This window comes from Paraburkholderia sp. 2C (assembly GCF_054589215.1).
Genome location: NZ_BAAILL010000039.1, coordinates 29,325 through 86,995 on the forward strand (window position 1 = coordinate 29,325; position 57,671 = coordinate 86,995).

Sequence of the window (57,671 nt, forward strand, 5' to 3'; positions counted from 1 at the left end):
CGAGTGCTGGCCGAGCCCATTCGATATCGCGCCGCTGCTTGCCTCGCGCGGCGCGGCAGTGTGCGTGCTCGCCAGCGGCGACCCGATGTGGTTCGGTATCGGCGCCACGCTTGCGCGTCACGTCGGCGCGGACGCGTTGCGCGTGTTGCCCGCGCCTTCCTCCGTTTCGCTTGCCGCGGCGCGCCTTGGCTGGCCGTTGCAGGACGTGGCGACGGTGTCCGCCGTCGGCCGGCCGCTCGCGGCGATCCATGCCTGTCTGCACGACGGCGCGCGGCTGATCGTGCTGAGCAGCGACGGTGCGACGCCGGCCGCGATCGCCGAGCGTCTCGCCGCGCAAGGTTTCGGCGAAACCAGAATGACCGTTTTCGAACACATCGGCGGCCCGCTCGAACGGCGCATCGATGGTCTCGCGCATGCGTGGCAGCCCGCGCAATGCGCGGCGCTGAATCTGATCGCGCTCGAGTGCCGCGCAAGCGGCCACGCGCCGCGGCTCGCATTGACGCCGGGCCTGCCCGACGAATCATTTACCCACGACGGCCAGCTCACGAAACGCGACGTGCGCGCGCTGACGCTCGCACGGCTCGCGCCGGCGCCGCGCGAATTGCTGTGGGATGTCGGCGCCGGTTGCGGCTCGATCGGCATCGAATGGATGCGCGCGCATCCATCGTGTCGGGCGATCGCGGTTGAGGCGCATGCCGGGCGCCAGGGTTTCATCGAGCGCAATCGCGACGCGCTCGGCGTGCCGGCATTGCAGATTGTGGCCGGCGAGGCGCCTGCCGCACTCGTGGGCCTGGCCGCGCCCGATGCGGTGTTTATCGGCGGCGGCGTCACGGTGCCCGGTGTGTTCGAGGCTTGCTGGAGCGCATTGAAAAGCGGCGGCCGGCTCGTCGCCAACGCGGTGACGCTCGAGGGCGAGGCCGCGCTTGCCGGCTACCGCAAGCGGCACGGCGGCACGCTCACGCGTATCGCGCTTGCGCAAGCGCAACCGCTCGGCGGCTTCGAAACGTGGCGTCCCGCGTTGCCGATCACGCTGTATGAAACCGTCAAGCCGCAATGAGCCGCATCCTGCTGCTCGGAGGAACCGGCGACGCACTGCAGATCGCGCGCAGGCTCGATATCCGCGATGTCTACAGCCTCGCGGGAATCGGCACGCGACCGGACGGTCTGACCTGCGCCGTGCGCGTCGGCGGCTTCGGCGGCGCGCAGGGGTTACAGGCGTATCTCGCGGAGCAACGTATCGGTTTGCTGATCGACGCGACGCATCCGTTCGCCGCGCGCATCAGCGCTCACGCGTCCATTGCGTGCCGCGCGGCGGGCGTTCCGTATTGGGCGCTGCGGCGTGCCCCGTGGCAGCCGCAAACCGGCGACGACTGGCGCTTCGTCGACGACTGGCCGCAGATCGTCGCCGCGCTCGCGCCATACCGGCGTCCGCTTTTCACGCTCGGGCGCGAGCCGCTGGCGCATCTCGACGACATTCCCGTTCATCAATACTGGGTCGTGCGCTGTCTCGAGGCGCACGCCGGTAACGCGCGCGCATCGGTCATCGGCGCGCGCGGGCCATTTACGGTCGACGGCGAACGCGCATTGTTCGAATTGCTCGGCATCGATGTCGTGGTCAGCAAGAACAGCGGCGGAAGCGCGACCGCGGCGAAGCTCGAGGTCGCGCGCGAACGCGGCTTGCCGATCGTGATGACGCGGCGCCCCGAACTGCCCGCGGCCGACCGCGAATTCGACAGCGCGTCCGAACTGTTGCGCGCGCTAACGGAATGGAGTTCAGATTCATGACAGTGTTCTTTATCGGCGCGGGACCCGGCGATCCCGAATTGATCACGGTGAAGGGGCAGCGCCTCGTGCGCACATGCCCGGTCATCCTGTATGCGGGTTCGCTCGTGCCGGACGCGGTGCTGGGCGGCAACGCGGCCGAGGTGGTGGTGAATACGGCGGAACTCGACCTCGACGCGATCGTTGCGCTGCTTGCCGACGCGCATGCGAAGGGCCGGGACGTCGCGCGCGTGCATTCGGGCGATCCGTCGCTATACGGCGCAATCGGCGAGCAGATCCGGCGCCTGCGCGAACTGGGCATTCCCTACGAAATCGTGCCCGGCGTCACGGCGACCGCGGCCTGCGCGGCGACGCTCGGCTGCGAACTGACGCTGCCCGATGTTTCGCAGACGCTGATTCTGACGCGCTACGCGCGCAAGACGTCGATGCCGGCCGGTGAACAGTTGGCAGACCTCGCGCGTCATGGGGCGACCATGGCGATTCATCTCGGCGTGCGGCATATCGCGCGCATCGTGGAAGAGCTGATTCCGCACTATGGCGAGGATTGCCCGGTGGCGGTTGTGTATCGGGCCAGCTGGCCCGATGAAGAGAAGGTGATCGGGACGCTTGCCGATATTGCCGGCAAGGTGCAGGCGACCGACATCGAGCGGACCGCATTGATTCTGGTCGGCCATGTGCTGGCCGCCGAGCGTTTTTCAGATTCGACGCTCTACGCGAAAGATCCCGCAACGCAGCCGAACGGCCGCGAATGACGGACGCCGATCGCGACCTCGCGCGTCACGATCCGTTTCTTCGTGATCGACCCCGGCTTCACGATATGGCCCACCGGGTCGAACCCGTCCTCACTCACTGCGATGCGTAGACAGTCGTGTGCGAGTTGCCGTTCGGCGCCGTTACCGTGCTCGAATATGCGGTGCCGTTAGTGTTGTAGTTCTGTTCGAATCCAACGTGTCCGTCGACCGACCGGTTTTCGCTGTGCAGCTTTCGCCCGTTCTCGTCGTAGTACATATATTGGCCTGCCAGCCCGCCTTGCCCACTCGGCGTGAATTCGAATTCCTTGTTGCCATTGGCGTAAAAGGTATTAACCGGTGCTGAAACGTTCATGTAAATGTCCTTATGTCAGTAGGTTGAGACAGAATGAAATGCGATAGGAGGGAAAAATCTTAGAAAACGACTGAGTCGTTTAAGCGAAGCCTCCCTACTTCCGCATGACATTAAGGACATTCTTGATCGTTGCTAGAGTCAGCAGGTCATACGTGCATAAGCGTTGCGCATACCGCTACGCAACGCGATGCATCGACTGATCAGCGTGTCCGCGCGCCCGATTGCTCGGCATGCAGATGCGGTTGCGTCACCGCACTGACGATCGCCAGCACGATCACATTGAGCGTGAGCGCGACGAAGCCGATGTTCACGTCCTTTAGCGTATCGGGTAAAAACGGCAGCAACTGACCGACACTGAGGTGCATCGACGTCGTAACCGTCACGACTAGCACGCCGACGGCAATCCCGCAAAACGCGCCTTGCTTCGTGACGCGATTGCGCGCCGCCAGACTGCACACCAGGGCGGGAAACAGTTGCGTGACGAAGTTGTAGCCCATCAGCAGCAGCGCGACGATCGTCTCGCCGCCATGCAGCGTGAACAGCACGGCGACGAGCGCCACCACGGGAACCATCAGGCGCGCAAGCTTCGTAACGGCCGCATCGGGCGCCTGCCGCGCCAGCGCGCCTCGGTAGATGTCGTTCGCGAGCAGCGTCGATGCGGTCGTCAGAATCATCGAGCCGGGCACCAGCGCGGTCAGCACGCCGGCCGCGCCGATCACGCCGACGAACCAGGGATCGAAGCTCTGGATCGACAGCCGGAACAGCGACAGGTCGATGTTGCCGCCCGTGAGGCCCGGCACTTTCAGCGACGCCGCGAAGCCGACAAAGAACACGAACAGCAGGATCAGCTGATAGATCGGCAGCACCATCGCGTTGCGGCGGAAGATGCGTTCGCTCTTCGCGGTAAACACGGAGCCGAAGGTGTGCGGCCACATGAAGAAACCGAGCGCGGTGAGCAGCACGGTCGACTGGAACCACGTGACGCTCGAGCCTTTTTCGGGGAAGGTCAGAAAGCCGGGCCGCGCGGCGTCGATCGCATGGAACATTTCGCCGATGCCGCCGTAGTGGCGAAGCGGCAGATAGATGCCGAGAAACAGCACGATCGCGAGAATCAGCAGGTCTTTCACGACCGAGTTCCACGCGGAGCCGCGCACGCCCGACGCGATCACATAGATCGTCACCACCACGGCGCCGATCCAGATCGCCGCCGCCGACGACACGGCGCCATACGATGCGGTCGCGACGATGATGCCGAGTCCTTTCAGTTGCAACACGAGGTACGGAATCAGCGCGGCGACGTCGACCACCGCCACGAGCACGCCAAGCGCGTGACTATCGTATTTGCGCGCGAAAAAGTGCGGCTGCGACACCAGCCGGTGCGATTTCGCGAAGCGCCAGATGGGCGGCAGCAGCCAGTACGACAGCACATACGCGAGCGTCGCATACGCAAGGATGTAGTAGACCGGCGCGCCTTTGCCGTATGCATAGCCGCTGCCGCCGAGGAACGTGAACGTCGTGTAGATTTCGCCGGCCATCAGCAGGAACACGAACGCGGTGCCGAAGCTGCGCCCGCCGACGGTCCACTGTTCGAGGTTCATGTCGTGGCCGTGCCGCGCGCGCACGCCGAGATAGAGCGCGAACAGCGTCACGGCGGCAATGATGACCAGTGCGCTGCTCATCGGCGACCCTCCGCTTGCGTTGCGGGTTCGTGGCCGGCCGGCTCGCGGTTCACCGGATCGAGCCGGTAGATGACCGCCATGATCACCGCGCTCAGCACGACCCACATCACGATCCATGCGAGCACGAGCGGCATGCCGAATATCAGCGGCTCGACGCGGTTGACGAAGGGTACGCCGAGCAGAATGCCGATAAACGGCAGCGCGGCAAGCAGACGAAAGGACATAGGCATCTCCTCGAACGATGGGCGTACGGGCGGTCGATACGGTCCTGCGAGTCATGCGGGTCATGCATCTGATGCGAATCCTGCCGGTCCGACTGTATGACGCTGCGCTGCCCGCGCCAAGCGATCAAAAATATGAATGAAATTTGAAAGCCAGGCGCTCCGCGCGCTCCGAACGTCGCATACCGGATGCCTGAGTTTGATACCTGAGTTTGATGCATGAACCGGATGCATGAGCCGCGACCGGTAAGCGGTACACTGTGCGGCGGCGCGCCGGCATCGAAAGCGGTAACGGGCACGGCCCACCCCCACGCTCACCGATCGAACCGATAACAATGACAAGCAGCCTCGTCTCCGACATCCTGTTCGGCTTTACCGGATTGATCAGCATCATCAATCCGTTTGCGATCGCCTTCGTGTTTCTCGACCGTACCGAGTCGCTGACCATCGAGGAGCGTGCGGCGCTCGCCAAGCGCGTGTCGATCAACGCCTTTTTCGTGCTGATCGTCGTGTTCTTCGTCGGCACGCCGGTGCTGCATTTCTTCGGCATATCGATCGAGGCGCTGCGCATCGGCGGCGGTCTCGCGGTGGCGGTCAGCGCGTGGAATATGCTCAATGCACCCGAGACGCGCACCGAAGCGGCGGCCGGCAAGCCCGTCGATCCCGACAACGCAATGTCCAAAGCGTTCTTTCCGTTGACGATGCCGCTCACCACGGGCCCCGGCACGATCGCAACGGCCATTGCGCTCAATGCAAACCGCACGCACAAACTGTCCGAATTCGTACTGTCGTCGATCGCGTCGATCGTGATCTCGATCCTCGTCGTGCTCGTCGTCTATTTCACGTACAGTCGCTCTGCGTATATCGCGCACTTTCTCGGCAAGGAGGGCACCAGGGTCGCCTTGCGCGTATCGGCCTTCCTGTTGCTTTGCATCGGCGTGCAGATCATGTTGACCGGCTTTTCGGAGTTTCTCGCACCGCTTGCAGCGAACCGGCCCGCTCAGTGATGTTGCTCAGTGACGTTGCCCGGTGACGTCGCTCATTGACGTCACGTCATGAAGTCGCTTCGCGGCCTGCTTTGTGTGGCGCTTCATGACGCACAGATGGCGAATATCTAATCCGCATTAAATAGCGGGTAATAGACATGCAATCCGCATTGAATAAGCGTGGCAATACCGTGGCATTAGCGTAAACCCGGGTATTCGAATGACCCCCGTGTGCCGTTGTCGTGTTGTGGAGCCGCAAAGATGAAGCCCCAGGATACCGCAGACAGGATGACCGACAGCGAGCCTCACGGCGAATCCGACCGTGAGATCGGCTATATGCATGGCAGCGGCGGCTATCGGCCGGCCGTTGCCGCGCAGGTGCTCGAATCCGAGCGCGCCGTGTTGCGATTGCTCACACGCAGCGCGCCGCTGCCCGAACTGCTTGCCGAAGTGTGCCGCCGCGCCGAGGCCTTGCTCGGCGATGGCGCCGCATGCTCGGTGCTCGTGCTAGACACCGATGGCAAACATGCGCGCGTCGGCGCCGCACCTTCGTTGCCGCCGGGGTTTTGCGAGGCGCTTGCCGGCTTCGAGATCGGCGCGCGCGCCGGTTCGTGCGGCACCGCGATGTCCGAGCGCCGCCTCGTGGTGGCCGAAGATATCGAAACCGATCCGCTGTGGGCCGAACACAAGCATCTCGCCCTACCGTTCGGCCTGCGCGCATGCTGGTCGATTCCGTTCGAAGACGAATCGGGCGGCGTGCTCGGCGCATTTGCCGTCTATTACCGCGCGCCGCGCCGGCCGACCGACGTCGAGGAAACGATGCTGCGCGATATCGGCGGCAGCGTCGGCCTTGCGATTCATCAGGACTGCATCCGCCGGCGCCTCGCGCAAAGCGAGGAGCATCATCGGCTCGTGGTCGACCACCTGAATGAAGGCATCGTCGTGCAGTCGAAGAGCGGCGAAGTGCTCGCGTGCAATCCGAGCGCGATGCGCATGCTGCGCACGACGCCGGCCGTGATCGGCGCCAACATCTATAACGTCATGCTGCATGCGCGGCGCGAGGACGGTTCGGTGATCGAAACGCCCGACCGGCCCACGCTGAAGGTGTTTGCCACGGGCCAGCCCGTGCTCGGCGTCACGATGTCGGTCGAACTGGCGATCGGCCAGACGATCTGGATCACCGCGAACTTCGTGCCGATCATCAAGCCCGGCGAGCCGGAGCCGAGCGCCGTGCTGGTTTCGTTCAACGATATCGGCCCGGTGCGCGCCGCGCAGCGTCAACTCAAGTATCTGGCGACACGCGATCCGCTCACGGGTCTCCATAACCGCGCGTATCTGTCGGACCGCATGCGCGAACTGCTCGAACAGCCGGGCCGCGAAGGCGAGGCGCCGCGCGTCGCCGTGCTGTTTGTCGATCTCGACGGCTTCAAGAAGGTCAACGATACGGCCGGTCACGAAGCCGGCGACGCGTTGCTGTGCAGCGTCGCGCGGCGGCTGGCCGCCTGCGTCCATAAGGGCGACACGCTCGCGCGCGCGGGCGGCGACGAGTTCGTGATCGTGGTGAGCGGCTATGAAAGCGCCGCGCATCTGACCGCGCTCGCGCGCCAGGTGCTCGAGACGGTCGCCATGCCGTTTGCGGTGGCCGACCACGAATACTACCTGGGCGCATCGATCGGTATCAGCGTGTGCCCCGAAGACGGCCGCGACGCGGCGACCCTGATGCGCAATGCCGATTCGGCGATGTATCAGGCCAAGCAGCGCGGGCGCAACGGCTTCGAATTCTTCACGAAGGAATTGAGCCGCCAGTTGCAGCGTCGTTTCTCGATCGAGCAATCGCTGCGGCGCGCGCTTGCCGCCGACGAATTGCGGCTCGTGTACCAGCCGATCGTCGATGGCGAGAGCGGCCGCACGGTCGGCGCCGAAGCGCTGATGCGCTGGCATAACGAAGCGCTCGGCGATGTGTCGCCGATCGAGTTCATCCCGGTCGCCGAAGACACGGGTCTGATCGTGACGCTCGGCCGCTGGCTGCTCGAGCGCGCGTGCGCGCAGGCGGCCGAATGGCGCAAGACGCTTGCGCCGGATCTGATGATCGCGGTGAATCTGTCGCCGCGGCAGTTCAACGACGGCCTCGTGCAGGAGGTCGCACAGTGTCTCGCGTCTGCCGGGCTCGATCCGACCGCGCTCGAACTCGAGATTACCGAGGGCCTGCTGATGAGCGAGCGTGCGCCCGTGATGCCGATGTTGACCTCGCTGTCGAGAATGGGTGTGCGCATCTCCGTCGACGATTTCGGCACCGGCTATTCGTCGCTGTCGTATCTGAAGCGCTTTCCGCTGCATAACCTGAAGGTCGACCGCTCGTTCGTCGCAGGCTTGCCCGATCATCGCGATGCGGTCGCGATTACGCATGCGGTGGTGGCGATGGCGCATTCGCTGGGGATGAACGTGACCGCCGAAGGCGTCGAGACGTCGGCGCAGTCGGCGTATTTGCGCTCGATCGGCTGTGACCGGCAGCAGGGGTATCTGTTCGGGCGGCCCGTGGCGCCGGGCGAATACACGCAGTTGCTGGCGGGAGTGGCGAGGATGGGCGGCAATGCCGGTGGCGATGCGCCTCGTGTGTCGTAACATCTGGACTGTTCGACTCACTGAAGCGGGATACCGGATGCCGTTCAAATCGCTGGATGCCGCTGCGATCGAAGCAGCGCTTGGCGGACAAACCCGTCAATACCTGGCCGGTGCGCTGCAACGGCCGCAGCCGCTTGCGCACGTTCACGACACCGATATCGAAGTCGGCCTCTCCGACTACGTCAAAAGCGGCTTTGAGCCCGCGCATCGCCATGCGCGCGCGAAAGAGTATCACTACGTGCTGCGCGGCATGACCGAGTACCGGGACATCGACACGGCCGAGGTGCACCGCTTTCGCGCCGGCGACTTCTATGTGATCTATCCGGGCACGGCCTACGTGCAGCGCATCAAGCGCGACACGCGCATTCTCTTTATCAAATACCCGGCGGGCAACGACAAGCAGATCGTGCCGATGACCGACGCCGTCGACGCCTGGGCGCGCGAAACATTGCGCGTGACGCGTGTCGACCTGAATGCGCGGCAAACGGGCGGCGGTGCCGCGGCGGATGCAGCCGCGGTACCCGTTGCGAACTCGCTGAAGCCGGCGGTCGCAGTGGCGGTATTCGATGCCGCGAACCGCCTGCTGCTCGTCAAGCGCCGCGACAGCGGCTATTGGGCGATGCCCGGCGGCACGATGGAACTGACCGACTCGCTCGAAGGCTGTGCGCGCCGCGAGGTGCGTGAGGAAACCGGCATCGACATTACGATGACGGGACTGATCGGCACCTATACCGATCCGGCGACGATCATCGCGTATTCGGACGGCGAAGTGCGCCGCGAATTCTCGATTCTGCTCGCGGCCTCCGCGACAAGCGAACAGCTTTCGCACGACGACGAATCGACCGACGTGCAGTGGATCGAGCTCGACGCGCTCGCGCACTTTCCGATGGTCGCCGCACAAGCGCGTCGTGTGCAGGATGCGCTGGCGTGGCGCACGCATCGCGAGGTGTTTATCCGCTAGAGCAGGGCGGTCTTAACCTCGCCCTTGCGTCGACATGCGAAACTCAGCGCGCTTTTGACGCCGTCCTGGTGGGCGTATCGACAGATTTTCCGCCACTAGTCGTGTTCAATCGATCAGCGGATGCGGGCAGCGGTGCATGGTGGTACTCAACGGAAACGGGAATTCCGGCAGGTAACCGGATGATCGTTGCCGGAGTCAGTTGTTCTTCCAAAACAATATGGACTACTATTCGCCAGCGGACGAATTACCCCGTTACGTCTGCTTCTCTCATCGTGTTGGCCTTACAAGGGCCGCCCAGTCTTTTTACCGGCGCTCGGCCCGAACGAGCGGACTGATCGGACGCCGGTTCAGCTCGGCGCGCGTGACGTTGCGTGCGACCGTGAGGATGCATTCGAACTACTGGCGGCCTATTTTTCTGTGGTCTGCCCGTCGTCTTCAGCGGCTTTTGTCGTGATCCTGATGTTCCTGCCGTGTCGCGGCGGGGTGCGTATGACCGTCATCAGCGGGGACGCGAGGTCGCGGAACAACGACGTCTCCCCACTGTCGAGTGAAAGTCCGCTATTGGCCGGAAGGGTGGGCGCGGCCGCGATGCAGGGTTGGCAGACGTGTCCAAAGACCGGCAGGCCCGAGGGCGTGCCCGCTACGGCCCGCCCATTGAGGATGGACGTGCACGTCAGAGCGACATAAATCCGAAAGGTGAAAGGTCGTGACAATAAAATATTTCGGATTACAAATTATATGTGTTTGTGAAAAAAATCCGACCGATTTTCATGCCGGAACAGATTGGCAAGCCCTACTGCATGCGAAGGGGGCATGGGCTCAACGGTCAGAACGGCTGAATGGGATAAGGGATGGGCCGGATGGGTTTTTTTCCACTGGCCCGTCCGCTGTGAAACGGGAAAAACAATCAGGTAGGTAACCATGGCGGAATATGACGATGCAATGAGATATCTGACGGGGCGGCAGTCCGCGCATCTGAAGTTCATGCCGCGCAAGCGGCAGCAGCCTGATCGGGAAACGGGCAAAGCAACGCCGATGCCGGTTGTATCGGTCGTCTCGTGGGAGGTGCATGAGGAGATCTGCGAGCCGTATCGAATCAAGGCTGTGATTTCGACGTCGGAACCGGTCAGCAGAAAGAAGGTGCTGGGCCAGTTTGCGGAACTCTCGATCCAGCCCGAGGATGGACGTCAACCGCGGAAATTCAGTGGATTCGTTTCGCAATTCGATCTGGTATCGGAATCGCGCGATGGCTGCATGTATCGTGCTGTGATCAGACAGAGACTCGCACTGCTCGACGGCCCGAGCAATTGCGTGACATACCAGCGGATGACATCGTGGGAAATCATCAAGGCAATCCTTGAACGCCACGAGATCCGCTTCTGGATGCAGGTTGAACTGCGCTTGAGGCACGAACATCCGAGACATGCTTTCCGCTTCCAGTACAACATGGGCGACTGGGCGTATGTCAGGCTCGAAATGGAACAGGCCGGCCTGTTCTGCTTTACGACGACCGGCGAGTTTGGCGAAGTGCTGGTGATCGCGGACGATATCGACGGCTACGAGCGGCCCCACCTCGACGTGCTTGCCCGTCCTACATCCGGGTTATTGACGTTCGAAGAGTCCATTTTTTCATTCAAGATCCGCACCCGTACCGTGCCGGAGTCCTTCGTCGTTGCCGATTACAACCCCGAGAACGCATGGGAAATTCTTCGTGACGAGAGCGAGCCGGAACGGACCGATCCGACGATGATCGGTACGCCCTACGTCTGGGGCACGCATCACAAAGATAAGGACGGCGCGAAGCACGAGGCGCGGTTGCGCCATGAGGCAGCGCTCGCCCGGCAAATTCGCTACAAGTGCAAATCCACCGTGCTTTCGATCAGGCCGGGGCGGCTCGTGCGCCCGGACCGGGAACTCGAGGATACGAAAGCGGGCATGCTTGTTACGCGGGTCGTGCATGGCGGCGCGCGCGATGCAAGCTACATGAACCGTTTCACAGCCATTCCGGGAGATCGCCCCTTCCGTATCGAGGTGGATGAAAGTCGGTGGCCTCGAATACACGGCACACTCGGTGCAACCATCTGTTCACCTGATGAATACAAATTTGCTTACCTTACTGACAAAGGAGAGTATGTCGCACGCTTTCATTGCGACTTTGGCAACTGGCCTAAAGGAGTGGAAAGCGTCCCGCTGCGGCTGGCGAAGCCCTTTTCCGGCAAGAACAATACCGGCATGCACATGCCCGCGCTGGATGGCGACGAAGCGCTCGTCGGCTTTCGCGAAGGCAATCCAAACAAGCCGCTGCTGGTTGGTTTCATTCCGAACAGTCAGCGCCCGGACCTTATCAACTCATCGCGGCGGCGCATGTCGCGTAACGAAATCCGCACGCAGTCCGGGAACAAGCTGTGGATGGATGACTGGGACGAACAGGAAGGCATCGAACTCAGCACCGAACACTCGGGCCGGTCGCAGCTCAACCTCGGTTTTATCCCCGACCGGGATCTGAAGCGACGCGGGGCGGGCGCGGAACTCAGGACTGCGGGACATCTGGTCGGAAGGGGCGGCGCTGGTGCGATGCTGACGGCTTATAACCAGGTGGGTGGCAGCGGCAAGGTGCTTGCCACGGATGAGACGGACGCACAGTTCAGGGATCATCAGGCGTTCGTCAAGTCACTTGCTGATTCTGCCGGGGCGTCGAAGGCCAGCCCCGCAGATACCGACGCACAGCAAGGCATCAACGACGGATTGAAGGAACTGAAGAAGCCCGGGGTTCTGGTCACGGGTCCGGGGCCGGTTGGTGTGGCGTCAGGCGACGGAATGCATTTCGCCGCTGATGGCTCGATTATCGGCACTGCAAGGAAGGGGGTGCATTTCAGCACGCTTAAGCGTTTCACGGTCGCTGCGCGCGACATAGTGTCGATGTTTTCGCAAAAAGGCATGAGCCTCATTGCAGCGGCGGGCGACTTCGTGGCGCAGGCCCAGCGTGGACGCATGCAGCTTGCCTCGCAGGGCGACATGACGATGGAGACTGTCGACGGGGTGTTGCACGTGAAGTCGTCCAGGGAGATTGTGCTGAATGTCGGCGGCTCGTACCTGCGAATGACACCGGAGGGGATCGAATTCGGCTCGCGAGGCGGGGCCGTGTTCAAGACAAGCGGCTTGAAAAAAACCGGTCCTGCACAGATGGACCTGGGCGGCGTGGCATTCGCACCGGCCTTCGTACCGTTCAAGACCGAGTGTGAAGTGTGGCGAACCAATCCTGACTTCGTTCCGCCGCCAGCACCTGCGCCCGCACCGGACCCGGCGCAGTGGGCTGCGCTGAGCAATACAGGAGCGGTGCCGCCTGCGCCCTCGCAGGATGCAGGGTCCATGGCGCCAGCGGATGGCAGAAATCCTTGGGGGGCAGGTGTCTCGCAGACAGGAAGAGAGACACTGGTTCAAAAAGGATCCGGTGTGGTGGTGGTGAACGACCCGGATAATGCGCCAACCGTGGGACCAGCAGGGAATCCTGACCCGATCCAACTCGAAAGTCCGGCCTCGTGTTACTGGCAGCTTCCGGATTTCGTGGCGTCTGCAACGATGCAACGGGAGACATCCACGTACCAGAAATACGGCTGGACAAGGACCGAACGGCTCGTAAAGGACGGAAGTCCGGTGATGTGCTCGGGGACAGCGCCGACGACATGCCGGTTTACTTACGACGCTAACGCCAGGACCCTCACAGCCAGCGTTGTGATCGCATTGATTCCGCAATTGCTGGTGAAAATGAATCCCGCGACAAGGGAACCGATGCGCGATGAGCAGAACGACTACGTAGTTGTGCAGTATGAGACTTTCCGAAACGGAGCCAATTCCCACAAGTCGTTTGCCGCACAGGGGTTGATGCTGGTCGAGCGAGACCCGAGTGAAGTCGATGCGTCTACGTACAAAAACACGATCGAAAAGACGCTGAACCAGGGGAACTACAAGCTGGTCCTTGATGGCTGTAACAAGGGTGCGGCTTGTGGTTGCCGGGTTGCGGTGAAATTCTGCGCGGATGTGCACGTGGTCAGGGCAGCGGACGCCCCGGCGCTCAGTCCAAATGTCACGATAAACCTTTATCCGACTACAGAGCGGGCTGACGCCGCCAATTGGCCGGAGAAAGAATATGTTATAGCCGCTGGCAAGTATAGGGAAATCATCACACAAACGATGGCGCATGAGACAGGGCATTTATTCAATTTTCCCGATGAATACTGGCAGCAAGGTGGATTCGTGCATTCGATGTACATCAAGGATGGCAAGGACATAGACTTTACCCTTGCTGACGCAAACAGGATGACAAACAGGGTCTGGGTAATTGAAACAGAAAATAACCTCATGGGTGGCGGATGCGTCAAACCAGCGGCCGCGACTTCACCTTACTATCTTGAGTACATTCGCAGATGGTTTTCCGCGCACACGAATAAATTGTGGCGGGTCGGCTATAACGCTCCTGCTGTAGCTATCACAACAACTAAAGGAAGCAGTGGAAATTCGAATGTGAAAACTGGAGCCTCTCATGTCAGAAAAAACTAATGGTCATAAATTCCATAAAATATTAAAAGTGGCCTTTTGGTCCGTGATGACAATGTGGATAGGAGGTAGATGCGCGATGGCAAATGATTCAACTAATGGTGTCCTGCGACCCGGTGCATTTTCTCTTTCGTGGTCAGGTGGCCTTCAATATGGTTCGAGAGAAATGAGCTTCGATGGAGTAGACAGGTTCTATTTTGCCAAGGGGGACACCATCAACGATGACACGCAAACCGGTGTGGGAGTCTTTGTGCTGAGGTTGCAAAATCACGATCTGGAGGAACTGAAAGAGGTAGCGCGAACTTTGTGCGACAACGATATCCAGACCGGTGGTCCTGAAACGTACGATCCTCCTTCGACATTCAATGTCGTGTGCATGGGTGACGGCAAAGTTGTGAGCACATCGGGTTCCCAACGCCTGATCCCTGAGAAATTCTGGAGTAGGGTATTTGATGCCCCCTTCAGATTATCGGAAGAGGCGTGGGAGAACGGGCAGAAACTGATCAAACTCGACTTCAAAACGGAAAGTATTGAGCGAAAAAATGGAAGTTATATTGTTTCCGTACGGTTTATTAATTCTGGCGAGCGCTGGATAAAGTTCAAAACGCCGGATCAATGGGGCGGGGATACGGTCCGTGGGACTTTAGGTGTTGCGCCGTTTAGCAAAATCGGGAAAATTGAGCCGCGCGATGATTGGGGTTTTGAGTTGGCTGGAAAAAAACTAATTAATCAGGGTGATTTCCCGGATGGAGTTGTTCTCTTAAATCCAGGGGATAGCAGGAAACTTGTGTTCAGTGCGACTCCTGATAACAAGATTGCTAAGGGGGGATATAATTTGTCGGGGGCTGCCTTTATGAGAATTGAGTACGAGGGTAATGGGTGGGGTTTGTCAACGAAGGTGGATTTTAGACCGATCGGAAATAGTATTGCTTTCGACCACGACTACCCCTCGACGCCCGAAGAGCGCGAGCAATGGGAGAGAACGCACCGCGAAAATATGTCCCAAAGACCGGTCAAGCCGGGGCAAACCTTCGTCGAGGCGGGGCTATATCGCGCCGTACGTACCAGTGGCGCTTCTCGCGGCCTGCTGCTGAAACCGTTCAAGGCGGGCGACGTGGCGACGACTGAACCGGTGACGATGCCCATGGACTCGGAGTATGCGGCGGGCACCAATATCAGCGGCCCGGTACATTGGGTGTGGGAAGCGAGCGCGCCGACACCTGTCAAGCAGTGGTCGTTCGACATCATCGAGGACACCGCGCAATTCTGCGAGCCAGGCGTGGCCTGTCCACGCAGCGGACGCTGGGTGCCACGCGTAATGATCGGTTCCGGGTTTGGCGTGGAGGAATATCAGTACCGGCTTGCGGGCATTGTGACGCTTCGCAGGGGGGAAACGATGCCATCTATCGAAGGCAGCGGCCCGAGGTGGGAATGGGTGGGAGTCTCAAATGGTTGAGCGCGCCTGCATTCTCCGATTCGACCGGACCACGGCACACGGCACAGTGCTTGACGCGATCGAAGACATTGGCCTTGACGGACGCGGCGTGAGCTACATCGGGGCACGCGTACAGTGCCCTGCCTGCGGCGTCGTGGGGCATATCGAGGCCAACGGCCCGCGCTCGGACGATAACGCCATGGACGGCAGGCTGCCCGCACTGGAGCGTGACTTCTGTCGTTGCCGCTGCAGTCCTTCGCCAACACTGATTGCCTCACAACATCACTGGACCTACGAAGGCTGACGCGGAGAAACGATGACTTTTCGCTGGAACCAGGTGATCCCCGACGAGAAGAATGCAGGCAAGCCGCCTCCCATCTGGATGTATGTCGTCATCCTGATTATCGTGGAGTGCATTGCACTGGCGCTCACCGTAGTTACGTGGCCAAAGGACAAGCCTGTGGCGTCAATGGAGTTTTTGAGGGGGATTCTGCTGATCGGTCCGCTTTTTTGGGGCGCGTTGTGCGCTTTTGTCTACCACACTTTCTATGGGGCGTACGCCTTCGATGCGGCGGTTACCAACCGTGAAGGGTGGCAGTTGCGCAGATCCTGGCAACAAAATGGGCGCTCTGGTGTCGCCGTGCTGGACAGCGTGGTGCTGGCCCCCGAACCGGAACTTGCCGAGCGCATGCTGGGACTGGACGGTACACCGCCGCACAATCCGGGCAAGGTCATGGCGCTTGACGTGGACGGGACAGCGGCCGACTCCCGACTGCACGCGGTGCTGGAAAAATTGATTGTGCCGCTTGCGTCAAAGCTGGCCCATGCGATGAAGAGCGATTCTGTGCAGCTCATCATGCAGGGGGACCGGGACGAATCGTCCGACATCATTCACGCGATATGGAAGAAGGCCGATTTACCAGGGGCGCCACGCATTGTCAGCATGCCGCCCGGCACGGAGCCGAAGTTTGCGGAAAAGTGGTTTCCTGCTGATCGCGATCCGTCTTACCGGCTGGTGCTGGCGTGGCATCTGAATGACAACCCGGACGCGCCGGGGGATTGCTCAGAGTTCGCCGTGGCGATGCTGCTGGCCTCGCACCAGCACTGGCGGAGCCGGCGTGGCAAGCTCAGGCCACAGGCGTGGCTATTGCGTGGGATCGGGACGGAGGCGGATCAGGTCGAAGCGGCGATGGCACTGCTGCTTAACGCGGAGCAGGTCGAGACGAGGCGCATTCGCAGTTTCTGGCACAGCGGCCTGAAGGGTGTCGCGAAGCACGCGACCTTGGGTGCGGTGAGGGAAAGCGGGCTTGCGGTTTCGACGCACGCGCTCGACATGGCGGTCGGCCCGCAGGCTCCTGCGTCACGGTGGCTGGTATATGCATTAGCGGCGAAGATGGCGCACTTCGGGCAGGGTGCGCAATGCATGGCGCTTCCGGGCGATAGGGGCGTGACGCTCAGTCTTGCAGCCAGGGAATTGCGAGAATGGGATGCGCCATGGAAAGACAGTTACGCATATTCCTTGGTACCCGTTTCCGAAGTCACCTTTACGGCCTTAGGTTTTGCTGGCGTGCTACTCCTCGGTGCTCACGAAGGCTGGAGCAGCATCAGCACCGTCGGTCTGATTATCGCGGTGGTCCTGAGTGCCGGATTTGCCGGGGCGAGATACCTGCGGTGCAAATATATCATTGAGAACTTCCAGCGCACGTATAGGCAGTAGCCATTGCTGATTTAAAGGAACCTGCGCTGGCAGGTGATCGCTCAGTTCATCGGGAAACCGCCTCGGCGCCTTCGGGTTCCAGCGCTTCCTGTTCAACGCTGCATCGGTCATAGGACGTTATTCGCCATTATCGTCTCATGACCTCGTCACACTAAGAATCTGACAGGCTCGGTCGATGTGGGGAAAGTAAAGGGCGTACGCTATCGCGCTGAACCGGCCAGCGCCTTTTGTCGCGTAACTTGCTAATCTACGGAGTAGGAGGTGTAATCGCGCCGTTTATCGGTATCAAGTTGATCGATATTGCGATTACGCTGCTTTTTTAGAGGCTTTCTATATGTCCTTTTTACGGTTCCAAGGAAAGTCTTTACAGCATCTTTATGGACCGTCGTGAAGGCAATGCAAACCGCTTCCGAACCCGCCGCAGCACGTGGACCGGAACACGAAATTCAATCGGCCGATGTAGCAAGGGGCAGGCTCAAGATTTTCTTCGGTGCCTGTCCCGGCGTCGGTAAAACATGGGCGATGCTGCACGCGGTGCGCCGGCAGCGCGACGACGGCGTCGACGTCGCGATCGGCGAAATCGACACGCACGGTAGCGAAACGCTGCGACGTCTGGTCGTCGGGTTGCCGGCGCTGCTGCCGAAGCATGTGCATCGCCATGAACGGATGCTGCGCGAATTCGATCTCGACGGCGCGCTCGCCGCGCATCCGCGGCTAATCGCGATCGATGAACTCGCCTGCGCCAATGTGCCCGGTGGCCGGCATGCGAAACGCTGGCAGGACGTCGACACGCTGCTCGCGGCCGGCATCGATGTCTATGCGACGCTCGATGTCGCGCAACTCGAAAGCCTCGGCGATACGGTCAGCAATATGATCGGCGTGCGTATGCGCGAAACCGTGCCCGATCGCTTCTTCTTCGAAGCGGCCGACGTCGTGCTCATCGATCTGCCGCCTGACGATCTGCTCGCGCGCCTGATGTCGGGCAGTGCGCGGTTGACCGCGGCGACCGAAGGCGCGCGCAGTTGCCTCGTGCGCACGAATCTGCTTGCGTTGCGCGAACTCGCGCTGCGCTGCATGGCCGACCGCGCCAATGCGGACGTGCACGGGCAGCGGCTCAAAGGGCGTTTGCGTACCGCGGGCGCGACGCGCGAGCGGATTCTGGTCGGCATTCGCGCGCAGGCGTCGCACGAGCGGCTGATTCTCGAAGGCGCACGCCTCGCGCAACATCTGCGCGCGGAATGGGTCGTCGTGCATGTCGATCGGTCCACCGGCGTGCGCGATGCGCACCAGCGCGAGACGCTGCTGACGCTGGCGAATCTCGCCGACAGCCTCGGCGCCGAATTCACGACCTTGCCGGGCGAGGACGTTGCGAGCACGCTCGTCGGCTACGCGCACGAGCGGGGCGCGACACGGCTCGTGCTCGGCAGCCGTCCGCCACGCGCGCGTTGGCGTGCGTTATGGCGCGCCTGGTCGGGGCCGCGTATCGCCGAGCGCATCGTGCGCGCGAATCCGCGTCTGGCGCTGGTGGTGGTCGGCACGTCCGACGACGATGCGCCGCTGGCGCGCGTGGTCGCGAGGCGAACCGCCGAAACGGTATGGAGCGGGCTGCTGCTTGCGCTGTTCGCATGCGTGCTGACCACGGTGATCGCGAGCATCGTGCTGCATTTCTTCGCGACGCCGAATGTCGTGATGCTGTTCATGCTGAACGTCGTGCTGCTGTCGTTGCGGCTCGGCCGCATGGCCGGCGCATGGGCGGCGTTGCTGAGCGTGGGCAGCTTCGATTTCTTCTTCGTCGATCCGCGCTTTTCGTTTCCCGTGTCCGATACGCAATATCTGTACACCTTCGTGCTGATGTTGACGGTCGCGCTGGTCACGAGCCAGCTGGCCGCGCGGCTGCGCTACAAGGCGAAAGTCGCGACCGCGGGCGAGCGCCGCGCCACGGCCGTCGCGCGCGTTGCACGCGATCTGTCCAGCGCGATTCGCCCCGCGCAGATTGCGGCCGTGTGCCGCCAGACGATCGCGCCGCTGTTCGACGCGCGCGTCGCGCTCGTGCTGCCCGATTCGATCGCAACGGAACAGGCAGCGGGAAAAACCGCCAGCAAGGCCGAGTTGTTGCGCGATGACGCGAACGCCGCGGACTTCGTCGATACGTCGGTCGCGCAATGGACTTACGACCACGCGGAAGCGGCCGGTGCCGGCACGCAGACGCTAAGCGGCGCACGCGCGTTGTATCTGCCGCTCAAAGGCCCGATCTGCACGCGCGGCGTGCTCGCCATCTGCGCGGAAGACGGCGAACTGTCGAACGATGCGGACGACCGGCGCCTGCTCGACGCGTGTTGCGTGCTGATCGCACTGGCGCTCGAACGCACGCATTTCATCGAGATCGCGCAGGACACGCAGGTCCGCATGGAAGGCGAGCGCTTGCGCAACGCACTGCTTGCCGCGGTCTCGCACGACCTGAAAACACCGCTCACGGCGATAAGCGGGCTCGCGGAAACGCTCGAACGCGTCGGCGATCTGCCCGATACCGAACGTACGGCCGTATCGCGCTCGATCCGTCTGCAAACCGAAGAATTGCACCGGCTCGTCACCAATCTGCTCGACCTGGCGCGCATGCAAAGCGAGGGCGTGCGCCTGAACAGGGAGTGGCACGCACTCGGCGAGGTGGCCGGCAGCGCGCTCGCGCGCCTTGGCCACACGCTCGACGCGCATCGCGTGCGCACCGAACTGCCGCCCGATCTGCCGTTAATCGAAATCGATGCGATCGCATTCGAGCGCGTGCTTGTCAATCTGATCGACAACGCAGTCAAATACACGCCGGCCGGATCGACGATCCAGATTCGCGCGCGGGCGGTCGGTGACACGATGCATCTGTTTATCGAAGACGACGGCCCGGGTTTGCCGAATGTCGACCCCGAGCATTTCTTCGAAGCGTTCACGCGCGGCGTGCGCGAATCGGCTATTTCGGGCGTCGGCCTGGGGCTCGCGCTGTGCCGCACGATCGTCGATGCACACGAGGGCGCGATCGATGCGGAACGGCGTTTGCCGCAAGGCACGCGCTTCGAGATTCGCCTGCCGCTTGGCGCTCCGCCTTTAATCGAAGAGGAACGCGCCGCATGAAAAAGCCGCGCATTCTGCTCGTCGAAGACGAGTCCGATATACGGCGCTTTATCCGTATGGCGCTCGAACGCGACGGCATGACCGTATTCGAAGCGAGCACGGCCGGAGAAGCGCGCATCGAAAGCGCGAGCCGGCAGCCGGAGCTGCTGATCGTCGACCTCGGCTTGCCCGACGAAGACGGCAAGGTGCTGATCCGCGATTTGCGCACATGGTCGCGCGCGCCGGTGCTCGTGCTGTCGGCGCGCGATCGCGAGACCGAGAAAGTCGACGCGCTCAATATCGGCGCCGACGACTATCTGACCAAGCCGTTCGGCGTGCCCGAACTGATCGCGCGCGTGCGCGCGCAATTAAGGCGCGCGAGCCTCGTCGCAAGCGATGGCCCGACGGCGTCGACGGTGCGCTTCGGCGAAGTCAGCGTCGATCTCGCGACCTACGAGGTCACGCGTAACGGCGCACCCGTGCACCTGACGCCGACCGAGTTCCGGCTGCTCACCGCGCTGATTCGCGGCTACGGCAAGGTGATCACGTACCGTCAACTGCTGCTCGACGTCTGGGGACCGGGCTATGCGGACCGCCCGCAGTATCTGCGCGTCTATATGTTGACGCTGCGTCAGAAGCTCGAAGACGATCCGACGCAGCCCCGCCATTTGATGACGGAGTTACAGGTCGGCTACCGGCTTGCCGGGCTGGCCACCTGACCCGCTTCGCCGAGCACCGTCGTCCGGTAATGTCCGACCGCCTGCTCGAGATTGTGGAACATCCGTTCGCGGCCCAGCGCCTCGCCGATCGGCGAGCGCTGCACGAGCGCCAGCACGTCCGGATTCAACGCCGCGAGCCAGAGCGTGATGCCGCGCGAGCGCAGCCGCTCTTCGGCATCGGCGAACATCCTGAGCGCCGTGTATTCGATATCGAATACACCGCTCATATCGATGACGACCGTATGCGGCGCGGCCTGCGCGATCAGCTTCAGCATTTTTTGTCCGATGTGCTGGACGTTGGCGAAGTAGACCCGTCCTTCGGGCATCAGCAGCAGAAGACCCGGCCACGTTTCGTCGTCGGGATGCAGGTGGGAGACGGGCCGGAACACGTTCGTGTTGCGCTTGCGCGCGAGCACATAGACGGGCGGGTCCGACAGCTGATGCGCGAGCGCGGCCAGCGATACGACGATTGCCACCAGAATGCCCTGCAGCGTGCCGACAATCACCACGCCGGCCAGCGCCACGACGGCCCAGACGAACTCCATGCGCCGCACACGCGCGATCGCGCGAAATTCGATCGGATCGAACAGGCCGATCGAATAGACGATCACGACGGCGGCCAGCACCGCCTGTGGAATCAGGCCGATCAGCGGTGACAGCAGCAGCATCGCCGCGAGCGCGACGGCGGCCGTGACGAGCGATGCCGCCTGGCTGCGCGCGCCGGCGCGGCGGTTCACCGCGGTCTGCGTCGTGCCGCCGCCGCCCGGCATCGCGCCGAATAGCGCGCCGGCCAGATTGGCGAGGCCGGTGGCGAAAAGCTCGCGGTTCGCGCGCGGGGCGGGCTCGCCGTGACGCGCGAATGCACGGCCGGCCGCGGTGGTTTCGGTGAAGCTCATCAATGCCATGCCGAGCGCGATCGGCCACAACGCGTGGGCGAGCGCGAAGACGGGCAACGTGGTCGCGGGCAGACCGGCCGGCACGGCGCCGACCGTGTCGACGCCATGCGCATGCAGGTCCAGCAGCTTCGATGCGGCAATCGCGCATGCGACTACCGCCAGCGGCGCCGGCACATGCGGCACGAAACGCCGCAACGCGATCAGCGCGACGAGCGCCAGCGCCGCGACGACGGCGGTTGTCATCGAAGTGCGTGGCAGGCCTTCAAGAATGCGCAGCACGTTCTCGAAGAACTCGCCTTTCGTGAAGTGAATGCCGAGCAGCTTCGGCAACTGGTCGACAAAAATCACGACCGCTATGCCGGCCTTGAAGCCGACCAGCACCGGTTCCGAGATAAAGTCCGCGACAAAGCCGAGGCGCAGCAGCGAGGCGACCATCAGGATGAGCCCGACCAGCACGCCGAGGGTGGCGGCCGCCGCGAGCAGTTCCGCGTGGCCGCCGCCCGGCGCGATGTTGGCGAGCGCCGACGTGGTGAGTATCGAGAGCGTGGTGGTCGTGCTGACGCTCAACACGCGCGACGTGCCGGTCAGCGCGTAGACCAGCATCGGGATAAACGACGTATAAAGGCCCGCCTCGACGGGCAGCCCGGCAAGCGTCGCGTAAGCGAGCGCGTTCGGAATGACGACCGCCGCGGTGGTCAGGCCGGCGATCAGATCGCCCTTGATCCAGTGCGAGCGATAGTCGAGCAGCCATTCCGGCAGCGGTATCCCGCTTCGGTGAGCGTGTCGCCGAAGTTCGGCCGGCGTCGTGCCGGAAGGCGGCGAGGCCGGCGGTGCATCCGCAGGTGTGCCCGAAGCTACGCCGGAAGGTGCATCCGAAGGTGTGCCGGAAGGCTGATCGAAAGGCGGCATGGCGGAAAGTGCGAAATGCGGAAAAAGCCGCGGAAAAAGCCGCGGAAAAAGCGCCGCCGCGCAGTGCGCGCGCGGCATCCATGCCGGAACCTGCAGCGCGCGGTGCTCGCTCGGGATCAGAACTTCTCGGGCACGTACTTGAACGGGTAGTCCGGCTCGCGATAGTCGCCGCGCTTCTGCCGTTTCGGCAGCGTGATTTTCGCACGCGGCAGCGCCTTGTACGGAACACTGCTGAGCAGATGGCTGATCAGGTTCAGGCGCGCGCGTTTCTTGTCGTTGGACACGACGACATGCCACGGCGCGATGCCGGAGTCGGTTTCGACGAACATTTCGTCGCGGGCGCGCGAGTAGTCGTACCAGCGCTCGTACGAGCGCAGATCCATCGGCGAGAGTTTCCAGATCTTGCGTGGATCGTTGATGCGCGCTTCGAGCCGGCGTGTCTGTTCCTCTTCACTGACTTCGAGCCAATACTTGAGCAGAATCACGCCCGACGCGATGATCGCGCGCTCGACGAGCGGCACGCTTTTGAGGAATTGCCGCGCCTGGTCTTCCGTGCAAAATCCCATCACGCGTTCGACGCCCGCGCGGTTGTACCAGCTGCGATCGAACATCACGATCTCGCCGGCGGCCGGCAAATGCGGCAAATAGCGCTGCACGTACATCTGCGATTTCTCGCGGTCGGTCGGCGCGGGCAGCGCCACGACGCGGAACACGCGCGGGCTCACACGCTCGGTGATCGCCTTGATGGTGCCGCCTTTACCCGCACCGTCGCGTCCTTCGAAGACGATGCAGATTTTCGCGCCGGTTTGCACGACCCATTCCTGCAGCTTGACCAGTTCCGCGTGCAGGCGCGCGAGCTCTTTTTCGTAGTCCTTGTTCGCCAGCCTGGCGGACGCGCCTTCGCCATTTGCGGCGCGGACACCGTCTCCTTTCGCGCCTTCCTTGACCATGCGACCGATGATCGCTTTGCGCATCGCTTTAGCGCTCTCTTTTGAGGCCTTTCGGGTCTGAGTCATGATGGAATCCTCGAACGATCATACGGATGCCGGGCGAAATGCGATTCCTCATTCTTCATCGAGTATGGTCGCGCACCGGGGGCGCCGCAACTGGACTTTGGTCCAATGCGAGAGCGCCCGGTAGCGATTCGCTCCGCTGCGGCCATGCAACGACGCGCCCATCTGTCGACGGGCCGGCGCGAGAACTCAGCACTTTGCCGGTGAGGTCTTTTCGTCCGCATGTGCATGCAGTTCGGGCGGCGTTGCGCTGCCACCGTGTTTTTCGAGGTACTGGCACGCGCTGACGATATCCCGACCGAGCAGGCAGGCGACGTTGTGGTTGATGTGCGGCCGCACCACCACGCGCAGACTCATCACTGTCTGAGCGTCGGGCGGCATCGAGTAGGCGGACAGCACCCAGCCTTTTTCGCGCACCTTGTTCGACACGTCGAACTCGTTGAAATTCTTCACCTTGCTGTCGAGCGTCACCGCCACGACGGGAATGCGCTGCGTCTCGTTCATGATCGTGAAGTAGCCGCTATCCACCAGCAGCTTGCGCAGCGTGATTGCGTTATTCAGCGTGTGCTGCATCACGCGCTGGTAGCCGTCGAAGCCGAGGCGCAGGAACTGGTAGTACTGCACGGCAATCTGGAAGCCGTTGCGGCTGAAGTTCAGCGTCGCGGTCGGCATTTCGCCGCCCAGATAATTCACATAGAACACGAGATCTTCGTTGAATACCTCGCGCTCGCGGAAGACCACCCAGCCGAGCCCCGGCGGCGTGAGCCCGTATTTATGGCCCGATGCGTTGATCGACTGCACGCGCGGCAGGCGAAAATCCCATTGGTAATCGGGGTACAGAAACGGGTTCACGAAACCGCCGGACGCGCCGTCGATATGCATCGGAATCGAAATGCCGGTGCGCTTCTCGTAGTCGTCGAGCCAGTCGTGGATTTGCTGGATATCGTCGTCTTCGCCGGTGAAGGTTTGCCCCGCGATCGCCACGACGGCGATGGTGTTTTCATCGACGTACTGGTCGAGCCGCTCCGCGGTGAGGCGGTAATTGCCGGGCTTGAGCGGCACGATGCGCGGCTCGACGTCGAAATAGCGCAGAAACTTCTTCCAGACAATCTGCACGTTGCCGCCCGTCACCATGTTGGGCCGGCTCGCGTCCTTGCCTGCGCGTTCGCGCTTTTTCCGCCAGTTCCACTTATGCGCGAGCCCCGCGAGCATGCAGGCTTCCGAAGAGCCGACCGTCGCGGTGCCGTACACTTCGACGCCCTTCGGGCCGTTCCACAACTGATGCAGCCAGCGGACCATGCGCGTTTCCATCGCGAAGAGCTGCGGATACATATCGTGGTCGATGTAGTTCTTGAAGATATTGCGGCGCGCGGTTTCGGCCGCTTCCGGTTCCGCGAAGGTCGTGACGAACGACGACATATTGAGCATCGGATTCGTATCGGTCCATTCGTCGCTGATCACGATGGCCGCGGCGGCCCGCGCCGACAGGCCGCTCTTCGGAAATTCATGCTCGGGCACTTCGCAATTGAACTCGTCGTACGGCGTGAGCTTTTCGATCGGGGTCTGCATGTGTCGCTCCTTCCCATGAGATAGACCAGCAGGGACCGCCGGAGGGCCAGGCCGCTGCGGCGGAAGAAAGCGAAAAGCGAAAGCGGGCCGACGCTCGCGGACGCGGCTAGGTGAGCAACATCACGACGATCATCCCCCAGATGGTCAGCAGCGTATTGCCGACCGCATAGGTCACCGTGTAGCCGAGACCGGGCACCTGGCTTTTCGCCGCGTCGCAGATCATGCCGAGCGCGGCCGTCGTGGTGCGCGCGCCCGCGCAGACGCCGAGCAGAATCGCCGGGTGGAAGCGGAACACATACTTCGCGATAAACATGCCGAGAATCAGCGGCACCGCGGTGGCGAAGATGCCCCACAAAAACAGGCTGATGCCGAGCTGCGCGAGTCCCGCGACAAAGCCGGGGCCCGCGGTGATGCCGACCACCGCGATAAATACGTTCAGGCCTACGGAATTCATGAACCACAGTGTCGATTCGGGAATGCGGCCGAAGGTCGGGTGAATCGCGCGCAGCCAGCCGAACACGATGCCCGCGATCAGCGCGCCGCCGGCCGTCGACAGCGTGAGCGGCACCGCGCCGGCCTTGACGACGATCGCGCCGATCAGCGCGCCGAGTGTGATCGCGAAGCCGATAAAGGCGACATCGGCCGCGGCGGACGGGCGGTCGATCGTGCCGAGTATCTTCGCGGCGGCGGTCGTGTCCTGCGTGCGGCCGACGATCATCACCGTGTCGCCGCGATGCAGCTTCGTGTTCGGCAGCACCGGAATCGGCGTTTCGGTCGCGCCGCGCTTGATGCGGCGAATATACACGCCGCGCGCGTTCGGCAGCTTGCCGAGCTCGTCGAGCGTTTTGTCTTCGACGGCCTTGTTCGTCACATAGACGTCGACGCCTTCAGCCGGCACCGCGAGCAGTTCCGGGTCGTCGACCTCCGTATGCAATGGACCGAGCACCGAGACCAGTTGCTCGCGCGGGCCCACGATCGCGACGACGTCGCCGGGTTGCAGCACGGTGCCGATACGCGCTTCCTCGATCTTGCCGTCGCGGCGGATGCGCTCGATGTAAAGCCGCGCGCCGTCGGGTGTCAGCGCTTCGGCCTGGCTCACCGTCAGGCCGATCGCGCGGCCGTCCGCCGGAATGCGATACGCGCGCAGTTCGTACTGGTGCCACGCCTGGCCCGCGCCACCCAGTTCCTTCGCGCCGCCGAGGCTCGCCTCGTATTCCTTGCAGGCCGAGACGAGATCGATGCCGAGCAGCTTCGGCCCGAGCGTCGCGAGGATCAGCGCCGAGCCGATCGTGCCGAAGATATACGTCACCGCATATGCGGTTGGCATTGCATCGAGCAGCGCCTTGGTTTCGTCTGCAGGTAAGCCGAGACGGTTGATCGCATCGGTCGCAAGGCCCATCGACGCGGAAATGGTTTGCGAGCCGGCGAACAGCCCCGCGGCCGAACCGACGCCGTAGCCGGCGATTTTCGCAGCGATGACAGGCGCGGCGAGACACAGCACGCATTGCACGACGGAGAAGATCGCTTGCGGAATGCCGTCTTTCGCGATGCCGCGCACGAATTGCGGGCCGACGCCGTAACCGACCGCGAACAGAAACATTAAAAAGAACACCGACTTCACGTTCGCCGAAATCGTGATGCCGAGCTGGCCGATCGCAATCGCCGCAAGCAACGTCGCGGTCACTGCGCCGAGACTGAACCCCTTATAACTTTTGCCGCCTACCCAATAACCGATGCCAAGCGAAAGAAATACCGCGATCTCCGGGTATTGCCGGAGTGTTTGCGCTAGCCAGGTCATGCTCGCTCCTTTTAATCGGACGTTGTAGAGACGTGCAACTGAAATGGCGATGTCGGGTCACGCGCTGCGTGTGCGATGGAGGCAACGCGTCATGCATAGGGTTGGGCGTAGGCGCCTGATGCGTGCGAGCGGGCGGGGGTGCCCGGTTTTCTTGGCCGATTCAACAATCGAAGGGCAGTATAGGCAATGGAAATCGATTATTCCATTTTGCGAGCGACGATTAGTTCGACTGATGTGAGTCAAGACATTCCGTCTTATTTCAGTGTTTGCTACCAGTGCCTGCTGTTATGCGTTGAAGCGGCGCACCCAGGCATGAGACCCAGGTTCGATCGACCCGCCCGCGCGACCGGCGCTACCCGCCAATCGGGTACCTGCCAGGCGCTTCGCGGCCGCTTCTGCGCAGGTCTCGAAAGCAGGGTCGATTGTTTCTCCATTGACATCGCAACGACACCCGCGTCTTATACGTTGGTACGCGCGGTTCATTGTGTTTCGAGAACGACGCATCGGGTCATGAGCCCGGTGCCTGTCGCCCACGGCTAGGCTGTTCTTCGACCACGAGGTACACGTGATGAACGCAGGCACTCAGTTCGCGCACAGTCAACAGATTGGCGCCAAGGTCGCCCGGATCTTCCAGAAGCGCGCACAGGTCGCGCAGCAGCATTTCAATGAGCGCGTGCATGACGCACTCGACACCCAGACCGGCAACGGCGCCGCGGCCGGCACAGCGCATGCGCCGTTGCCCGCGCCGCTCGCGGGCCCCTTTGCCGCATCCGCGCTTACCGCACCGTTTGCGGCCGCCGTGCCCGGCGTGGCCGCATTTTCCGCACCTTTCACCAGTGCTTTCAATGCGGCATTCGATCCGCTCTCGGCCTGGCGCTATGCAATCGACGCGACGCAGCGCACGGTGCTGTTCTGGGACACCTTGCGCCAGCGCGGCAACCAGTTCGTCGACCAGACCGCGCAAGGTTTGAAGCCGGTGCTGCACTTCGACTATGAAACAGTGCTCGATGGCCGCGCGTTCGAACGCCCGGTCAACTATGCGCTGTTGCGCATCCGTCCGCCTGAAGGCGTGACGATCGATGCGGGCAAGCGCCCCTATGTGATTATCGATCCGCGTGCGGGGCACGGCCCAGGCATCGGCGGATTCAAGGACGATTCGCAGGTCGGCGTCGCGTTGCGCGCGGGCAGCCCCGTGTATTTCGTGGTGTTTTTCCGCGATCCCGAACCGGGCCAGACGCTGCTCGATGTCTGTGCGGCCGAACAGCGCTTCGTGAAGAAAGTGCGCGAATTGCACCCGGACAGCCCGAAGCCCGCGATAGTCGGCAACTGCCAGGGCGGCTGGGCCGCGATGATGCTTGCCACGTCCGACCCCGACGAAACCGGCCCGATCGTGATCAACGGCGCGCCGATGTCGTACTGGAGCGGCGCATGGAGCGAAGGCGAGGGCGACAACCCGATGCGCTACGCGGGCGGCATGCTCGGCGGCACATGGCTTGCCTCGCTTGCGGCGGATCTCGGCAACGGCAGATTCGACGGTGCGCATCTGGTGCAGAACTTCGAGAACCTGAACCCGGCGAACAGCCTCTGGGACAAGTACTACCACGTGTTCGACAACGCCGACACCGAACCGCCGCGCTTCCTCGATTTCGAGCGCTGGTGGGGCGGCTACTACCTGATGAACCGCGAAGAGATCGAGTGGATCACGAAGAATCTGTTCGTCGGCAACAAGCTATGGGCGGGCGAGGTGCGCGGTGCGGGCGGCGCCGCGTTCGATCTGCGCGACATCAAGTCGCCGATCGTTCTGTTCGCGTCGCTCGGCGACAACATCACACCGCCGCAGCAGGCATTCAACTGGGTGACGGATATTTACGGCAGCACCGATGAGATCAAGGCGCGCGGTCAGGTGATTATCGGGCTGATGCATCAGAGCATCGGCCACCTCGGTATTTTCGTATCGGGCAAGGTCGCGAAGAAGGAGCATACCCAGATCGTTTCGGTACTCGAAGCAATCGAGGCGTGCCCACCGGGACTGTACGGCATGGAGATTACCGAGCAGAAGGGCGCGGACGGCAAGCCCGAATACGAGGTCAGCTTGCAGGAGCACCGGCTCGAAGACATCGCGGCGAAATTCAACCGCTTCAAGCGGATCGACGAACTGCCGTTCAAGGCTGTGGAGCAGGTGTCCGAGTTCAATCAGCGCGCGTACGAGCTGTTCGCGCAGCCGTTTGTGCAGGTGTTCTCGAATGAGGCAACGGCGGGCCTCTTGCGCCAGTTCCATCCGTTGCGTGCGCAACGATGGATGTTCTCCGATCTGAACCCATGGCTCGCGTGGCTCGCGCCCGCGGCGAACGCCGTGAAGGCAAACCGCATGGAGAGCGATGCGGACGGGCCGAACCCGCTGCGTCAGGCGGAACGGCGCGGCGCCGAACTGTTCAGTGCGTCGCTCGACTATTACCGCGCGCTGCGCGATGCCGCGACCGAGGGCCTGTTCTTCAGCGTGTACGGCAATCTGTTTGCCGCGCGCTCGGCCGCCAGGCTCGATCTCGACGGGCCTGTCGCGACGCCCGTCACGGACCCCCGGGACTTGCCGTTCGTCAGGGAAGCGCTGGCGGCGATCGGCGACGGCGGCTACACCGAGGCGATCGCGCGTGCCGCGTGTCTGCTTGCGCGCCACGGCGAACCGCTGCCGCTCACGCGCCTCGCGATACGCAACGAGCTGGCGCAGGAATACGCGGACTATCTGCCGGCGCTCGAGCACGATGAATGGCGGCGCATCCGCGGCGAGCAGGAAATTGTCGTGCGCTATGAACCGGAACGCGCGCTCGCATCGCTGCCCACGCTGCTCGCCGATTCCGGTGACCGCAAGCGGTTTGTCGCGCTGCTCGATAAGCTTGCCGTGGATGAACGCGTAGAGGGGATGGCGCCGACCGCGGCGCAACGCGCGATGGTCGAGCGTATTCGCGCGCTGCTGCCGTTAAAGCCGACGCGCACCCCGCGCGTGGCTTCATCGTCCACGCCTTCCGTGCATTGACGCCGACTCGCCACCCGGCCGGCACTTCGCCGGCCGCCTGCAAGGACATATTCATGGAACATCAGCACGAGAAATATCGGCGTCTGATCGAAATATGCAAGTCGATGCCGCCCACGCCGACGGCCGTCGCGCATCCGTGCGACCCCAGCTCGCTGCAAGGCGCGGTCGAAGCGGCGCAAATGGGTTTGATCGCACCGATCCTCGTCGGCCCCGGCGAACGCATCGTCGCGCTCGCGAAGCAGCATGACATCGACATCTCGCCGTATCCGATCGTCGATGCGCCGTTTAGCCATGCGTCCGCCGCGGCTGCCGTGCAACTGGTACGCGAAGGCCGCGCGCAGGCGCTGATGAAAGGCAGCCTGCATACCGACGAACTGATGAGCGCCGTTGTCAGCCGCGAATCGGGGCTGCGCACCGAGCGGCGCGTCAGCCACTGCTTCGTGATGGACGTGCCCGGCCACGCGAACGCGCTGATCATCACCGATGCGGCGGTCAATATCGCACCGACGCTTGAAGAAAAGGTCGATATTCTGCAGAACGCGATCGATCTCGCCCACGCGTTGAAAATGGAAGAAGTGCGTGTGGCGATTCTGTCCGCCATGGAAACGGTCAATCCGAAGGTGCCGTCGACCATCGAGGCCGCTGCGCTGTGCAAGATGGTCGATCGTCATCAGATCACGGGCGCGCTCGTCGACGGGCCGCTTGCGCTCGATAACGCGATCGACCCCGAAGCCGCGCGGATCAAGAAGATCGATTCGCCCGTGGCCGGCCGTGCGAATGTGTTGATGGTGCCCGATCTCGAAGCGGGCAATATGCTGGCGAAAAGTCTGTCGTTTCTGGCAGGCGCCGATGCCGCGGGCGTCGTGCTCGGCGCGCGCGTGCCGATCATTCTGACGAGCCGCGCCGATTCGGTGATGACGCGGCTCGCCTCGTGCGCGGTGGCCGCACTGGTCGCGCAGGCGCGCGCCCGAGCGACGAAAGTGGAGGGGTAACGCAATGACCGATGTGATTCTCGTGCTGAATGCAGGCTCGTCGAGCATCAAGTTTCGCGCCTATTACGTCGAAGGCAACGAGCTGGACCTTGGGCTGCATGGCCAGATAGAAGGCCTGTTCGGTTCGCCGCATTTCATCGCGCATGATAAAAACAACGAGCAGGCCGGCGAAAAGCGCTGGGGCGACGGCGCAAAGCTGTCGCATGAAGACGGCATTCAGTACATCTCGGCGTTTCTGACCAGCCATCGCGGCGACAACCGCCTCGTCGCGGTCGGCCATCGTGTCGTGCATGGCGGCGAGAAGTTCGCGAAATCGGTGCTCGCCACGCCGGAGGTGGTGGACGAACTCGACAAGCTGACGCCGCTCGCGCCGCTGCATCAGCCGCACAACCTGAAGCCGATCCGCATTATCGCGGCGACGCGCCCGCATTTGCCGCAGGTCGCATGCTTCGATACGGCGTTTCATCGCTCGCAAACGGAACTGGCGCAGGCGTTTGCGCTGCCCGAGTCGATTACCTCGCGCGGCGTGCGGCGCTACGGTTTTCACGGCCTCTCGTACGAATACATCGCGCAGGCGCTGCCCGAATTTTCGCCGCGCGCGGCGCACGGACGCACGATCGTCGCGCACCTGGGCAACGGCGCGAGCCTGTGCGCGATCGAAAATGGGCGTAGCGTGGCGAGCACGATGGGCTTTACCGCCGTCGACGGTTTGCCGATGGGGACACGCTGCGGCAGCCTCGACCCCGGTGTGCTGCTGTATCTGCTCGAAGAACTGAAGATGGATACGCACGCGATCGAAGACCTGATTTACAAGCAATCGGGTTTGCTCGGCGTGTCCGGTATTTCCGGCGATATGCGCAAGCTGCTCGACAGCGATGCGCCGCGCGCGCGCTTTGCGATCGACCTGTACGCGTATCGGATCGGACGCGAAATCGGTTCGCTTGCGGCCGCGTTGCAAGGGCTCGACGCGCTGGTGTTTACAGCGGGGATCGGCGAGAACTCGGCGGAGGTTCGTCGGCGGGCGGCCCGGCACGCAACGTGGCTTGGCGTCGAACTCGACGACGCCGCGAACGAGGCCGGCGGTCCGCGCATCAGCTCGCCATCGAGCAAGGTCGAGGTGTGGGCCATTCCAACCGACGAGGAACTGATGATCGCGCGCCATACGCGTGAAGTCGTCGACGCGCAGTGACGCTCATTGACGCGCAGTGACGCGCAGTGACGAAATGATCTCGCACACGAGAAGCCACGGAGTTCGACCATGACGCAGACTCACAACGAATCCCGCCAGATACTGCAAGGCATGAAAGCGCTTGTAACCGGCATCGCGAACGAGCATTCGATCGCCTACGGCTGCGCGAAGGCGTTTCGCGAACTCGGCGCCGAGCTTGCGATCACGTACGCGGACGACAAGGCCCGGCCCTATGTCGAACCGCTCGCGCGTGAACTGGACGCCCCGCTGTTCATGCCGCTCAACGCGTCGAAGCCCGAGGATTTCGAAGCGGTGTTTGCACGTATCGGCAGCGAATGGGGCAAGCTCGACATCCTCGTTCATTCGATCGCGTGGGCGCCGAAGGACGATTTGCAAGGCGGCTTGCTGAACTGTTCGGCGCAGGGCTTTGCGGCCGCGATGGATATTTCCTGCCATTCGTTTATCCGGATGGCACGGCTGGCCGCGCCGCTGATGAAAGACGGCGGCGCGATGTTCACGATGAGCTATTACGGCGCGAACAAGGTCGTGCCGAACTACAACGTGATGGGACCGGTGAAGGCCGCGCTCGAAGCGAGCGCGCGATATCTCGCGTACGAGCTCGGGCCGCGGCGGATTCGCGTGCACGCGATTTCGCCCGGGCCGCTGAAAACGCGCGCGGCATCGGGGCTCAAGGATTTCGATCTGCTGCTCACTGAAGCGGCCGAGCGCGCGCCGCTCGGCGAACTCGTCGACATCATGGACGTCGGCTTCACCTGCGCGTTTCTCGCGACGCCGTATGCACGGCGTTTGTCGGGTGAAACGCTGTATGTCGACGGCGGCGTGCACATCATGGGCTAGCGCGGTCCGCGGTTTGAGGCTGACGCTCCGGTTCGCGGTGGAGGTAGAGGTTGGGTTGAGGAGAGCGGAAATGGCTGACATGGTGATTGGCAATATCGAGGACGGCACGTCCGAAGAAGAGATTCAGGCGCTGCTCGTCAAATACGGCTTTCCGGTTTACGACGCGCTTCAGCACGTGCCCGGCGACGGTTCGCGTCCTGCCGTGCTGGTGAGTTTCAATGGCACGGAGCCTGCCGCGCTGCGGATGCTGCAGCCGCGCATTCACAATCTGTTCTGGAGGAATCGCCGGCTCAATGTCGTGGTCCTGCAGGAACGCAGCGAGGAGTGATCGTGGCGGCATGCACGGAGATCCGGCCATGGGCCTTCTGAGCCGGCTACTACGCCTGGACTTGCGCGACCCGCATCGCGCCGGCGCAGCGGATGAACGCGATGCGCCGCATCGCGCCGAAGAAGTCGAGCAAACCATCGCGCGTATCGCGCGCGCCATACCGCAACTGAAGCTTGCGCGGCAATACGACACGCGGCTCGCACCGGCGATCCGCGCAACGCTCGACTACGCTCGCGGGATTGTCGCGGCGCTGCCCGCGCCGCGCGCCGCCGATGCAAGCGCATGGTCGAGCGACCCGTATATTCATGCGTTCTTCGCGACGTGTGACGACGTCTGCCACGCGTTCGGGCGCTCGCAGGAATTGCGCGAATGGTTTGGCGACCATATGGATTGCGACGAAGTCTACGCGGTGCTCGGCATGGACATGGCCGAGCGCAGCGTGCTCGGCGTTGCGCAGCACGAGGGCAAAACGCGCACCGACGTGCGGCAGACAACCATCAGCTTCAGCGACCATCGCGTGCGCATCTTCGGCCGCACGGAAGCCGATCTTCACGACGAGATCGTGCGGCGCATCGTCGATCAGCTGGCGCTCGAAGCGCTCGAGCAGATCGCCAACGACAAGTCCCGCCGCGATGCACTCGAACAGGAGCGCGCGCTGCTGAAGGCGCGGCTGCAATTGCTGCAACGGCAGGGCGCGGGCATGCATGCGGTCGTGTCCGGCGCGGCGCCCGCCGATCTCGCCGAAGTCGCGCGGCTGCAGCGGCAGATCGAAGAGAACGAACATCACCTCGGCGAACTCGGATTCAAGACCGAAGCGATCGAACGCCAGTTCGATACCGTGCAGCGCATCTATGCGGACCCGGCCGCGCAAACCTATGTGACGCGCAAACGGCTGCGGCTCGACAGAATGAACGTGGTTGTCGATCAAGCCGCCACGCAGCCCGCGGCCGATCTCGAACTGCATATCGCGCGCATTCCCGCGAATCCGTCCGAGATGCGTGCTTTCGAGATCGTGCGTTTCCGGCGCGCGGACCTGCCGCCTGCCGGCAGCCTGTTCGGCGATACGAGCCGGATCGTCATTTAAGGCTTGAGCGGGCGTTATCCGCCTCATGCGTTATCCGCCCGGATCGACGCGGTGAATGCGAATCGGGTCACCCGTGCCGGCGCGGAACATTCTTCGATATACGTGCTGCATAAACTTACGATTTGAGGTCCGGACGGTCTCTTATGTAATATCGCATGCTTATCGTACTAACCGGTTGTTCATTCATTTAACGGAGACCAATATGAGTTCAACCACGACGCCCGTCTGGTTTATCACCGGCTGTTCGACGGGCTTCGGCCGCGAACTGGCGCGCGCGGTGCTCGCGCGCGGATGGCGCTGTGTGGCGACCGCGCGCAACAAGGCGTCGCTGGCCGATCTCGCCGACGGTGCGAGCGACCGGCTCCTCACACTCGATCTCGACGTCACCGACGCAAAGCAGATCGGCGTGACCGTTGAAGCGGCGTTGAAACGCTTCGGCTCGATCGACGTGCTCGTCAACAATGCGGGCTATGGCTATCAGGCAGCAATCGAAGAAGGCGTCGAAGCCGAGATTCGCGCGCAGTTCGACGTCAACGTATTTGGCCTCTTTGCGATGACACGCGCCGTGTTGCCGTCGATGCGCGCGCGCCGCAAGGGCCATGTGCTGAACATCACCTCGCTGGCGGGTCTTGCCGGTTACGCGGGCTCCGGTTACTACGCGGCCAGCAAACACGCCGTCGAGGGCTGGTCCGACTCGCTTGCGATCGAAGTCGGGCCGCTCGGTATCAAGGTGATCTGCGTCGAGCCGGGGCCGTTCCGCACCGACTGGGCAGGACGCTCGCTCAGGCAGACGCCGAACCGCATCGCCGATTACGCGGACACGGCCGGCAAGCGCATGCAGAACACGGCACAAAGCACCGGCACGCAGCAGGGCGACCCGGTACGGGCCGCGCAGACCATGCTCAAGATCACCGAGGTCAGCGATCCGCCGCGCAATCTGCCGCTCGGCGCGGCATCGCTCGAGGGCGGTACCAAACGGCTGCGCGACTTGCTCGACGATATCGAAAAGTGGCGCGAGACGAGTCTCGGCGCCGATTTTCCGGCGGACGAAAAGTAGGGCGGACACGCACAAGGCACGTTTCGCTTCACGCTTGCCGTGCCTGCCGCGGCACCGGCATGCACAGCGCGCGTGGAAGCGCCGCGGGCACGGCTGCCACCGCAAGCCGAGGCCGCATGCGAGCATGCGTGCGTGGCCGACGCGTCGGCGAGGCGCCCCGCAGCGTACGCCGATAGCGCACAGGCGGCGCTTATCGCGACCCGTGCGGCAGGAATCGATGCGGTATCGAACCCGGTTTGCTGCGCGTGCCTTCAGAGAGGCACGGCGGCAACAGCGGATTTAACAGCATTTTGATATCGCGCCGCCCATATTTTGCTGCGCGTTGATGCGCCGCTTGTTCCAATACAGTCGTCTTCTCACCGTTGGACGAACGTTGCGATGCTACGGCTGCTGATCCCCGTGATCCATTACGAAGGTGCGCTGCAAGCCGCGCGCCATGCCGCATTCCTGCACGCCGAGCGTTGCGTGTCCGAGGTTGAAATCGTCGAAGTGCTCGAGTCGCTCGAATGGGGCCGCGCCGCGGCTTTTCACTCGCGCGGCGCGCTCGCGCTGTTCGAAAGGCGCGCGCTCTTTAGCCCGATGATGAACACGCGCGCGATTCTCGACGATGCGGGCGTGCCTTATCGCTGGAGCCGCGCATGCGGCCCTGTCGCGGAGACGATCGCCGCGCATGCGGCATTGCAGCAGTCGGACGCGGTGATCGTCGATGCGAGCCAACTGAATTTTCTGACGCGCTGGTGGATCATCGCGAGGCTCTGGCGGCTCACGAAGACGCCGGTGACGATGCTGCACTAGCCGGTCTTGCCCGCGCCGCGCGTGCCGAGAGGTCGTTTTTATATCGACGAAAGCGGCTTTTACGCGGCTTTTGCACGGTGTCGGATATGCTTTCAATATGCAATACATCGTGAGGGCGACATGGCGCACCCATTGGCGGGCCTGCGCGCGCTGCTAAGGCGCGGTAGATCAGCTCACAGCGCGGAACACGGTGCGCGGCCGCGCCGCGAACCCGGGCGCAACGTGATGCTGCACGTGACGGTCGACGCGCAACACACCACGCCGTTCCGGGAAGCGCTGATTCGCGATTGCGGCAACCAGCAATGGACGCTGCGCGTCGCGCCGCTGCGCGATAGCGGGCGCGTGCGGTTGTCGCTCTATCTGCCGAAAGCCGACGTTGGCCATGCGATCCAACGGCTCTCGCAATTGACCCCGGACGCCGAAGTCGGGCAGGTGGTCGAGATTCCCGATACGCCGAGCGAGGCGTGGCGCAGCCTGATTCACGCGAACGCGCAAGGCGAGGTGCCGAGACCCGCGCATACACGCCACGCCGATGCGTCGTCCCATCGCGGCAACGGCACGCATCGTGCAGACGGGCACGCGGCCTACGGCGCCGCCCGCAATGCAGCCGGCGGTGCGGCCCGCGATGCAGCCGAACAAGCCGCCCAAGAAGCCGCCCAAGAAGCCGATAATGCCGCCGTCGAAAGCATGATTCCCACCCAGCCGAGCCTCGCGCAACTGCTGCCCGCGAGTCACGTGCTGCTGGGTTCGCCCGCTGCGGACCGCGAGCAGCTGTTCGCGCAATTGAGCCAATCATTCGAAACACTGTGCCGTGTGCCGGCGTCTATCGTCACGGCCGGTCTGACGGCGCGCGAGGCGCTCGGCTCGACCGGTCTCGGGCGCGGTGTCGCGGTGCCGCACGGACATATCGAAAACTTGGCGCAGCCGGTCGCGATCTATGTGCGCCTCGCCGTTCCGATCGCGTTCGACGCGCCCGATGCGCAACCGGTCTGCGATATCGTCGCGCTGCTCGTGCCGCAATGGGCCGACAGTGCGCATCTGCATCTGCTGGCGGAAGTCGCGCAGTGTTTCTGCGACCATCATTTCCGTGACCGCCTGCATGAATGCGAAGACGCCGCCGCCGTCTGCCGGCTGTTCAACGACCGCGAGACGCTCGAACAGGCCGCGCGAGGCGACCGGCGGCTCGTCTGAGCCTTAGCGCGCCACGCCGCCTTTTTCCACCGCCTCCCGCATCGCGATGCAATAGCGCATGAGCTGCGGCTGCGCCACGACGAACTGCTTGAGCGGCGTATCGATGTCGTAGAAGTAGATGTTCGCGACAAACCCGTACACTGCCGCGTCGATACTGACCGGCCGGTCGCCGAACAGAAAGCCGCTGTCGTGAATCAGGTTGGCGATCACCTGCAGGTCCGCCGTGCCGCGCGCATAGGCCTGCTCCGGCTCGTAGCGGCCGATGCCCTGATAGTGATAGCGGTTGAAGTTGTACTCGCGCGCCGCTTCGAGCGATTCGGCCGCGAGGTCCGCATGCTGCGCGAGCAGCGCCGCGCGAAACGTGGGCCAGAAGCGGTCGTCGCGCCAGCGCGAATACGACATCACCCAGTAAAGATCGTCGAGCGTGCGACGCAGCATCAGGTCGAGGTCGCGCTGCGCGTCGGTCAGTGCCGCATCGATCGTCAAGGCGTATTGGCGTTTCAGATACGACAGAATGGCGTCGCTATCGCCGATTGTTTGTTCTCCATCGACTAAATACGGCAGTTGCCCGCGCGGCGCGGCCTTCGTATCGAGCACGTGCCGATGGTCGAACGCGAGACCGCACAGCCGCAGGAACGCGAACACCTTGAGCCCATACGGATTGTTGTCCTCGAGGCCGTATAGCTCGGGATACGAGTACAGGGTGATCATCGGTTGTCTCCGGTGAGGATTATTCAGTTTTGGTTCAAGCAGTATGAAGCGTGGGCCAATGGTCACGTCAAATACGCTATGGCAATGTCGGGGTCCATGATGCGATCCGATATGCCATCGAATCGCTTGTCGAGTCCTTACCGAACCTGAATCGGGGTAATGCAACATGACAGCGTATAAGGATTTCACCGACCCTCCATCCGGCAGCGGCCAGGCCGATCCATCCGGACAACTCGAGTCACGCGACCCACGCGAGCCACGCGATCAATCGGACCAGCGCGGCTGCCATCCCGGCGTGACGCGCCGCGGCTTTCTGAAGTCGGTCGGCGCATCGGGCATTGCCGCGGCGGGCACGACGATGATGTCGGCCGCGGTGCTCGCCGACGAGGCGCCCGCCGCTGCACAGGCGCCGGCCGCGGCAACCGGAAGCGGCCCGTACACCGTGCAGTTCAGCGTGAACGGCGTTGGCCACAAGCTCGATGTGGAGCCGAACGCCGTGCTGCTCGACGTGCTGCGCGACCGCCTGCAACTGACCGGCACGAAGAAGGGCTGCGACCACGGCCAATGCGGCGCCTGCACGGTGCACGTGAACGGCGTGTCGGTCAATTCGTGCCTGTCGATTGCCGTCATGCACGATGGCGACGAAATCACAACCGTCGAAGGCCTCGCTAGAAACGGCAAGCTGCATCCGGTCCAGCAGGCGTTCTGGGAGCACGACGCCTACCAGTGCGGCTACTGCACGTCCGGGCAGATGATGAGCGCGGTCGCGGTGCTGCACGACGCGCGCGTGCCCGCCGACGACCATTCGCTGCGTGAAGCGATGAGCGGCAACATCTGCCGCTGCGGCGCCTACAAGAATATCGTCGCCGCGATTCAGGACGCGCGCGGCAAGATGCGGAGGGCATGATGCGCTCATTCGACTACACCCGCGCGTCGAGCGTCGACGCAGCGATCGCGGCGCACGCGCCGGGGACCAACACCGTGTTTCTTGCTGGCGGCACGACGCTGCTCGATCTGATGAAGCTCGACGTGATGCGCCCGGCGCGCGTCGTCGATATCCACAAGCTCGCGCTCACGCAAATCGACGTGCTCGACGACGGCCGCGTGCGCGTCGGCGCGATGGTCAGCAACACCGATCTCGCGCGCCATGAGGTGATTCGCACGCGCTATCCGGTGCTGTCGCAGGCGCTGCTGTCGGGCGCGAGCACGCAGTTGCGCAACAAGGCCACGACCGCCGGCAATGTCATGCAGCGCGTGCGCTGCGGCTACTTCCGCGACGGCGTCTCGGCCTGCAACAAGCGCGAGCCCGGCTCGGGCTGCGCCGCCATCGGCGGCCACAATCGCAACGTGCATGCGGTGCTCGGCGGCAGCGAGCAATGCATCGCCGCGCATCCGTCGGACATGTGCGTCGCGATGGCCGCGATCGGCGCGACGGTGCATGTGCAAGGGCCGAATGGCGCACGCGATATCGACTTCCTCGACTTTCATCTGCTGCCCGGCGACACGCCATGGAAAGAGCACGCGCTGAACGACGGCGAAATGATCACGCACGTGACGCTCGATGCGCCGCTGCCGCACAGCCGCTCCGCGTATCTGAAGCTGCGCGACCGCGCGTCGTATCAGTTCGCGCTCGCGTCGAGCGCGGTGATCGTCGTGCTCGACGGCCACACGATTCGCGATGCGCGCATTGCGATGGGGGGCGTCGGCACGAAGCCATGGCGCGCCAGGGACGCGGAAGCGGCTCTGAAAGGCCAGCCCGCGACGCAGGCGACATTCCAGCAAGCCGCGGCCGTCGCGATGCAAGGCGCGCGCTCGTATGGCCAGAACGGCTTCAAGATCGCGCTCGGCCAGCAGGCGATCGTCCGCAATCTGAGCAGCGTCGTCGCATAAAGCGCGGCTTGGCTACGTGATTATGAGGAAAACATGAACAACGACATCATCGGCGATTCGATGCGCCGGGTGGACGGGCGTCTCAAGGTAACGGGCGCCGCGCATTACGCGGCCGACCAGAGCCTGCCTGGCATGGTCTACGCGTACGGCGTCTTCAGCACGATTTCGAGCGGTCGCGTGTTGCGCATCGATACCGCGGATGCGCGCCGCACGCCCGGCGTGATCGAGATTTTCAGCCACGAGCAGTTTCCGCGCCTGTATCGCGCGCCGCGCACGATCAACTCGTTCAACGACATTCTGACCGCCTCGGTGACCGACGAGCGCCGTCTGCCGTTCGAAGATGCGAGCGTCAACTACGCGGGCCAGTTCGTCGCGCTGGTCGTGGCCGACACGTTCGAGCACGCGCGCGAAGCCGCCTACAAGGTCAACGTCACCTACGCGACGAACAAGCCGGTGACGAGTCTCGCGCAGGGCGTCGAGGCGGGCGGCACGCGCGACGGCGGCCGCGGTCATGCGCGCGGCGATGCCGCAGCGGCATTCGACAGCGCGCCGCATCGCATCGACGCCGTGTATCGCACGCCGGTCGAAACGCACAATCCGATGGAAATGCATGCGACGCTCGCGCATTGGGAAGGCGACGAGCTGCATCTGTTCGAAGCCTCGCAGGGCGTGACCGTGCACCGCAATACGATCGCGCGCGTGTTCGGGCTGTCGCCCGATCAGGTGAGGGTCGAAGCGCCGTTTATCGGCTCGGGCTTCGGCAGCAAGCTGTGGATGTGGCCGCATTCGGTCGCGGCAAGCGCCGCGTCGCGCGCGGTCGGGCGGCCCGTCAAGCTGGTCGTGCCGCGTGCGCAGATGTTCACGACCACCGGCCATCGGCCCGAAACGCAGCAGCATGTGCGGCTGGCGGCCGACGCGAACGGCAAGCTCATGTCGCTGCGGCACGAATCGGTCAATACGACGTCGTTTACCGACCAGTACGTCGAAAACTGCGGCGGCGTATCGAAGAGCCTTTACTCATGCCCGAATGTGCTCGTGAGCCACGCGGTCACGCGCGTAAATCGGGGATCGCCGACCTCGATGCGCGCGCCGGGCGCGGCGCCCGGTCTCTTCGCGCTCGAATCGGCGATCGACGAACTCGCGCTGCAAGCGAATCTGGACCCGCGTGAATTCCGTCTGCGCAATCTTTCGACGCAGGACGAAAGCGTGAACCTGCCGTGGTCGAGCAACCATCTGCAGGAAGCGATCGTGCAGGCCGGCGACCGCTTCGGCTGGCAAAAGCGCACGCCGGGCATCGGCTCGATGCGCGATGGCCACGAGATCGTCGGTTACGGCATGGCTGCGTGCAATTGGGACGCGTACCGCACGCCCGCGCAGGCACGCGTCGAGTTGCGCAGCGACGGCAGCGCATGCGTGATCTGCGCGGTGCAGGATATCGGCACCGGCACGTATACGATTGCCGCGCAGACGGTCAGCAGCCTGACCGGCGTGCCGGTCGAGCGTATCGACGTGAAGCTCGGCGATTCGTCGTTCCCGTCCGCGCCGGTGTCGGGCGGCTCGTGGGCGACCGCGAGCGTGATGCCGGCGATCGCCGAAGCGACGCGCAATGCGATCGCTCAGCTCAAGACGTTTGCGACGCAGAACGGCGCGTATTTCGACGGCGCGAAGCCCGACACGCTGAAGTTCGAGAACGGCCGGCTCGTGAACGGCGAGCGCTCCGTCGACTTCGCGACCGTGCTGAAATCGCAGCGGCTGGCGAGCGCCGAGGGCGCGGCGCAGACGGCGGGCGCGCCGTCGGGCAAGCACTCGTTCCGCTCGTTCGGCGTGCATTACGTCGAAGTGCGCTGGGATCCGGGCATCTCGCATCTGCGGGTGGCGCGTGTGGTCAGCGCGATCGACGTCGGCCGCGTGGTGAACCCGATGACCGCGCGCAACCAGGTGGAAGGCGCGATCGTGATGGGTATCGGCATGGCGCTGTTCGAAGGCACCGAGTACGACGCGCGTACCGGTCTGCCGTCGAACAACAACTACGCGGAGTATGTGGTGCCCGTGCATGCGGACCAGCCGCAGGTCGACGTGATCCTGCTCGACTATCCGGACTATGAGTTGAACGAGTTCGGCGTGCGCGGGATCGGCGAGATCGGTATCACGGGGCTCGCGGCGGCCGTGGCGAACGCAACGTATCACGCGACCGGCAAGCGCGTGCGGGAATTGCCGATCACGATGGACAAGTTGATGGATCTCTCCGCGCCGTTCAACGCGTGATGTGCGGCGATGCGTGAAGGGCGGCGGCGGCCGCCTTTGCGGCGCGCTTGCACGCCTTACCGCAGAATCGCTTCGGTGCGCGGCGCCGGCATGCCGACCGCCTGCTCTTCCTTCAGGAAGTCGATCAGCGCGCGCAGCTTCGGCGGCACGCGGCGGCGGTCGGTGTAGTAGAGCGCGAAGCCCGGCAACGGCGGGCTCCAGTCGGTGAGCACGCGCACGAGCCGGCCGGAGTCGAGCAGCGGGTCGATAAAGCCATTGATCATATAAACGATGCCGATGCCGTCGAGTGCCGCCTGCACGGCGGCGGCCGAGTCGTTGACGATCAGCCGGCCATTGACCGCAAGCTCGAGCGTCTCGCCGCCTTTGGACAGCAGCCAGCGCTCGATCTGTCCACTGGTCGCGCGCCGGAAACACACGCAGGCATGCGACAGTAGATCGCGCGGCTGGCGCGGCACGCCGTGCGTCGCGAGATAGTCGGGCGACGCGACGATATGCGCGAAGATCGGCGGCCCGATGTTGACGGCGACCATATCGCGTTCGACCATATCGCCGAAGCGGATGCCCGCGTCGTAGCGCTGCCCGACGATATCGATGAGGCCGGGCTCGATCGAAACGTCGAGCCGGATGTCCGGAAAGCGGTCGAGAAAGCGGCGCATGATCGGCTGCAGCGTGGTCAGATAGCCGGCCCGCGCCACGCTGATGCGCAGCACGCCGGCCGGCCTGTCGAGCGCCGCGCCGAGTTCCTCGGACGCGGAGGTCAGCTCGCGCACGGCCGGCAGTACGCGGTCGAAGTAGGTCGCGCCGGCTTCGGTGAGGCTTACGCCGCGCGTATTGCGATTGAACAGCGCAAGACCGATGCGCGCCTCGAGATTGCGGATCGTCTGGCTGACCGCCGACGGCGATACGCCCAGACGCACGGCGGCCGCGGAGAACCCCTGTTCCTCCGCGACGATGATGAATGTGACGATGCCGTCGAGTTGGTCCTGACGCAAGCGTTGATCCCTCCAGACCTGACGCGGCAGCCTCGCCGGTGTGGCGCCGGCGCGTGTGCTGCCCAGGACGGATCATACCCGGTCATGTGTTTGTCGGCCGGCGGCGGGTTTGCCGTGCGGGGTTCGAAAGGGCCGGCGCGGCTCGGTGTCGCGGCGGCAAGCGAGCGGGCCGACTGGCGTAGCCCTGATCAACTCGCGTCGTTTCTGCGCAGCAGCGCGACGGGTTCGCTCGTCGCGGACGCCACTGGCGACCATTCCGATGCCGGTACATTGAGTTGCGCGAGATCGGCCGGCACGCGAAACGCGAGGTGCGGTTTTTTCTGCAGCAGCGCATCGAAACTCGTGTAGCCCCACGCGACCGCGCCGAATTTCACGCCGACGCGTTGCGCCGCCTCCGCATCGCGCAACTCGTCGCCGATGTAGATGGCGTGCTCGGGATCGATCGACGTCTGCGTGAGAATATGGCGCAGGCGGTGCGATTTGCCGAACAGCGCCGATCCGCATTCGAGCGCGGCGAAACGCTCGACAAGCTCGTGGCCCAACACCGCCTTCACGTTGTCGACCGTATTCGATGTGGCGACCGCGAGTGCGACGCCATGATCGAGTAGTGCTTCGAGCGCGGCCGTGACGCCGGGAAACGGTTGCACCTCGTCGATGCGTTTGTGCAGCATTTTCCGGTAGTCGGACAGCACCGCGGGCACGCGCCAGACCGGCAGGCGCAATTCGCGCAGAATCTCGGCCGCGCTCATCGACCGCATGCGCGGTTCGTCTTCGGGCGTGACGAGCCGGAACCGGTGCTTGAGCGCAAGCGTATTGAGCGACTCGCCGAATACCGCGAACGTGTTGGCCAGCGTGCCGTCGAAATCGAAAATCGCGAGTTGGATCGTCATGGTGTTGCGCGGGCCGCGCATCGAACGTGTGGAGCGAGGCCCCGCATTATGACGGGTATCCGCGAGTTTCCGTGCGTTTCCGTTTTTACGACGCGCCCGAACGCATCTTGCGCGCGACGTTCGCGGCCTGTTCGGCATCGAGCCTGCCTTCGGTACGCAGTTGCGACGCGACGCGTGCGATTTCGAGTTCGCCGAATTGCAGCGCGGCGGCGTTCGTGTGAACCGAATAATAGCCTTCGACGACTTCAAACGGGCTGCGTTGCGCGGAGCCGAGCATAAAGCCGCAGTTGTCGTGCGCGACGAAGTCGACGCCGTTTTCCGATTCGCTGAACACCACGAGTTCGCCCGCTTCGACGCGTTCGCCGGCATCGAGCGAGCCGGAGTAGACGGCGATCCAGAGCACGTTGTGTCCTGGCGCGGGGTCATAGCGCCAATGTTCGCCGGCATTGAGTTCGACGTGCAGATACGTCATGGGCATCGAAACTGGCAATGGGCTTTCGACACCGTTGCATTGTCCGAGCAGGACGCGCGCCGGACCTTCGAGCGGTATCTGGTCGGCGGGCAGATATGCCTCAAACGGTTCAGCGAGCTCGAGTTCCGGCGGCAGCGCAACCCATAGCTGGTAGCCGCGCACCACGCCGGAGGTGCTGAGTGGGCCGCCGTGCCACGTGCCGCGGCCTGCCTGCATCCATTCGGTGGCGCCGGGCATCAGCGTCTGCGGCTTGCCTTTGCTGTTGACGATATGCAGGCTGCCGTCGAGCAGCGCCGTCAGCGTGGCGATGCCCGAATGAGGATGAAGCGGAAAATTGAGTGTCGCGTGCGATTCGAGCACGAAGCGATCGAGCAGCACGAACGGCTTGATCGACTGACCGATATCCGACGGACTCACAAAGCGCGTCAGCGGACCGTCAGTGCGGCCTCTCGTGCGTAAGAAGATCGGCCGAACCGCTTGTGCTTCCGTATGTGCTTGTAATGCCGGCGCTGTCCGTGGACCCGGCATGGCCTTTTTCGATGCTGCCCCCATAAGCCCCTCCAGTACGAAACGTTTAACCAATGGTTCCGCTCGATGTCATCGGAGATCGGGCGGCGCGATGGACTCGAGCGAGAGTCTGTTGCTATTCAGAACACTTGATCTCGGCCATCTATTCTGCGAAAGCCGCAACGAAAATCGGCGAATGTGTTGAATGACATTCAGCGGGTGCATTCATTTGAATCGGCTTTCCGTGTCGCATTCTCGATGCGCGTGAAGAGGCTGGCGCCTCGTGTACGAAGGCGTTTCCGCTCAGGCGAAGCGCGTCAGCCGCCGATCGATACGCAACCCGTTTGAGCCGCGCGCAGATCGATGCATGCGTCGAGTAAGGGACAGTCGGAACGATGCCTGGAGACAACGCTTTGACACTTATAGTCAAGCGTGGAAAGGGGTAAACGCGGAGACGACTGCTGAAGCGTCTTCTGTTTTTCGTCGTGCGGACCGATTGGGAATCGGCTGCTTCGGTATGCCAACCACGATGAGAGGAAGGCACGCAAACCGGCAGGTTGCTTGCCGGTTTGCGCGTGCGGATGCGGATAACCGCAATCAATGATGCTGATAGATGCCGTTGCTCTGCACGGAAATCGGCATGGCGCGGTTGCCGCTTGCCGTCGTGCCGCCGATGCCTGGGCCGTAGTCGCTATTGGCATTGGCGCTGACCGGGTTGACGCGGTTTTCCGCGGCCTGGATGTCAGCCGGGTAGTTCTGCTTGTTGGCGTGCGGATCGTATCCCGCTTGCTCGACACGCGCGAGATCGGCATTGACCTCGGCGCGCGTGACCGGCGAATTCGTGCTTTGAGCATGTGCCGCAAGCGGCGCGCCCAGTGCAAAAAGCGTAGCGAGAAGGGTGGTTGCGCGAGCGTGTTTCATCATGATGTTCTCCTGAGTGGATTGCCCGACTAACGGTACGGGGAACAGATTAACCGCCGCCCGTACGTCGATCGATAGCATGGACGTCATCGCATTGATGCCGCGAAAGCATGTTTCGAAATGCGGCCTCACGATGCGTTCGACTAGCAGAACACCCGAAGATTGCTACGTATTCCGACGAGGCTGTTTTCTGTATTTCGCAACAATTCCGGACACTCTCGCGTATTCCCGCGTATTCCCGCGTATTCCCTCCAGGCAGCGGCGCTATATCCGCTTCATGTCGATGGATGCGGCGTCAACGACATCACGAATTCGAGGAAAGCGCGTGTCTTGGCGGGCGGATGATGCCGCGACGGGTAGAGCGCATAGAGCGGAAAGCGTTCGTCGGGCCAATCGGGAAACAGATCGACGAGCCGACCTTCCGCGAGCAGCTGTTGCGCGCTGATCTGCATGACCTGCGCGACGCCGTAGCCGGACAGGCAGACGCTCAGCATCGTGGCGACGTCGTTGACGACAAGGCGACCCTGGGTGTCGACATCGAGCGTCTTGCGTTTGCGACGAAACTGCCAACTGAATGGCCGCCCGGTTTCCGGATCGCGGAATTCGATGCACGGGTGCGTGCCCTTGCTCAACTCCTGCGGCGTGAGCGGGCGCCCGTTACGCTTCAGATACGCCGGCGCGGCAACGGTCACGATGCGCGTGTCGAACAGCCTGCGCGCGACGAAACTCGATACGCGCGGTTCGCCGAAACGTACCGCGAGATCGAAGCCCTCGGCCACCATATCGCCCAACTGGTCGCGCGTGATCAATTCGAGCCGCAGGTCGGGGTGATCGTTCATGAACGAATCGAGACGCGGTCCGAGAATCAGCCTTGAAAAGAACGGGTCGATATTGACGCGCAGCCGCCCGCGCACAACCGTTGCGCCGCCCGCGGCGGTGGCGGCCGCCTCTTCGAGGCCGGCGATCAACGGCGTGACCTGTTCGTAGAAGCGGCGGCCTTCGTCGGTTAGCGATACGACACGTGTCGTGCGATCGAAAAGGCGTATGCCGAGCCGCGCTTCGAGCCGCGCGATGGCCCGGCTCACGCCCGATTGCGACATGTCGAGCTGTTCGCCTGCCGCGGCAAAGCTGCCCGCGTCGACGATGGCGGCAAACACGCTCATGCCGTTCAGCATGCGTTCGTCGAATCCGGGCATGTATGCCACTCCGTCATTAATCCCATGACAGTGATGATATCGCGCAATGACTTGCCGGTCTCCAGAATGGAGTCCGTCACCATGTTTTCGAAAGGAGTGGGCGATGAAGATTCAGGGAAGCCGTGTGCTGATCACCGGCGCGAACCGTGGGCTCGGCAAGGCCTTTGCCGAAGCGTTTCTGAAGGCGGGAGCGGCGCGCGTCTACGCTGGCGCGCGCGATGCAGAGGCGATGCGGGAGGCAATGAGCGACGCGCGCGTCATACCGGTGCGGCTCGACGTGACTGCCGCCACCGATATCGAGGCGGCGCTCGCGCAATGCGCGGATATCGACATCCTCGTCAACAATGCCGGAAGGATGCGCATGCAACCATTGCTCGAGCCCGGCACGTTCGAGCTGGCGCGCGCGGAGATGGAGGTGAATTACTTCGGCACGCTGTCGATGTCCCGCGCGTTCGCGCCGGTGCTCGTGAAGAACGGCGGCGGATGCATCGTCAATATGCTTTCCGTGGCGAGCTGGTACACCTATGCGTTCAACCCGGCGTATTGCGCCTCGAAGGCAGCCGCGCTCGCGGCGACCGACGGGCTGCGCACCGAGCTTGCGCCGCACGGCACGCAGGTCGTCGGCGTGTTTGCCGGGTTTATCGATACGGATATGGCCGCGAACGTCGCCGACGCAAAAGTCACGCCGCAAGAAGTGGCGTTGCGCACGCTCGTGGGCATCGAGGCGGGCTGCGACGAGGTGTTCGGCGACGATATCAGCCGCACGTTTCGCGAGACGCTCAATCGCGATGCGTCGGGCGTGCGGGCGGAAATGGCGCGGCTGTATCGGGAGTCGTTGCGCCCCGGACGATGATCGGCACCATGCCCCTCAAGGCTTATCGATCAGGCTCACATGAGCGGCAACGATACGCCATCCGCCGTGCAGGCCGGCCTCCGGCTGCGAGTCGGGACCGATCTTCGCCCACGTTTGCATCTGACGGCCGATCTGATCGCTCTCCATGCTGATGAATTCGGTGCTGACGGTTGCGTAATCGGTGCCGAACGTCGTGACGACCGTGCGCCGTAGCCGGCGCGACTTCGGAACCGGCGTGCTGATCTTGCGGTATGCGCGGATCTGGTCGCTGCCGTGCTGGATCTCGCTGATCCCATAGCGCACGGTTTGCGGGCTTTGCCAGAAAAGCATGTTGATCGTCATGTTGTCGTGATCGGCAAGCGCGCGCTCGTAGGCGGCAAACGCGGCGGAAACGTCGGCTACGACATGGGGAAGATTGAGTTGCATCACGAAAGTCCCTGTTGATGTGGTGTAAGGGGCGCGTTGCTGCGCGCGATGGCATGCCGCGCAACGCGCGAACGGGCTTTCGTGAAGACAGTTGGAGACATTGCTTTATTCCGGATACGCACGCAGCGGGCCATCGCGCTGCCGATTTGTTGCCTGATTTGCTGCATGAGCGAAAGGTCTGAGCCGACGGAGAAATGCGAAGCAGTGTCCCGGTTCCCGAAGATTTCGTCCCTTCGCATCCGGGACCGGCACTTGCGTGATCGATCCTGGCGAGGACGGATACCACGCGAGACAGGCGGGACTCCCGGGTGCATTCGCATGCATACCTGGTATGAACGGAGCGTACTGGCTTCCCTGCGCCGATTTCCGAATACTTGAACGACTCCCACGCAATGCGCTGCATGACGGCGTCGACACAATGACCGGTGCGCGCAGCCGCATGGGTCGTTATTGTCTTTGCGCAGATGGAGGCATCCGATGCAATTGAGAGAAAAGAAGTATTTCGATGAACGCGCGACGCAGGAGATGAACGAAAACCTGAAGCCCACGGCGCGCACATTGCAGGAAACGCTCGCGTACGCGTGCCGTATTCTCGCGATGACGGGGCAGGAAGCGGGGCTTGCGGGGCAGATTACCGCGCGCTCGGACAAGCCGCGCTGTTACTGGACGCTGCGTTTCGGCCTCGGCTTCGATGAAGCGACATCCGACGACTTGATCGAAGTCGACGCCGATCTGAATACGATCAGCGGCACGGGCATGGCCAATCCGGCCACGCGTTTCCATCTGTGGGTGTACGAGGCGCGTCCCCGCACTCACGCGATCATTCACACGCATTCGCCGTATGTGTCGGCGCTCGTCGCGGCGCGCCAGCCGCTTGTGATTTCGCAAATGGACATGACGCCGCTGCACAACGACTGCGCGTTTCTTGCCGATTGGCCCGGTGTGCCGATCGCGGACCAGGAAGGCGTGGTCATATCGGAAGCGCTCGGTGACAAGCGGACCATTCTGCTTGCGCATCATGGTCAGTTGACGACCGGCGCCTATGTCGAGGAAGCGGCCTATCTGGCCGTGTATCTCGAGCGTGCCGCACGCATGCAGGTGCGCGCGCGCGTCTTCGGGCCGATCGTGCCGGTGCCGGATGAACTCGCGGCGCAAGCGCACGACTATCTGCTCAAGCCGTCGATCGTCAAGGGGACGTTCGACTACTGGTGTCGTCAGGCTGACAGGATGTGAGCGTGCGAAGGGAGCAGAAGCCGGGAGCCGCGGACCGAAACCGCAGCCGGAAACTGCAGCCACGTCTGCGGCGTGCCCGTCTATCGGCGCGTGTAGTCACTCGTAAGCGCAGTCGTATTCCTTGTCGTTATTGACGGCGGGTGACGGCTTGTCGCGATGATGTGTGGGTTCGGGCGCTCCTTTGGGCTGCGCGGTATGAACCGGAAGCCCTAACGTCGTCGCCTGACGGATCAGGTCCACGACGTTTGCGGCCTCCATCTTTTCCATCGCGTTCTTACGGTGAATCTTGACGGTGTATTCGCTGATGTCGAGCTCCCTTGCAATCTGCTTGTTCAGGAGGCCCGCCGCCACATACGCAAAGACCTCGCGCTCGCGCGGCGTCAACAGATCGTGCCGCGCGCGTACCTGCTTGACGTTCTTTGCCGTGTTCAAACGCACGCGATGACAATTGATGGCCTGCGCGATCGCGTCGAGCATGTCTTCTTCGCGAAACGGCTTGTTCAGGAAGTCGATCGCACCTGCCTTCATCGCCTTCACGGTCATCTTCGTGTCCGCGTAGCCGGTCAGGAAAACAATGGGGATCGGGAATTCCATTCTGTTGATTTCGCTTTGCAGGTGAAACCCGCTTTGCCCCGGAAAGCGCACGTCGAGAACGATACAGCCCGGTACTTCATCCGGTATTTCCGACTTGAGAAATTCATCAGGCGAACCAAACGACCGCGCCTGAACGCCGACCGAGCGAATCAGGGAATCGAGCGCCGTGCGCACCGAGGGGTCGTCGTCCACGATAAAAACGATCGGCGATTCTCCGTCGGCATCGTCGTCTTTTCCGCTTGCCAGCCATGTGTCCATCGTCGCTACTCCTTGCATCCATGCCTATTCCAAAGCCGTGTTTCAAAGTCACTGGCGTGACGACCGCATGGTTAGTCCGCGCATTGGACAAAGCAAGGCTATCAATCGGGATGCTGCGTACATGAATCTGGATGATTGGCGAGTGCGCTTGCGCGCTCCAGCCAGCCTGTAAATAGTGCATATCGGAAAGGATTGTCCGCGAATCGCGGATTGTGAATAGCCGCTGCGTGCGCTTATGTTAAAAGGCGATATTGCGCATAATCGCTGCGTGAGTGAAGGAGACATCATGCAACACGATCAGATTGAACGCGGCTGGACCGATATGAATGCGGCGTCGCCGAAAACCGGCATGGTCATGCATCTCACGGATCCGGCCGATGCGCGCTGGGCCGGCATCGTCGAGATTGGAGCATCGCAGACCTATACGCTCGAAGCGGGTTGGCGTCACGACCTGTATGTGCTGTACGGCAATGTCGAGGTCGACGGCCAGCGGCTGAACTACGATGACTTTCTCGTTCAGTGCGGTGCGGGCGCCGTGCGTGCAGGGCAAGGCGGCGCACGCCTGTTCGTGTATCGGGAAGCATCGGGCTTGCATTGCGAGCCGACCGTTTCCGGCGCGGCGAGCCGCGCGTGGCGCGATGGACGCAATCCGCAGATGCGTGTGGCGCCGCTGTCGAACCGCGGGCATCTCGTCAGTATGGTGGCGTGGAAGCCGGGTGCGCATACCGCCGATCACGGCCATTCGAATGGCGAAGAGATCTTCGTGTTGAGCGGCGAGCTAAGGAATGCGGTCGAACGGTATCCGGCCGGCAGCTGGTTGCGTCTGCATCCGGGCGCGCGGCACGAGCCGTTTGCCGAAGTGGCCACGGTCATTCTGCTGCGCAACGGTCATTTGCAGGCGGCATCGCGGCCCGGCGCGGCCGAGGGCGCCGCGCGCGACGAGGGCAAACGGCTCGATCGCACGCCGGCGAATTACCTCAGGCGGCGCCAACGTGGGCTCTGAGCGTATCGACGAACGTCCGGACTTTCGGCGGCGTGTGTTTGCCGGGCGGAAACAGCGCGTGAACCGGCAGTGCGGGGCTCGACCAGTCGGTATAGACGCGCACGAGCCGTCCAGCGTCGAGATCCGCCTGCACGGTGAAATCGGACAATAGCGCGATGCCGGCGCCGTTTCTGGCCGCCGCGCGGCATGCGTACATGGTGTCCGCGATCAGGCACGCCTCGAAGTTGATTTCGACCGCATCCTGCCCGGCCGCGCGAATCAGATTGCAGCGCGATGGATTCGGAAGCACGGAAAGCGCGACGAACGGCACCTGCGCCGCATCGCCGATTTGGACCGGGAGTGTGTTGCGAGCGAGGAATTCGGGGCTTGCGACGAGCCACTTCGACACCTCGTCGATGCGCAGCGCGCGATGGCTCGAGTCCGTGAGTTCGCCCACGCGGATCGCCACATCGACCCCTTCGGCGACAAGATCGATATAGCGGTCGCCCGACATCATTTCGATGCACAGCTCAGGGTGTTTGCTGCGCAGGCGGGCCAGCACCGGCGCGATCACGGTGGCGCTGTATTCGACCGAGGAGGCGACCCTCAAGGTGCCGCGCAGCGCGTGCGCCGCGGGGCTGACGTTGGACACGGCCTCGTCCGCGAGGCGCGCGATCTCGCGACAGGTCTCGAAGAACGACGCCCCCGCTTCCGTGACGCTAATGCGCCGCGTGGTTCTGACGATCAGGCTGGCGCCAAGCTCGAGTTCGAGCCGCTGAAGGTTTTTGCTGACCACCGACTTGCCGACCGACAGGCGCCTCGCGGCCCGCGTCAGCGAGCCTGTTTCGATAACCGCGATGTAGACGAGCAGATGGTCGAAGGTCAGATTGCGCAGGGAGGACATGGCGCGGTCAACGATGGCCCATGTGCTGGTCGAAGAATGCCGCCGCGTGATCGAGCGCTTGCCGGGCTGCCTCGAGTTCCGCGACGCTTTGCTGAAAGACGTGTTGCATGCCCGACCATTCCTGCAGCGTCACGTCATGGCCTCGCGCCTGCGCTTCTCGTGCGTAACGCACGGCGTCGTCGTAGAGGATTTCGTCGGAACCGACCTGAATAAGCAGCGGCGGAAGGCGCTCTGGAATGCCGAACAACGGTGAGGCGCGCGGGTCGTCGGGCGTGGCGAACCTCAGATACCCGGTTGCCGCGTCGCGCAGGGCATGGGCGTCGAGCAGCCGATCTTTGGCGGCGCGCTCGCGAATGCTGGCACCGCTCAAGGTGAGATCGGTCCACGGAGAGAACGCCGCCGCGGCCGCCGGCTTCACGGTTTGGGCGAGGGTTGCCAGGGCGAGGCCGCCGCCTGCCGAGTCGCCCACTATGCCGACGCTGCGATAAAAGAACGACATGCGTTCGACCGCGGCGCCGGCGAGCTCGAGCGCCGCGGGCAAGGCCGTCTCCGGCGCCAATGGATATTCGAGGATAAAGGTGGTGCGTCGCGCGCGCGCGGCGATCTGGCTGACGAAGCCGCGATACGCGGGCGCGGTGCCCATCGTGTACGCGCCGCCATGCAGATAGAGCAGCGCCTGATCCTCGATCCGGTCGTCGGGCACGCACACCCAGCCGGGCACGGCGGGGTCGGTGGAAGGATGCAGCGACACGCGGGGGGCGGGCGGCGTCAGCGCGAAGAATGCATCGTAGACAACGCGCGGCGCAATGCCGGCGAGCAAACCGCCCCAGGTTCGCCTGAATGCGCGATGGACTTCGGGCGCGGCGTCGCGGTCGGCCTGCGACATGGCAAAGACTTCGATCGGAAGCGTCGTGTCGATCTGCTGCATGGGGGCCTCACGGAACAGCGAATACGCGACAGGCAATGGGTTCGGCGAACGGGTCTGGCTAATCGGTCTAGCTAATGGGTCTAGCTAATCGGTCTAGCTGAGCGGTGCGCCGATCAACCGGTACGCAGTGTTTATCTCGCGTAACCTTGCGCCACCTGGCCCATCAGCGTGGCGAACGGCATGTCGAGCGCTTCGTAGACCGCGGCCGCTGTCGGATCGGCGTTGTCGCCCATGATTTCGACCATGGTGGTCGCGTAGTCGGACACCTCGATGCCAAGCGCGACAAGACGGGCCAAACCGGCTTCGTGCTTGTAGCTGCTGAAGGTGCCGCAGGCATCGAGCGCCACTACGGGCTGGAAGCCCTCGTCGCGAGCTGAAATGGCCGGCAGCGAGGCGCAGACCTCGAAACTGAGGCCCGCAATGATCAGATGGTCGCGGCCGGCTGCCTTGACCTTTTCGACGAAGCGCGGCTCGTCCCACGCGTTGACGGTGGAACGGTCGAGGATCGCCTCGTCGCCGAGCACGGCGCGCAGTTCCGGAATCGTGGGGCCCCACATGCTGTCGCGCGCGGTCGTCACCGCCACGATCGGCAGTCCGAGCGCTTTGGCCGCCTTCGCGAGGCCGACAACGTTGTGTTTGAGCTCTCCGACACCGATGTCACGTACGCCCGTGAAAAGGCCGACCTGGTGGTCGATCAGCAGAACGGCGGTATTGTCGCGGGTCATGCGGGTACGGGTTTGAGCCATCGTCGTCACCTTTCTTGCCGTGGAATCACGGATGGTTGGCCGGCGCACCGCATTAAGCAAGGGCGCCGCGCCGGAAGGTGCGTGCAATATTCTGGAAGATCGCGGTCGCGCCGGCTATTCAGGCTTTTCGACCGATCAATACGTGAGCCGCACAAGCGTTGTACGCTGCATCCAATTGTCTGTACAACGATTGAGCATGAAAGGACAGGTAAGATATGCATCATAAATACGCGCCATCCAGCCTGATGGACGCTTCCCTCGATGCCCACTAAGGAAAGCGATCAATGTTGGACCTGAACGACGTGTACTACTTTGTGCAGGTTGTAGACCATAAGAGCATTACCGCGGCTGCTCGCGCGCTCGCGCTGCCCAAATCGACCATCAGCTACCGGATCAACCAGCTGGAAAGCCAGTTGGGAGCACGCCTGATCAACCGCACGTCGCGCCAGTTCGCGGTGACGGACATCGGCGCCGAGTTTTACCGCCGCGCCCGCCTGATGCTGCAGCAGGCACAGGCCGCCGAATGCGCGGTGCGCCAGCGCATGACCGTCCCCAGCGGGCTCGTGCGCATTTCGGTGGCGGTTGCCACATCGCAGTTCGTCATGAGCAAACTGCTGCCCGATTTCGGCCGGCAGTATCCGCAGATACGGCTGTTTCAGCGCACGTGCGACGCGGAAGTCGACATCGTTGCCGAAGGCTTCGACGTCGCGGTCCGGGCGCACACGTTGCCGTTGCAGGACTCGAACCTGATTCAGCGGCCGCTTGCGCCTACGCCGTGGATGCTGTTTTGCAGCCCGCAATACCTCGAAGCTTCGGACCCGATCATGCGGCCCGACGATCTGCTGCATCGGCCGGCGTTGTTCATGATCCGCGAAGGCGTGCCCTTCCAGTGGACGCTTCGGCATCGCGAGGGCGAAATACAAACGCTGCGGATCGAACCTGTCCTGATGACCGACTGCATGTTGACGCTGAAGGACGCGGCGGTTGGCGGCCTCGGCATTGTTGCCTTGCCGGGCTATGTCTGCCGGACGGAACTTGAGCAAGGGGAACTCGTGCGCGTGCTACCCGACTGGACCGCGGGCGACGCCAGTCTGACGGCGCTGGTGCCGTATGGTCAGAACCAGCTGCCCTCTGTGCGCGCGTTGCTCGACTATCTCGTAGCGGAAATTCCGCGTGTGGTCGGCGGATAAGACCTGAAAAGCAACAGGCTTTAGAAAAGGGGAAATAGCTTTAACGGTTCGCTTATCTAGTTATCAAGAACTAGTCATAAAAACTTTGTATTTCCATATCTAAATAGAAACGCTGCGTCGTCCTCCCGAATAAATGGCGAATCGATTACCGGTTTCGCCTGGTCAATGCTGAATTCGCTTGTGTGTCGGGCGACATTATTCCGTGAACTACGATGCCTTCGAAGCTTTGCAAATATCGCATTGCCTGGCGATGTTTTTCTCATTCACCTGGCAGCAGAAAATAGAGGGTGCACATGGCAAGTCTTAAGAAGCGCGATGGATCGAACGTCGCTCCCGCAATCTTGAGCAAATTTATCGAGGGTTTTAGCGGGAAGGTTCTTTATCCCGATACGCCCGCTTATGACGCGGCACGCATTATATGGAACCGAAGAATCTCGAAATCGCCGGGTCTTATTGCGCAGTGTTCATCGACTCACGGGATTGCCCAGGCGGTGAAGTTCGCGCGTGCAAACGACCTCGCTGTGGCGGTGAAGGGCGGGGGACACAATGTGGCCGGCTATGCGCTGTGCGACGACGGACTCGTAATCGACCTCTCGCCGATGAAGCAGGTGGTAGTCGACGAAGACACGCCGACCGTGGTCGTGCAAGGCGGGGCCTTGCTTGAAGACCTCGATCGCGCAACGCATCGGTTCGGCCTGGCGGTGCCGACGGGCGTCGTATCGAAGATCGGCGTCGCGGGGCTCACGCTGGGCGGCGGATGCGGCTGGCTGTCGCGCCGCTATGGCTTGACGTGCGACAGTCTGCTGTCGTGCGACATCGTCACCGCGCAAGGAGAAACGCTGACCGCGCATCAAACCGAACATGCGGACCTGTTCTGGGCCCTTCGCGGCGGCGCGGGAAACTTCGGGATCGTGTCGTCGCTGACTTTTCGCGCGCATCCGGTTTCGAAGGTGTACGGCGGCTTCGTTGCGTATCCTCGCAACGAAGCCGTGAAGGTGCTGCGTTCGTACCGCAACTTCATGGCCCATGCGCCGGACGAACTGACGGTCTACGCGGGCCTCATGTCGACGCCGGACGGCCAGCCCGCGGTCGCGCTGATGATGTGCTACTGCGGAACCGAAAGCGACGGCGAGCGCGTGACGCGACCGCTGCGCGAACTCGGCACGCCTCTCTTTGCAGCCGTGCAGTCGATGCCGTTTCCCGATATGCAGAGGCTTGCCGATCCGGCCAATCCGGACGGGATAAACAACGACTGGCGCTCGACCTTCGTCAACGATCTCAGCGATGAAGTGATCGAGCTGGTGGTCGAGCAGAGCAATCTGGCCGCGTCGCCGTTGAGCATGGTTCTGCTGCAGATCTTCGACGGCGCGGTGCGCAATGTCGGCGTCGCGGACAGTGCCTACTCGCAGCGCGATGCGGGCTTCAATGTGGCGATCGAGGCCAAATGGATCGAACAAAAAGACAGCGCGCGCAATATCGGCTGGGCGCGCGACTTCGCGAGCGCATTGCGGCCGCACTCGGCGAAGACGAGCCTCGTGAACTTCCTTGGCGATGAAAGTGCGGTCGAAGTTCGCGCGGCATTCGGCAGCAACCATGCGCGGCTTGCCCGGATCAAGGCGAAATACGATCCGGAGAACTTCTTCAGGCTCAATCCGAACATCGAGCCCAGCGGGTGAACGAGGCGGGCGACTTCGCTTCGACGCCCGCCGATGCCGCGCCTGGCAATGACCCGATCGTGAATCAGTCGAACAGGCCTTTGAAAGCCGTGCTCATGTTTTCCACTGTCTCCAGCCCTTGAACCGTGGAAATGAGGCGGTCGGCCTTGCTGTCGGACAGGCCCGCGAAGGCGGTGCAGCCGCGGAACTTCTGCACGGCGTCGTCGAACGACATCGGCTTTTGCGGGCTGCCCCTGGCGAAATCGTTTTGCGCCGCGAGGACGCGTCCGTCCTTGAGCGTGACCTCGACATACGAACGCATCTTGTCGGCGCCGGCCGCATCCGCCTGCGGATTGTTATAGAACTCCACACGCTTGAGCATCTCCTGCAGCCCAGGGAGATTGACGACGTCGTCCTCGAACTCGCCAAGCCCCGCGCGACGCCTGACCAGAAGCACCGCCATGCAGTA

At 63.0% G+C, this 57,671-nt stretch carries 48 protein-coding genes (1 of these 48 only partly in view); 29 read left to right on the top strand and 19 right to left on the bottom strand.

The window, feature by feature from the left end; all coding sequences use genetic code 11:
* The 3 genes from cbiE to cobM all read left to right on the top strand — a co-directional run.
* Positions 1 to 1,057 (top strand): precorrin-6y C5,15-methyltransferase (decarboxylating) subunit CbiE (gene cbiE / locus ACYPXD_RS17845; RefSeq protein ID WP_459713966.1); only part of this gene is annotated, 1,057 nt, incomplete at its 5' end.
* A complete protein-coding gene (locus ACYPXD_RS17850; RefSeq protein ID WP_459713968.1) occupies positions 1,054 to 1,785 on the top strand; it encodes a cobalt-precorrin-6A reductase in 732 nt (243 codons plus the stop codon). The genes cbiE and ACYPXD_RS17850, both read left to right, overlap by 4 nt.
* A complete protein-coding gene (gene cobM, locus ACYPXD_RS17855; protein WP_459713970.1) occupies positions 1,782 to 2,534 on the top strand; it encodes a precorrin-4 C(11)-methyltransferase in 753 nt (250 codons plus the stop codon). Before ACYPXD_RS17850 ends, cobM begins: the two co-directional genes overlap by 4 nt.
* 94 nt (positions 2,535 to 2,628) lie before the next feature.
* Here the strand turns inward: cobM and ACYPXD_RS17860 are convergent, their stop codons facing one another.
* The 3 genes from ACYPXD_RS17860 to ACYPXD_RS17870 form a co-directional block, all read right to left on the bottom strand.
* Positions 2,629 to 2,886 (bottom strand): hypothetical protein, encoded by a 258-nt coding sequence (locus tag ACYPXD_RS17860; RefSeq protein WP_459713972.1) that lies wholly within the window; start codon positions 2,884 to 2,886, stop codon positions 2,629 to 2,631.
* A gap of 200 nt (positions 2,887 to 3,086) precedes the next feature.
* A complete protein-coding gene (locus tag ACYPXD_RS17865) occupies positions 3,087 to 4,565 on the bottom strand; it encodes a sodium:solute symporter family protein (protein WP_459713974.1) in 1,479 nt (492 codons plus the stop codon).
* Positions 4,562 to 4,789, bottom strand: a complete 228-nt coding sequence (locus ACYPXD_RS17870) for a DUF3311 domain-containing protein (RefSeq protein ID WP_459713977.1) — start codon at positions 4,787 to 4,789, stop codon at positions 4,562 to 4,564. The genes ACYPXD_RS17865 and ACYPXD_RS17870 overlap by 4 nt, the downstream gene beginning before the upstream one ends.
* Positions 4,790 to 5,121: 332 nt before the next feature.
* Between ACYPXD_RS17870 and ACYPXD_RS17875 the strand changes: the two genes are divergently transcribed.
* From ACYPXD_RS17875 to ACYPXD_RS17915, 9 genes are all read left to right on the top strand, one after another.
* On the top strand, positions 5,122 to 5,793 hold the full coding sequence (locus ACYPXD_RS17875; protein ID WP_459713979.1) for a MarC family protein: 672 nt from the start codon (positions 5,122 to 5,124) through the stop codon (positions 5,791 to 5,793).
* Between the two features lie 240 nt (positions 5,794 to 6,033).
* Entirely contained in the window at positions 6,034 to 8,394 is a 2,361-nt protein-coding gene (locus tag ACYPXD_RS17880) for a putative bifunctional diguanylate cyclase/phosphodiesterase (RefSeq protein ID WP_459713981.1), read from the top strand.
* Positions 8,395 to 8,431: 37 nt separating this feature from the next.
* On the top strand, positions 8,432 to 9,355 hold the full coding sequence (locus tag ACYPXD_RS17885) for an NUDIX domain-containing protein (protein ID WP_459713983.1): 924 nt from the start codon (positions 8,432 to 8,434) through the stop codon (positions 9,353 to 9,355).
* 921 nt (positions 9,356 to 10,276) lie between these two features.
* Positions 10,277 to 13,912 (top strand): type VI secretion system Vgr family protein, encoded by a 3,636-nt coding sequence (locus ACYPXD_RS17890; RefSeq protein ID WP_459713985.1) that lies wholly within the window; start codon positions 10,277 to 10,279, stop codon positions 13,910 to 13,912.
* A complete protein-coding gene (locus ACYPXD_RS17895; protein ID WP_459713988.1) occupies positions 13,896 to 15,365 on the top strand; it encodes a hypothetical protein in 1,470 nt (489 codons plus the stop codon). Before ACYPXD_RS17890 ends, ACYPXD_RS17895 begins: the two co-directional genes overlap by 17 nt.
* The gene (locus ACYPXD_RS17900; RefSeq protein ID WP_459713990.1) at positions 15,358 to 15,648 is read left to right on the top strand and encodes a PAAR domain-containing protein; all 291 of its coding nucleotides are present in this window, start codon (positions 15,358 to 15,360) and stop codon (positions 15,646 to 15,648) included. The genes ACYPXD_RS17895 and ACYPXD_RS17900 overlap by 8 nt, the downstream gene beginning before the upstream one ends.
* Positions 15,649 to 15,660: 12 nt before the next feature.
* Positions 15,661 to 17,061 (top strand): hypothetical protein, encoded by a 1,401-nt coding sequence (locus ACYPXD_RS17905; protein ID WP_459713993.1) that lies wholly within the window; start codon positions 15,661 to 15,663, stop codon positions 17,059 to 17,061.
* Positions 17,062 to 17,457: 396 nt separating this feature from the next.
* A complete protein-coding gene (locus tag ACYPXD_RS17910) occupies positions 17,458 to 20,181 on the top strand; it encodes a DUF4118 domain-containing protein (RefSeq protein ID WP_459713996.1) in 2,724 nt (907 codons plus the stop codon).
* A complete protein-coding gene (locus tag ACYPXD_RS17915; protein WP_459713998.1) occupies positions 20,178 to 20,879 on the top strand; it encodes a response regulator in 702 nt (233 codons plus the stop codon). The genes ACYPXD_RS17910 and ACYPXD_RS17915 overlap by 4 nt, the downstream gene beginning before the upstream one ends.
* Here the strand turns inward: ACYPXD_RS17915 and ACYPXD_RS17920 are convergent.
* From ACYPXD_RS17920 to aspT, 4 genes are all read right to left on the bottom strand, one after another.
* Positions 20,852 to 22,684 (bottom strand): SulP family inorganic anion transporter, encoded by a 1,833-nt coding sequence (locus tag ACYPXD_RS17920; RefSeq protein ID WP_459714000.1) that lies wholly within the window; start codon positions 22,682 to 22,684, stop codon positions 20,852 to 20,854. The genes ACYPXD_RS17915 and ACYPXD_RS17920 overlap by 28 nt on opposite strands.
* Positions 22,685 to 22,800: 116 nt before the next feature.
* Positions 22,801 to 23,634 carry a polyphosphate kinase 2 gene (gene ppk2 / locus ACYPXD_RS17925; RefSeq protein WP_459714294.1) on the bottom strand — a complete coding sequence of 278 codons (834 nt, stop codon included), beginning with the start codon at positions 23,632 to 23,634 and terminating at the stop codon, positions 22,801 to 22,803.
* A gap of 252 nt (positions 23,635 to 23,886) precedes the next feature.
* Complete coding sequence (locus tag ACYPXD_RS17930; protein ID WP_459714002.1) at positions 23,887 to 25,266, bottom strand: glutamate decarboxylase; 1,380 nt, start codon at positions 25,264 to 25,266, stop codon at positions 23,887 to 23,889.
* Between the two features lie 106 nt (positions 25,267 to 25,372).
* Positions 25,373 to 27,064, bottom strand: a complete 1,692-nt coding sequence (gene aspT, locus ACYPXD_RS17935; RefSeq protein ID WP_459714004.1) for an aspartate-alanine antiporter — start codon at positions 27,062 to 27,064, stop codon at positions 25,373 to 25,375.
* Between the two features lie 568 nt (positions 27,065 to 27,632).
* Here aspT and ACYPXD_RS17940 point away from each other — a divergent pair.
* The 9 genes from ACYPXD_RS17940 (at position 27,633) to ACYPXD_RS17980 (ending at position 37,589) form a co-directional block, all read left to right on the top strand.
* Complete coding sequence (locus ACYPXD_RS17940) at positions 27,633 to 30,095, top strand: DUF3141 domain-containing protein (protein ID WP_459714006.1); 2,463 nt, start codon at positions 27,633 to 27,635, stop codon at positions 30,093 to 30,095.
* 47 nt (positions 30,096 to 30,142) lie between these two features.
* On the top strand, positions 30,143 to 31,087 hold the full coding sequence (locus ACYPXD_RS17945; protein ID WP_459714297.1) for a phosphate acetyltransferase: 945 nt from the start codon (positions 30,143 to 30,145) through the stop codon (positions 31,085 to 31,087).
* A 4-nt stretch (positions 31,088 to 31,091) separates the two neighbouring features.
* Positions 31,092 to 32,276, top strand: coding sequence for an acetate/propionate family kinase (locus ACYPXD_RS17950; RefSeq protein ID WP_459714007.1), 1,185 nt, complete (start codon positions 31,092 to 31,094; stop codon positions 32,274 to 32,276).
* A 69-nt stretch (positions 32,277 to 32,345) separates the two neighbouring features.
* On the top strand, positions 32,346 to 33,134 hold the full coding sequence (gene fabI / locus ACYPXD_RS17955; RefSeq protein ID WP_459714008.1) for an enoyl-ACP reductase FabI: 789 nt from the start codon (positions 32,346 to 32,348) through the stop codon (positions 33,132 to 33,134).
* Between the two features lie 70 nt (positions 33,135 to 33,204).
* Positions 33,205 to 33,462, top strand: a complete 258-nt coding sequence (locus tag ACYPXD_RS17960; RefSeq protein WP_459714011.1) for an RNA recognition motif domain-containing protein — start codon at positions 33,205 to 33,207, stop codon at positions 33,460 to 33,462.
* Positions 33,463 to 33,490: 28 nt separating this feature from the next.
* On the top strand, positions 33,491 to 34,546 hold the full coding sequence (locus ACYPXD_RS17965) for a hypothetical protein (RefSeq protein WP_459714013.1): 1,056 nt from the start codon (positions 33,491 to 33,493) through the stop codon (positions 34,544 to 34,546).
* Between the two features lie 202 nt (positions 34,547 to 34,748).
* Positions 34,749 to 35,603: an oxidoreductase gene (locus tag ACYPXD_RS17970; protein ID WP_459714015.1), complete on the top strand. Its 855-nt coding sequence runs from the start codon at positions 34,749 to 34,751 to the stop codon at positions 35,601 to 35,603.
* A 378-nt stretch (positions 35,604 to 35,981) separates the two neighbouring features.
* Complete coding sequence (locus ACYPXD_RS17975) at positions 35,982 to 36,398, top strand: universal stress protein (protein ID WP_459714018.1); 417 nt, start codon at positions 35,982 to 35,984, stop codon at positions 36,396 to 36,398.
* 120 nt (positions 36,399 to 36,518) lie between these two features.
* Positions 36,519 to 37,589: a PTS sugar transporter subunit IIA gene (locus tag ACYPXD_RS17980; protein ID WP_459714021.1), complete on the top strand. Its 1,071-nt coding sequence runs from the start codon at positions 36,519 to 36,521 to the stop codon at positions 37,587 to 37,589.
* Positions 37,590 to 37,592: 3 nt separating this feature from the next.
* On the opposite strand, the gene ACYPXD_RS17985 is transcribed toward ACYPXD_RS17980, so the two are convergent.
* Positions 37,593 to 38,300, bottom strand: coding sequence for a glutathione S-transferase family protein (locus ACYPXD_RS17985; RefSeq protein WP_459714023.1), 708 nt, complete (start codon positions 38,298 to 38,300; stop codon positions 37,593 to 37,595).
* A 166-nt stretch (positions 38,301 to 38,466) separates the two neighbouring features.
* On the opposite strand from ACYPXD_RS17985, the gene ACYPXD_RS17990 reads away from it, so the two are divergent.
* The 3 genes from ACYPXD_RS17990 to ACYPXD_RS18000 are packed head-to-tail and all read left to right on the top strand — an operon-like array spanning position 38,467 to position 42,455.
* Positions 38,467 to 39,207 (top strand): (2Fe-2S)-binding protein, encoded by a 741-nt coding sequence (locus ACYPXD_RS17990; RefSeq protein ID WP_459714025.1) that lies wholly within the window; start codon positions 38,467 to 38,469, stop codon positions 39,205 to 39,207.
* Entirely contained in the window at positions 39,207 to 40,190 is a 984-nt protein-coding gene (locus ACYPXD_RS17995) for an FAD binding domain-containing protein (RefSeq protein WP_459714299.1), read from the top strand. The genes ACYPXD_RS17990 and ACYPXD_RS17995 overlap by 1 nt, the downstream gene beginning before the upstream one ends.
* Positions 40,191 to 40,223: 33 nt before the next feature.
* Positions 40,224 to 42,455, top strand: a complete 2,232-nt coding sequence (locus ACYPXD_RS18000; protein ID WP_459714027.1) for a xanthine dehydrogenase family protein molybdopterin-binding subunit — start codon at positions 40,224 to 40,226, stop codon at positions 42,453 to 42,455.
* 56 nt (positions 42,456 to 42,511) lie between these two features.
* Here the strand turns inward: ACYPXD_RS18000 and ACYPXD_RS18005 are convergent, their stop codons facing one another.
* The 5 genes from ACYPXD_RS18005 to ACYPXD_RS18025 form a co-directional block, all read right to left on the bottom strand.
* Positions 42,512 to 43,447, bottom strand: a complete 936-nt coding sequence (locus ACYPXD_RS18005) for a LysR family transcriptional regulator (RefSeq protein ID WP_459714029.1) — start codon at positions 43,445 to 43,447, stop codon at positions 42,512 to 42,514.
* 188 nt (positions 43,448 to 43,635) lie between these two features.
* Positions 43,636 to 44,337, bottom strand: coding sequence for an HAD hydrolase-like protein (locus ACYPXD_RS18010; protein ID WP_459714031.1), 702 nt, complete (start codon positions 44,335 to 44,337; stop codon positions 43,636 to 43,638).
* Positions 44,338 to 44,422: 85 nt separating this feature from the next.
* The gene (locus tag ACYPXD_RS18015) at positions 44,423 to 45,226 is read right to left on the bottom strand and encodes a pirin family protein (protein WP_459714033.1); all 804 of its coding nucleotides are present in this window, start codon (positions 45,224 to 45,226) and stop codon (positions 44,423 to 44,425) included.
* A 687-nt stretch (positions 45,227 to 45,913) separates the two neighbouring features.
* Positions 45,914 to 46,240: a DUF4148 domain-containing protein gene (locus tag ACYPXD_RS18020; RefSeq protein ID WP_459714035.1), complete on the bottom strand. Its 327-nt coding sequence runs from the start codon at positions 46,238 to 46,240 to the stop codon at positions 45,914 to 45,916.
* Between the two features lie 272 nt (positions 46,241 to 46,512).
* Positions 46,513 to 47,433: a LysR family transcriptional regulator gene (locus ACYPXD_RS18025; protein ID WP_459714038.1), complete on the bottom strand. Its 921-nt coding sequence runs from the start codon at positions 47,431 to 47,433 to the stop codon at positions 46,513 to 46,515.
* A gap of 103 nt (positions 47,434 to 47,536) precedes the next feature.
* Between ACYPXD_RS18025 and ACYPXD_RS18030 the strand changes: the two genes are divergently transcribed.
* Positions 47,537 to 48,286 carry an SDR family oxidoreductase gene (locus ACYPXD_RS18030; protein WP_459714040.1) on the top strand — a complete coding sequence of 250 codons (750 nt, stop codon included), beginning with the start codon at positions 47,537 to 47,539 and terminating at the stop codon, positions 48,284 to 48,286.
* Positions 48,287 to 48,301: 15 nt separating this feature from the next.
* On the opposite strand, the gene hpxZ is transcribed toward ACYPXD_RS18030, so the two are convergent.
* Positions 48,302 to 48,712 (bottom strand): oxalurate catabolism protein HpxZ, encoded by a 411-nt coding sequence (gene hpxZ, locus ACYPXD_RS18035; RefSeq protein WP_459714042.1) that lies wholly within the window; start codon positions 48,710 to 48,712, stop codon positions 48,302 to 48,304.
* A 477-nt stretch (positions 48,713 to 49,189) separates the two neighbouring features.
* Here hpxZ and ACYPXD_RS18040 point away from each other — a divergent pair, with 477 nt between their 5' ends.
* Positions 49,190 to 49,945 (top strand): aldolase, encoded by a 756-nt coding sequence (locus ACYPXD_RS18040; protein WP_459714044.1) that lies wholly within the window; start codon positions 49,190 to 49,192, stop codon positions 49,943 to 49,945.
* Between the two features lie 96 nt (positions 49,946 to 50,041).
* Here ACYPXD_RS18040 and ACYPXD_RS18045 read toward each other — a convergent pair whose 3' ends face one another.
* A complete protein-coding gene (locus tag ACYPXD_RS18045) occupies positions 50,042 to 50,797 on the bottom strand; it encodes a response regulator transcription factor (protein ID WP_459714046.1) in 756 nt (251 codons plus the stop codon).
* Between the two features lie 286 nt (positions 50,798 to 51,083).
* On the opposite strand from ACYPXD_RS18045, the gene ACYPXD_RS18050 reads away from it, so the two are divergent.
* A complete protein-coding gene (locus ACYPXD_RS18050) occupies positions 51,084 to 51,800 on the top strand; it encodes a cupin domain-containing protein (RefSeq protein ID WP_459714048.1) in 717 nt (238 codons plus the stop codon).
* Here the strand turns inward: ACYPXD_RS18050 and ACYPXD_RS18055 are convergent.
* The 3 genes from ACYPXD_RS18055 to ACYPXD_RS18065 form a co-directional block, all read right to left on the bottom strand.
* The gene (locus ACYPXD_RS18055) at positions 51,775 to 52,683 is read right to left on the bottom strand and encodes a LysR family transcriptional regulator (protein WP_459714050.1); all 909 of its coding nucleotides are present in this window, start codon (positions 52,681 to 52,683) and stop codon (positions 51,775 to 51,777) included. The two genes, ACYPXD_RS18050 and ACYPXD_RS18055, sit on opposite strands and share 26 nt — an antisense overlap.
* Positions 52,684 to 52,690: 7 nt before the next feature.
* On the bottom strand, positions 52,691 to 53,611 hold the full coding sequence (locus ACYPXD_RS18060; RefSeq protein WP_459714052.1) for an alpha/beta hydrolase fold domain-containing protein: 921 nt from the start codon (positions 53,609 to 53,611) through the stop codon (positions 52,691 to 52,693).
* 131 nt (positions 53,612 to 53,742) lie between these two features.
* Positions 53,743 to 54,417 carry an isochorismatase family protein gene (locus ACYPXD_RS18065; protein ID WP_459714054.1) on the bottom strand — a complete coding sequence of 225 codons (675 nt, stop codon included), beginning with the start codon at positions 54,415 to 54,417 and terminating at the stop codon, positions 53,743 to 53,745.
* 224 nt (positions 54,418 to 54,641) lie between these two features.
* Here ACYPXD_RS18065 and ACYPXD_RS18070 point away from each other — a divergent pair, with 224 nt between their 5' ends.
* Both ACYPXD_RS18070 and ACYPXD_RS18075 read left to right on the top strand, forming a co-directional pair.
* A complete protein-coding gene (locus ACYPXD_RS18070; protein WP_459714056.1) occupies positions 54,642 to 55,547 on the top strand; it encodes a LysR substrate-binding domain-containing protein in 906 nt (301 codons plus the stop codon).
* A 293-nt stretch (positions 55,548 to 55,840) separates the two neighbouring features.
* Positions 55,841 to 57,223 (top strand): FAD-binding oxidoreductase, encoded by a 1,383-nt coding sequence (locus tag ACYPXD_RS18075; RefSeq protein WP_459714058.1) that lies wholly within the window; start codon positions 55,841 to 55,843, stop codon positions 57,221 to 57,223.
* 64 nt (positions 57,224 to 57,287) lie between these two features.
* Here ACYPXD_RS18075 and ACYPXD_RS18080 read toward each other — a convergent pair whose 3' ends face one another.
* Positions 57,288 to 57,671, bottom strand: partial view of an MmgE/PrpD family protein gene (locus ACYPXD_RS18080; protein WP_459714060.1) — the 3' portion only. 1,011 nt of this gene lie beyond the right edge of the window; only the last 384 of its 1,395 coding nucleotides appear in the window; its start codon lies off the right edge, out of view; it ends in the stop codon at positions 57,288 to 57,290.

Excerpts from the sequence above, each read along its gene's own strand:
- ACYPXD_RS17850 (WP_459713968.1), top strand. The coding sequence starts at position 1,054 with ATGAGCCGCATCCTGCTGCTCGGAGGAACCGGCGACGCACTGCAGATC.
- cobM (WP_459713970.1), top strand. The coding sequence starts at position 1,782 with ATGACAGTGTTCTTTATCGGCGCGGGACCCGGCGATCCCGAATTGATC.
- ACYPXD_RS17860 (WP_459713972.1), bottom strand. The coding sequence starts at position 2,886 with ATGAACGTTTCAGCACCGGTTAATACCTTTTACGCCAATGGCAACAAG.
- ACYPXD_RS17865 (WP_459713974.1), bottom strand. The coding sequence starts at position 4,565 with ATGAGCAGCGCACTGGTCATCATTGCCGCCGTGACGCTGTTCGCGCTC.
- ACYPXD_RS17870 (WP_459713977.1), bottom strand. The coding sequence starts at position 4,789 with ATGTCCTTTCGTCTGCTTGCCGCGCTGCCGTTTATCGGCATTCTGCTC.
- ACYPXD_RS17875 (WP_459713979.1), top strand. The coding sequence starts at position 5,122 with ATGACAAGCAGCCTCGTCTCCGACATCCTGTTCGGCTTTACCGGATTG.
- ACYPXD_RS17880 (WP_459713981.1), top strand. The coding sequence starts at position 6,034 with ATGAAGCCCCAGGATACCGCAGACAGGATGACCGACAGCGAGCCTCAC.
- ACYPXD_RS17885 (WP_459713983.1), top strand. The coding sequence starts at position 8,432 with ATGCCGTTCAAATCGCTGGATGCCGCTGCGATCGAAGCAGCGCTTGGC.
- ACYPXD_RS17890 (WP_459713985.1), top strand. The coding sequence starts at position 10,277 with ATGGCGGAATATGACGATGCAATGAGATATCTGACGGGGCGGCAGTCC.
- ACYPXD_RS17895 (WP_459713988.1), top strand. The coding sequence starts at position 13,896 with ATGTCAGAAAAAACTAATGGTCATAAATTCCATAAAATATTAAAAGTG.
- ACYPXD_RS17900 (WP_459713990.1), top strand. The coding sequence starts at position 15,358 with ATGGTTGAGCGCGCCTGCATTCTCCGATTCGACCGGACCACGGCACAC.
- ACYPXD_RS17905 (WP_459713993.1), top strand. The coding sequence starts at position 15,661 with ATGACTTTTCGCTGGAACCAGGTGATCCCCGACGAGAAGAATGCAGGC.
- ACYPXD_RS17910 (WP_459713996.1), top strand. The coding sequence starts at position 17,458 with ATGCAAACCGCTTCCGAACCCGCCGCAGCACGTGGACCGGAACACGAA.
- ACYPXD_RS17915 (WP_459713998.1), top strand. The coding sequence starts at position 20,178 with ATGAAAAAGCCGCGCATTCTGCTCGTCGAAGACGAGTCCGATATACGG.
- ACYPXD_RS17920 (WP_459714000.1), bottom strand. The coding sequence starts at position 22,684 with ATGCCGCCTTTCGATCAGCCTTCCGGCACACCTTCGGATGCACCTTCC.
- ppk2 (WP_459714294.1), bottom strand. The coding sequence starts at position 23,634 with ATGGTCAAGGAAGGCGCGAAAGGAGACGGTGTCCGCGCCGCAAATGGC.
- ACYPXD_RS17930 (WP_459714002.1), bottom strand. The coding sequence starts at position 25,266 with ATGCAGACCCCGATCGAAAAGCTCACGCCGTACGACGAGTTCAATTGC.
- aspT (WP_459714004.1), bottom strand. The coding sequence starts at position 27,064 with ATGACCTGGCTAGCGCAAACACTCCGGCAATACCCGGAGATCGCGGTA.
- ACYPXD_RS17940 (WP_459714006.1), top strand. The coding sequence starts at position 27,633 with ATGAACGCAGGCACTCAGTTCGCGCACAGTCAACAGATTGGCGCCAAG.
- ACYPXD_RS17950 (WP_459714007.1), top strand. The coding sequence starts at position 31,092 with ATGACCGATGTGATTCTCGTGCTGAATGCAGGCTCGTCGAGCATCAAG.
- fabI (WP_459714008.1), top strand. The coding sequence starts at position 32,346 with ATGACGCAGACTCACAACGAATCCCGCCAGATACTGCAAGGCATGAAA.
- ACYPXD_RS17960 (WP_459714011.1), top strand. The coding sequence starts at position 33,205 with ATGGCTGACATGGTGATTGGCAATATCGAGGACGGCACGTCCGAAGAA.
- ACYPXD_RS17965 (WP_459714013.1), top strand. The coding sequence starts at position 33,491 with ATGGGCCTTCTGAGCCGGCTACTACGCCTGGACTTGCGCGACCCGCAT.
- ACYPXD_RS17970 (WP_459714015.1), top strand. The coding sequence starts at position 34,749 with ATGAGTTCAACCACGACGCCCGTCTGGTTTATCACCGGCTGTTCGACG.
- ACYPXD_RS17975 (WP_459714018.1), top strand. The coding sequence starts at position 35,982 with ATGCTACGGCTGCTGATCCCCGTGATCCATTACGAAGGTGCGCTGCAA.
- ACYPXD_RS17980 (WP_459714021.1), top strand. The coding sequence starts at position 36,519 with ATGGCGCACCCATTGGCGGGCCTGCGCGCGCTGCTAAGGCGCGGTAGA.
- ACYPXD_RS17985 (WP_459714023.1), bottom strand. The coding sequence starts at position 38,300 with ATGATCACCCTGTACTCGTATCCCGAGCTATACGGCCTCGAGGACAAC.
- ACYPXD_RS17990 (WP_459714025.1), top strand. The coding sequence starts at position 38,467 with ATGACAGCGTATAAGGATTTCACCGACCCTCCATCCGGCAGCGGCCAG.
- ACYPXD_RS17995 (WP_459714299.1), top strand. The coding sequence starts at position 39,207 with ATGCGCTCATTCGACTACACCCGCGCGTCGAGCGTCGACGCAGCGATC.
- ACYPXD_RS18000 (WP_459714027.1), top strand. The coding sequence starts at position 40,224 with ATGAACAACGACATCATCGGCGATTCGATGCGCCGGGTGGACGGGCGT.
- ACYPXD_RS18010 (WP_459714031.1), bottom strand. The coding sequence starts at position 44,337 with ATGACGATCCAACTCGCGATTTTCGATTTCGACGGCACGCTGGCCAAC.
- ACYPXD_RS18020 (WP_459714035.1), bottom strand. The coding sequence starts at position 46,240 with ATGATGAAACACGCTCGCGCAACCACCCTTCTCGCTACGCTTTTTGCA.
- ACYPXD_RS18025 (WP_459714038.1), bottom strand. The coding sequence starts at position 47,433 with ATGCCCGGATTCGACGAACGCATGCTGAACGGCATGAGCGTGTTTGCC.
- ACYPXD_RS18030 (WP_459714040.1), top strand. The coding sequence starts at position 47,537 with ATGAAGATTCAGGGAAGCCGTGTGCTGATCACCGGCGCGAACCGTGGG.
- hpxZ (WP_459714042.1), bottom strand. The coding sequence starts at position 48,712 with ATGCAACTCAATCTTCCCCATGTCGTAGCCGACGTTTCCGCCGCGTTT.
- ACYPXD_RS18040 (WP_459714044.1), top strand. The coding sequence starts at position 49,190 with ATGCAATTGAGAGAAAAGAAGTATTTCGATGAACGCGCGACGCAGGAG.
- ACYPXD_RS18045 (WP_459714046.1), bottom strand. The coding sequence starts at position 50,797 with ATGGACACATGGCTGGCAAGCGGAAAAGACGACGATGCCGACGGAGAA.
- ACYPXD_RS18050 (WP_459714048.1), top strand. The coding sequence starts at position 51,084 with ATGCAACACGATCAGATTGAACGCGGCTGGACCGATATGAATGCGGCG.
- ACYPXD_RS18055 (WP_459714050.1), bottom strand. The coding sequence starts at position 52,683 with ATGTCCTCCCTGCGCAATCTGACCTTCGACCATCTGCTCGTCTACATC.
- ACYPXD_RS18060 (WP_459714052.1), bottom strand. The coding sequence starts at position 53,611 with ATGCAGCAGATCGACACGACGCTTCCGATCGAAGTCTTTGCCATGTCG.
- ACYPXD_RS18070 (WP_459714056.1), top strand. The coding sequence starts at position 54,642 with ATGTTGGACCTGAACGACGTGTACTACTTTGTGCAGGTTGTAGACCAT.
- ACYPXD_RS18075 (WP_459714058.1), top strand. The coding sequence starts at position 55,841 with ATGGCAAGTCTTAAGAAGCGCGATGGATCGAACGTCGCTCCCGCAATC.